The 57,463-nt window shown below is 56.5% G+C and carries 52 protein-coding genes (1 of these 52 cut by a window edge); 16 read left to right on the top strand and 36 right to left on the bottom strand.

The features are described from left to right. Together AC1Q6J_RS00260 and AC1Q6J_RS00255 are read right to left on the bottom strand one after the other, a co-directional pair. On the bottom strand, positions 1-259 hold the 5' end (the start) of the coding sequence (locus AC1Q6J_RS00260; protein WP_492277313.1) for an efflux RND transporter permease subunit. It extends 2,918 nt beyond the left edge of the window; 259 of the gene's 3,177 nt are visible here — the first part of the coding sequence; it begins with the start codon at positions 257-259; its stop codon lies off the left edge, out of view. After that, positions 256-1,380, bottom strand: a complete 1,125-nt coding sequence (locus AC1Q6J_RS00255) for an efflux RND transporter periplasmic adaptor subunit (protein WP_492277312.1) — start codon at positions 1,378-1,380, stop codon at positions 256-258. The genes AC1Q6J_RS00260 and AC1Q6J_RS00255 overlap by 4 nt, the downstream gene beginning before the upstream one ends. A gap of 100 nt (positions 1,381-1,480) precedes the next feature. Between AC1Q6J_RS00255 and AC1Q6J_RS00250 the strand changes: the two genes are divergently transcribed. The 4 genes from AC1Q6J_RS00250 to fabB all read left to right on the top strand — a co-directional run bounded on the left by AC1Q6J_RS00250 (position 1,481) and on the right by fabB (position 5,604). After that, positions 1,481-2,062 carry a TetR/AcrR family transcriptional regulator gene (locus tag AC1Q6J_RS00250; protein WP_492277311.1) on the top strand — a complete coding sequence of 194 codons (582 nt, stop codon included), beginning with the start codon at positions 1,481-1,483 and terminating at the stop codon, positions 2,060-2,062. 61 nt (positions 2,063-2,123) lie between these two features. Next, positions 2,124-2,909 carry an SDR family NAD(P)-dependent oxidoreductase gene (locus AC1Q6J_RS00245; RefSeq protein ID WP_492277310.1) on the top strand — a complete coding sequence of 262 codons (786 nt, stop codon included), beginning with the start codon at positions 2,124-2,126 and terminating at the stop codon, positions 2,907-2,909. A 112-nt stretch (positions 2,910-3,021) separates the two neighbouring features. Next, the gene (locus AC1Q6J_RS00240) at positions 3,022-4,185 is read left to right on the top strand and encodes an iron-containing alcohol dehydrogenase (RefSeq protein ID WP_492277309.1); all 1,164 of its coding nucleotides are present in this window, start codon (positions 3,022-3,024) and stop codon (positions 4,183-4,185) included. A gap of 195 nt (positions 4,186-4,380) precedes the next feature. Then, a complete protein-coding gene (gene fabB / locus AC1Q6J_RS00235; RefSeq protein WP_492277308.1) occupies positions 4,381-5,604 on the top strand; it encodes a beta-ketoacyl-ACP synthase I in 1,224 nt (407 codons plus the stop codon). A 252-nt stretch (positions 5,605-5,856) separates the two neighbouring features. On the opposite strand, the gene AC1Q6J_RS00230 is transcribed toward fabB, so the two are convergent. From AC1Q6J_RS00230 to AC1Q6J_RS00220, 3 genes are all read right to left on the bottom strand, one after another. Then, positions 5,857-6,492: a TetR/AcrR family transcriptional regulator gene (locus AC1Q6J_RS00230; protein ID WP_492277307.1), complete on the bottom strand. Its 636-nt coding sequence runs from the start codon at positions 6,490-6,492 to the stop codon at positions 5,857-5,859. Between the two features lie 85 nt (positions 6,493-6,577). After that, positions 6,578-7,399 carry an oxidoreductase gene (locus AC1Q6J_RS00225; RefSeq protein WP_492277306.1) on the bottom strand — a complete coding sequence of 274 codons (822 nt, stop codon included), beginning with the start codon at positions 7,397-7,399 and terminating at the stop codon, positions 6,578-6,580. Positions 7,400-7,692: 293 nt separating this feature from the next. Beyond that, entirely contained in the window at positions 7,693-7,857 is a 165-nt protein-coding gene (locus tag AC1Q6J_RS00220) for a hypothetical protein (RefSeq protein WP_492277305.1), read from the bottom strand. A 498-nt stretch (positions 7,858-8,355) separates the two neighbouring features. On the opposite strand from AC1Q6J_RS00220, the gene AC1Q6J_RS00215 reads away from it, so the two are divergent. The 3 genes from AC1Q6J_RS00215 (at position 8,356) to AC1Q6J_RS00205 (ending at position 12,475) form a co-directional block, all read left to right on the top strand. Further along, positions 8,356-9,582 (top strand): ABC transporter substrate-binding protein, encoded by a 1,227-nt coding sequence (locus AC1Q6J_RS00215; RefSeq protein ID WP_492277714.1) that lies wholly within the window; start codon positions 8,356-8,358, stop codon positions 9,580-9,582. A 461-nt stretch (positions 9,583-10,043) separates the two neighbouring features. Then, entirely contained in the window at positions 10,044-11,372 is a 1,329-nt protein-coding gene (locus AC1Q6J_RS00210; protein WP_492277304.1) for an SCP2 sterol-binding domain-containing protein, read from the top strand. A 242-nt stretch (positions 11,373-11,614) separates the two neighbouring features. Further along, positions 11,615-12,475 (top strand): 3-hydroxyacyl-CoA dehydrogenase family protein, encoded by an 861-nt coding sequence (locus tag AC1Q6J_RS00205; RefSeq protein ID WP_492277303.1) that lies wholly within the window; start codon positions 11,615-11,617, stop codon positions 12,473-12,475. Positions 12,476-12,763: 288 nt separating this feature from the next. Here AC1Q6J_RS00205 and AC1Q6J_RS00200 read toward each other — a convergent pair whose 3' ends face one another. The 5 genes from AC1Q6J_RS00200 to AC1Q6J_RS00180 form a co-directional block, all read right to left on the bottom strand. Beyond that, on the bottom strand, positions 12,764-14,689 hold the full coding sequence (locus AC1Q6J_RS00200; RefSeq protein ID WP_492277302.1) for a xanthine dehydrogenase family protein molybdopterin-binding subunit: 1,926 nt from the start codon (positions 14,687-14,689) through the stop codon (positions 12,764-12,766). Positions 14,690-15,009: 320 nt separating this feature from the next. Next, positions 15,010-15,468: a (2Fe-2S)-binding protein gene (locus AC1Q6J_RS00195; RefSeq protein ID WP_492277301.1), complete on the bottom strand. Its 459-nt coding sequence runs from the start codon at positions 15,466-15,468 to the stop codon at positions 15,010-15,012. Positions 15,469-16,168: 700 nt separating this feature from the next. Next, a complete protein-coding gene (locus AC1Q6J_RS00190; RefSeq protein ID WP_492277300.1) occupies positions 16,169-17,422 on the bottom strand; it encodes a fumarylacetoacetate hydrolase family protein in 1,254 nt (417 codons plus the stop codon). Between the two features lie 91 nt (positions 17,423-17,513). Next, on the bottom strand, positions 17,514-18,746 hold the full coding sequence (locus AC1Q6J_RS00185) for a CaiB/BaiF CoA transferase family protein (protein ID WP_492277299.1): 1,233 nt from the start codon (positions 18,744-18,746) through the stop codon (positions 17,514-17,516). 2 nt (positions 18,747-18,748) lie between these two features. Next, on the bottom strand, positions 18,749-19,561 hold the full coding sequence (locus AC1Q6J_RS00180) for an enoyl-CoA hydratase/isomerase family protein (RefSeq protein WP_492277298.1): 813 nt from the start codon (positions 19,559-19,561) through the stop codon (positions 18,749-18,751). A gap of 230 nt (positions 19,562-19,791) precedes the next feature. Between AC1Q6J_RS00180 and AC1Q6J_RS00175 the strand changes: the two genes are divergently transcribed. Continuing rightward, positions 19,792-20,505, top strand: a complete 714-nt coding sequence (locus tag AC1Q6J_RS00175; protein WP_492277713.1) for a TetR/AcrR family transcriptional regulator — start codon at positions 19,792-19,794, stop codon at positions 20,503-20,505. Here the strand turns inward: AC1Q6J_RS00175 and AC1Q6J_RS00170 are convergent. After that, entirely contained in the window at positions 20,411-20,866 is a 456-nt protein-coding gene (locus tag AC1Q6J_RS00170) for a winged helix-turn-helix transcriptional regulator (RefSeq protein WP_492277297.1), read from the bottom strand. The genes AC1Q6J_RS00175 and AC1Q6J_RS00170 overlap by 95 nt on opposite strands. Before the next feature lie 531 nt (positions 20,867-21,397). On the opposite strand from AC1Q6J_RS00170, the gene AC1Q6J_RS00165 reads away from it, so the two are divergent. The 4 genes from AC1Q6J_RS00165 (at position 21,398) to AC1Q6J_RS00150 (ending at position 25,734) form a co-directional block, all read left to right on the top strand. Further along, positions 21,398-21,925, top strand: a complete 528-nt coding sequence (locus tag AC1Q6J_RS00165; RefSeq protein WP_492277296.1) for an ABC transporter substrate-binding protein — start codon at positions 21,398-21,400, stop codon at positions 21,923-21,925. A gap of 81 nt (positions 21,926-22,006) precedes the next feature. After that, entirely contained in the window at positions 22,007-23,629 is a 1,623-nt protein-coding gene (locus AC1Q6J_RS00160; RefSeq protein WP_492277295.1) for a long-chain-fatty-acid--CoA ligase, read from the top strand. 75 nt (positions 23,630-23,704) lie between these two features. Beyond that, positions 23,705-24,493 (top strand): enoyl-CoA hydratase/isomerase family protein, encoded by a 789-nt coding sequence (locus AC1Q6J_RS00155; RefSeq protein WP_492277294.1) that lies wholly within the window; start codon positions 23,705-23,707, stop codon positions 24,491-24,493. A 140-nt stretch (positions 24,494-24,633) separates the two neighbouring features. Then, the gene (locus AC1Q6J_RS00150) at positions 24,634-25,734 is read left to right on the top strand and encodes an NADH:flavin oxidoreductase (RefSeq protein WP_492277293.1); all 1,101 of its coding nucleotides are present in this window, start codon (positions 24,634-24,636) and stop codon (positions 25,732-25,734) included. 151 nt (positions 25,735-25,885) lie between these two features. Here the strand turns inward: AC1Q6J_RS00150 and AC1Q6J_RS00145 are convergent, their stop codons facing one another. The 12 genes from AC1Q6J_RS00145 to AC1Q6J_RS00090 form a co-directional block, all read right to left on the bottom strand. Further along, a complete protein-coding gene (locus AC1Q6J_RS00145; protein ID WP_492277292.1) occupies positions 25,886-26,533 on the bottom strand; it encodes a glutathione S-transferase family protein in 648 nt (215 codons plus the stop codon). Then, positions 26,533-27,276 (bottom strand): SDR family NAD(P)-dependent oxidoreductase, encoded by a 744-nt coding sequence (locus AC1Q6J_RS00140; protein ID WP_492277291.1) that lies wholly within the window; start codon positions 27,274-27,276, stop codon positions 26,533-26,535. Before AC1Q6J_RS00140 ends, AC1Q6J_RS00145 begins: the two co-directional genes overlap by 1 nt. Positions 27,277-27,312: 36 nt before the next feature. After that, positions 27,313-28,512 (bottom strand): CaiB/BaiF CoA transferase family protein, encoded by a 1,200-nt coding sequence (locus AC1Q6J_RS00135; protein ID WP_492277290.1) that lies wholly within the window; start codon positions 28,510-28,512, stop codon positions 27,313-27,315. A gap of 51 nt (positions 28,513-28,563) precedes the next feature. After that, on the bottom strand, positions 28,564-29,265 hold the full coding sequence (locus tag AC1Q6J_RS00130) for an ABC transporter ATP-binding protein (protein ID WP_492277289.1): 702 nt from the start codon (positions 29,263-29,265) through the stop codon (positions 28,564-28,566). Further along, complete coding sequence (locus AC1Q6J_RS00125; protein ID WP_492277288.1) at positions 29,258-30,004, bottom strand: ABC transporter ATP-binding protein; 747 nt, start codon at positions 30,002-30,004, stop codon at positions 29,258-29,260. The genes AC1Q6J_RS00130 and AC1Q6J_RS00125 overlap by 8 nt, the downstream gene beginning before the upstream one ends. Next, positions 30,001-31,005: a branched-chain amino acid ABC transporter permease gene (locus AC1Q6J_RS00120; RefSeq protein WP_492277287.1), complete on the bottom strand. Its 1,005-nt coding sequence runs from the start codon at positions 31,003-31,005 to the stop codon at positions 30,001-30,003. The genes AC1Q6J_RS00125 and AC1Q6J_RS00120 overlap by 4 nt, the downstream gene beginning before the upstream one ends. After that, a complete protein-coding gene (locus AC1Q6J_RS00115) occupies positions 31,002-31,880 on the bottom strand; it encodes a branched-chain amino acid ABC transporter permease (RefSeq protein ID WP_492277286.1) in 879 nt (292 codons plus the stop codon). The genes AC1Q6J_RS00120 and AC1Q6J_RS00115 overlap by 4 nt, the downstream gene beginning before the upstream one ends. 56 nt (positions 31,881-31,936) lie before the next feature. Continuing rightward, positions 31,937-33,148 carry an ABC transporter substrate-binding protein gene (locus AC1Q6J_RS00110; RefSeq protein WP_492277285.1) on the bottom strand — a complete coding sequence of 404 codons (1,212 nt, stop codon included), beginning with the start codon at positions 33,146-33,148 and terminating at the stop codon, positions 31,937-31,939. A 199-nt stretch (positions 33,149-33,347) separates the two neighbouring features. After that, positions 33,348-34,217 (bottom strand): AraC family transcriptional regulator, encoded by an 870-nt coding sequence (locus AC1Q6J_RS00105; RefSeq protein WP_492277284.1) that lies wholly within the window; start codon positions 34,215-34,217, stop codon positions 33,348-33,350. Positions 34,218-34,391: 174 nt separating this feature from the next. After that, positions 34,392-35,729: an MFS transporter gene (locus AC1Q6J_RS00100; protein WP_492277283.1), complete on the bottom strand. Its 1,338-nt coding sequence runs from the start codon at positions 35,727-35,729 to the stop codon at positions 34,392-34,394. A gap of 128 nt (positions 35,730-35,857) precedes the next feature. Then, a complete protein-coding gene (locus AC1Q6J_RS00095) occupies positions 35,858-36,640 on the bottom strand; it encodes a class II aldolase/adducin family protein (protein WP_492277282.1) in 783 nt (260 codons plus the stop codon). Between the two features lie 73 nt (positions 36,641-36,713). Further along, a complete protein-coding gene (locus tag AC1Q6J_RS00090; protein WP_492277281.1) occupies positions 36,714-37,535 on the bottom strand; it encodes a class II aldolase/adducin family protein in 822 nt (273 codons plus the stop codon). Positions 37,536-37,897: 362 nt separating this feature from the next. On the opposite strand from AC1Q6J_RS00090, the gene AC1Q6J_RS00085 reads away from it, so the two are divergent. After that, on the top strand, positions 37,898-38,827 hold the full coding sequence (locus AC1Q6J_RS00085) for a LysR substrate-binding domain-containing protein (protein ID WP_492277280.1): 930 nt from the start codon (positions 37,898-37,900) through the stop codon (positions 38,825-38,827). Between the two features lie 50 nt (positions 38,828-38,877). Here the strand turns inward: AC1Q6J_RS00085 and fahA are convergent, their stop codons facing one another. The 3 genes from fahA to AC1Q6J_RS00070 are packed head-to-tail and all read right to left on the bottom strand — an operon-like array spanning position 38,878 to position 42,343. After that, the gene (gene fahA / locus AC1Q6J_RS00080; RefSeq protein ID WP_492277279.1) at positions 38,878-40,203 is read right to left on the bottom strand and encodes a fumarylacetoacetase; all 1,326 of its coding nucleotides are present in this window, start codon (positions 40,201-40,203) and stop codon (positions 38,878-38,880) included. Positions 40,204-40,238: 35 nt separating this feature from the next. Beyond that, a complete protein-coding gene (locus AC1Q6J_RS00075; RefSeq protein WP_492277278.1) occupies positions 40,239-41,471 on the bottom strand; it encodes a CaiB/BaiF CoA transferase family protein in 1,233 nt (410 codons plus the stop codon). A gap of 2 nt (positions 41,472-41,473) precedes the next feature. Continuing rightward, complete coding sequence (locus tag AC1Q6J_RS00070) at positions 41,474-42,343, bottom strand: enoyl-CoA hydratase/isomerase family protein (RefSeq protein WP_492277277.1); 870 nt, start codon at positions 42,341-42,343, stop codon at positions 41,474-41,476. A gap of 104 nt (positions 42,344-42,447) precedes the next feature. Here AC1Q6J_RS00070 and AC1Q6J_RS00065 point away from each other — a divergent pair, with 104 nt between their 5' ends. Together AC1Q6J_RS00065 and AC1Q6J_RS00060 are read left to right on the top strand one after the other, a co-directional pair. After that, positions 42,448-43,497, top strand: a complete 1,050-nt coding sequence (locus AC1Q6J_RS00065; RefSeq protein ID WP_492277276.1) for an AraC family transcriptional regulator — start codon at positions 42,448-42,450, stop codon at positions 43,495-43,497. Positions 43,498-43,649: 152 nt separating this feature from the next. Continuing rightward, positions 43,650-44,867 carry an ABC transporter substrate-binding protein gene (locus AC1Q6J_RS00060; RefSeq protein ID WP_492277275.1) on the top strand — a complete coding sequence of 406 codons (1,218 nt, stop codon included), beginning with the start codon at positions 43,650-43,652 and terminating at the stop codon, positions 44,865-44,867. 505 nt (positions 44,868-45,372) lie between these two features. Here AC1Q6J_RS00060 and AC1Q6J_RS00055 read toward each other — a convergent pair. The 8 genes from AC1Q6J_RS00055 to AC1Q6J_RS00020 form a co-directional block, all read right to left on the bottom strand. Next, the gene (locus AC1Q6J_RS00055; RefSeq protein ID WP_492277274.1) at positions 45,373-46,173 is read right to left on the bottom strand and encodes an AMP nucleosidase; all 801 of its coding nucleotides are present in this window, start codon (positions 46,171-46,173) and stop codon (positions 45,373-45,375) included. Between the two features lie 624 nt (positions 46,174-46,797). After that, positions 46,798-47,652, bottom strand: a complete 855-nt coding sequence (locus AC1Q6J_RS00050; protein ID WP_492277273.1) for an alpha/beta fold hydrolase — start codon at positions 47,650-47,652, stop codon at positions 46,798-46,800. A gap of 67 nt (positions 47,653-47,719) precedes the next feature. After that, a complete protein-coding gene (locus AC1Q6J_RS00045; protein WP_492277272.1) occupies positions 47,720-48,934 on the bottom strand; it encodes an alpha-hydroxy-acid oxidizing protein in 1,215 nt (404 codons plus the stop codon). Positions 48,935-48,949: 15 nt separating this feature from the next. Then, positions 48,950-50,119: an alpha-hydroxy acid oxidase gene (locus tag AC1Q6J_RS00040; RefSeq protein WP_492277712.1), complete on the bottom strand. Its 1,170-nt coding sequence runs from the start codon at positions 50,117-50,119 to the stop codon at positions 48,950-48,952. Further along, positions 50,119-51,048, bottom strand: coding sequence for a 2-dehydropantoate 2-reductase (panE, locus tag AC1Q6J_RS00035; RefSeq protein ID WP_492277271.1), 930 nt, complete (start codon positions 51,046-51,048; stop codon positions 50,119-50,121). The genes AC1Q6J_RS00040 and panE overlap by 1 nt, the downstream gene beginning before the upstream one ends. An 89-nt stretch (positions 51,049-51,137) precedes the next feature. Next, positions 51,138-52,346 (bottom strand): ABC transporter substrate-binding protein, encoded by a 1,209-nt coding sequence (locus tag AC1Q6J_RS00030; protein ID WP_492277270.1) that lies wholly within the window; start codon positions 52,344-52,346, stop codon positions 51,138-51,140. A 258-nt stretch (positions 52,347-52,604) separates the two neighbouring features. Next, positions 52,605-53,396 (bottom strand): class II aldolase/adducin family protein, encoded by a 792-nt coding sequence (locus AC1Q6J_RS00025; RefSeq protein WP_492277269.1) that lies wholly within the window; start codon positions 53,394-53,396, stop codon positions 52,605-52,607. Positions 53,397-53,443: 47 nt separating this feature from the next. Further along, complete coding sequence (locus AC1Q6J_RS00020) at positions 53,444-54,265, bottom strand: class II aldolase/adducin family protein (protein WP_492277268.1); 822 nt, start codon at positions 54,263-54,265, stop codon at positions 53,444-53,446. A 191-nt stretch (positions 54,266-54,456) separates the two neighbouring features. Here AC1Q6J_RS00020 and AC1Q6J_RS00015 point away from each other — a divergent pair, with 191 nt between their 5' ends. Further along, entirely contained in the window at positions 54,457-55,380 is a 924-nt protein-coding gene (locus AC1Q6J_RS00015; protein ID WP_492277267.1) for a LysR substrate-binding domain-containing protein, read from the top strand. A gap of 404 nt (positions 55,381-55,784) precedes the next feature. Here the strand turns inward: AC1Q6J_RS00015 and AC1Q6J_RS00010 are convergent, their stop codons facing one another. Together AC1Q6J_RS00010 and AC1Q6J_RS00005 are read right to left on the bottom strand one after the other, a co-directional pair. Next, positions 55,785-57,014: an ABC transporter substrate-binding protein gene (locus AC1Q6J_RS00010; RefSeq protein WP_492277266.1), complete on the bottom strand. Its 1,230-nt coding sequence runs from the start codon at positions 57,012-57,014 to the stop codon at positions 55,785-55,787. Between the two features lie 336 nt (positions 57,015-57,350). Continuing rightward, on the bottom strand, positions 57,351-57,458 hold the full coding sequence (locus tag AC1Q6J_RS00005; protein WP_492277711.1) for a hypothetical protein: 108 nt from the start codon (positions 57,456-57,458) through the stop codon (positions 57,351-57,353). Positions 57,459-57,463: the final 5 nt, after the last annotated feature.

Here is a 57,463-nt window from a genome sequence, read left to right as displayed (position 1 = left end):
GCGTCATTGTCTCGACGCGGTCGTACCAGGTCAGTTCCTGAATCCGCTTTTCAAGCGGTTCGGCGACCAGATCCTGCATCTCCCGCGCAGTCGCACCAGGCCATACGGTCGTGACTGTAAGGGTCTTGATCGTAAAGGAAGGATCTTCGGCGCGGCCGAGCATGGAAAAGGCGATAGCGCCGGCTGCCGTGAGCAGCATGATAAAGAACAACGTGACCGATCGCTCACGAACCGCCAACGCGGAAAGATTGAAGCTCATCGTTTCATCGCCTCTGGCTGGAGGCTTATCTTGACGCGCTCGCCTTCTCGAAGAAGCGACGCCCCAAGTCCTACGATTGAATCGCCGGCATTGATGCCCGATACCACGGCTGTTTCTTCGCCGAGCCGTTTGATCTTGACCGGCACGAACCGAACCGTTGAGGAAGCAAAGTCGATCGCCCACACGCCGGTTCGGTTGCCGTCATCCAGCACCGCACCAATCGGTACGGTCGCGTCCGTCTGATCGCCGCGATTTGCGATCCTGATCGTCACCGTCGCGCCGAGCGGCGTCGAAGCAGCATCGCCCTCAAGCACATAGCGCGCCTCGTAGGTCCGGGTTTGAGCATCGGCCGCGTCTGATATCTGCCGCAAGCGTGCGTTTCGGGGGTGTTCGCTATTGCCGAAAACGGTAGCTTCCGCTGTGGAGCCAAGGGCTGGCCGTACCGTCTCGGGGAGCGCGACCATCGCTTCGCGTGGGCCGGCTTGCGCAAGTTGAACGACCGCCTGCCCCGCAGAGACCACCTGTCCCGGCTCGCCCAGCGCGGCGACGATCGTTCCGTCGGCATCTGCCACCAGCGTGGAATATGCGGTTGCGTTCTCGGCTACTTTGGCTTCCGCTGCTGCCGCATCAAATTGAGCCTGCGCCGTATCAAGCGCAGCTTTTGCCTGTTCGTAACGCTGAGGAGTGGCTGCGAGTCCGCCCTGCACAAGGACTGCGTAGCGCTTCTCATCAGCGCTCGCCTGAACCAAGACCGCACGGGCGGCGGCAACCGCGTTTCGTTTCGCTGTCAAGGCAAGACTCAGGTCAGTTTCGTCGATGCGCATCAATGGCTGTCCTGAGTGAACCTGTTGTCCGACGTCGACCAGGCGTTGCGTAATTTTTCCGGGAACGCGGAAACCAAGATTGCTTTGCACTCGGGCGGCGATCGTTCCGGTGAAGGCGCGTTCGACACCTCCCGCTCTCTTGGCTTCCACGATCTTGACCAGGCGCGGTGCAGTACGCGGGTCATTCCCGGCGGTTGCGTCGGCTGTCCGCGAGAAGAGAGAAACGCCTACCAAGCCTGCGATTCCAAGAATAGCTGTGGAAATACAGAGTGTTATGACGAGATGGCTTCGTTTCATGTTCGGCTGCCCTCTGGCAAAAGTACCGTGAAATTAGATTGCATTCACCTTCTATATAGGATATAGATTTAGAACGCAATCTAATTGGCGAGGAAAAATTATGAGAGTGAGTCGCGCAAAGGCTGCGGAGAACCGCGTGAAGGTCATCGATGTCGCAAGCCGCCTCTTCAGGAAGCACGGCTTCGATGGGATTGGCCTAAACGACCTCATGCATGAGGCAGGGCTTACACAAGGTGGCTTTTACAAGCAGTTCAGGTCCAAGGAGGACCTCACGGTGCAGGCCTGCGGACGCGCGATGGAGCGAGGTCTCGAGCGGTGGTCCGAGGCGGTCGCGGGAGAGTCCAGGCAACCACTTGCAGCGCTCATCGATTTTTATTTCAGGACAGAACACCGCGATGAGCTGGAGGATGGCTGCCCGCTCGCCGCTCTTGGTGCTGATGCGGTTCGGCATGGAGTCGACGTGAAGGCATCCTTCGAGGCTGGCATCAAGACGCATCTTGACGTTTTAGATGGTTATATGCCTTCGGCTGCTGATGAAAGTCCGCAGAGAAAATCCCTGAGTGTACTCGCGACAATGGTTGGCACGCTCCTGCTCTCACGCGCCGTGAACGACCAAATTCTTTCTACGGAATTTCTTGCTGCGGGTGCTGCTGAGGTTCAGCGCATCTCGACACAGCCCTAAAAAATACCGGTCCGCTACCAGGCCGACTAGATCCCTACGAAACAGATAGCAGGCGTACAGCATGAAAACGACAAGCCACTCTTGGGTTCTTATCACCGGCGCGTCGAGCGGTTTCGGTGAAGAGTTCGCCCGGCAATACGCAGCGAAAGGACATTCGCTCGTCCTGGTAGCCCGTCGGTTGGAGAAGCTTACGGCGTTAGCCGAGGCGTTGCGCAATGACTATCGCATCGATGTCATCGTCGAACAGGTCGATCTCTCCAAGACGACGGAGGTGGTCGACTTGTACCAACGACTTAAGGAGCGTCGCGTAGATATAGAAATCCTGATCAACAACGCTGGTTATGGATTGCAAGGACCGTTCCTTGAAGGGCCTCTAACTGGCGCGCTGGAAATGCTGGACCTGGATGTGGCCAGTCTGACCGCCGTAACATATCTCTTCGCCGAAGACATGCGCGTTAAGCGGCGCGGAAAGATTCTCTTGGTTTCCAGCCTACTCGCTTATCAGGGTGTAAAGAACTTTGCAGTCTACGCAGCGGCAAAGGCTTATGTGCTTCGTTTTGGAGAGGCACTGCACCGTGAGTTTAAGCAGGATGGAGTTACAGTAACGACAATCTGTCCGGGCGTGTCCGATACTGGCTTTGCCATGGTAGCACAGCAGAAAATTACGCCCATGCTTAAGTTCTTGATGATGAAGCCCGGCCCGGTTGTTCGTGCGGGCATACAGGCGCTCGATTCGAAGCGAATCAGCACAACCCCTGGCTTCGGCAACAAGGCCTTCGTATTTTTTATGTGGTCCACCCCTCGCTGGCTGCACCAGGCAGTGCTTGCGCGCGTGATGGACGTTTGACCCGCAAAGAACTTCCAGTCACGCATCACACCTGTTTTCTCCGTTGACGCCCTTGCGTCGACGTCAATCGTTATTTTATAGTCACTATGAAAATAACTTATGGGAGAGATCAATGCGCAAGAGCGGGATTCACAATTTTCCAGCGATGGATCGGGTCGTTTTCGGCAAACCTGCCGCGGAGGCACTGAAGGACGAAGCGACGCGACTCGACGCAAAGCGCGTTTTCCTCATCGTAAGCCGGACCCTGAATACCAAGACCGACGAGATTGAAAAAATCCGCTCGGCGCTGGGTGACCGCCATATCAAAACGGTAGACGGCATTGCTCAACATACGACACGAAAGGAAGCTGCCGAAATAGGGCAGCAAGCCAAGGATGCAGGCGCCGACCTGGTTGTTGCCGTCGGCGGCGGCTCTGCGATTGATCTTGCGAAAATCGTTATCATGGCAATGGAACATGATATCCGCGACGAGGCAGGCTTCGATTCGTTTGCGGTGGGCCCCGGAATGAATTTTTCGCCCTTCCGCGCACCAGCAGTGCGGCAAATCGCTATACCTTCGACGCTGAACGGGGGTGAATACAATGCTGCCGCGCTGGTTACGGATGAGCGCAACAAACTGAAGCAGATATTTATTCATCCCCAAATGATGCCCATCGCGATTATTCTCGATCCCGCGCTGACCCTTCATACGCCTGCCAATCTCTGGATGGGCTCGGGAACACGATCCATGGACCATGGCATTGAGGCATTGTGCTCACCTGCCGGCACGCCGTTGAGCGATGAAGTGGTCCTTGCGGGCATACACAGGCTGCGCGAGGGGATGCTGATGACTTTAGATCGTCCAAACGACCTTGAGGCGCGCAGACATTCTCAGTACGGCGCGTGGCTCTCCTCTTACGGCCTTCAGGCACGTATTCCGATGGGAGCGAGCCACGGCATCGGTCACGTACTGGGAGGTACCTTAAATGTGCCCCATTACTATTGTACGCCGGTCATCATGCCGAGCCTTCTCCGCTACAACAAGCCATTCACCGAAGAAGCACAAAAGCGCTTGGCCACAGCTCTCGGTGCCGAAGGAAAAGAAGAGGCCGCAGACGCCTTTGTGCGCTTTACCAGGAAACTCGGATTACCCGGTCGGCTCACCGATGTCGGCGTTGGCGAAGACAAGTTTGCCCAGATCAGCAAGATCGCGATCAATCATCGATTCGTTCAGGCCAACCCGCGCCCCTTTAAAACCGAAGCTGATATCATCGAACTGCTGCGAATGGCCGCATAGTAAGTGCCGAAAGATAACGAAGATCAGGGCGGATGATAATGAGTTCACTTCTGGAATAGGATCGTCCTTGCATTTTGGCCGCTCCGACGGCTGGCGGAAAAGGCTCGCTGACGGCCTTGCACGGGAGTGTCCGGCGAAGTCTTCTTCATCGCCATGCGGGAACGCGCGTGCCTGGAAACTATCGGTGAGGCGATCATGAGGCGGGTTGTGGTTACGGGGATGGGTATTGTTTCTTCCATCGGAAACAACACCCAGGAAGTGCTCGCGAGTCTTCACGAGGCTAAGTCGGGTATTTCGAGCGCGGAAATCTACGCTAGGATGGGCTTTCGCTCGCACGTTCACGGCGCACCGACGCTCAATCCGATGGATGTTGTCGACCGTCGCGCGATGCGATTCCTCGGCGAAGGCACTGCCTGGAATCACGTCGCGATGGAACACGCGATCCGCGACAGCGGACTCGAGCCATACGATATTTCAAACGAGCGGACCGGCATCATCATGGGGTCGGGCGGTCCTTCGACCCGCACCATCGTGGAATCCGCCGACATCACCCGCACCAAGGGCCCCAAACGCGTCGGTCCGTTCGCCGTCCCAAAAGCCATGTCATCGTCGCCATCTGCGACGCTGGCAACGTGGTTCAAGATCAAGGGCGTGAATTATTCCATCTCGTCGGCCTGCGCGACATCGAATCATTGCATCGGCAACGCCTATGAGATGATTCAGTGGGACAAGCAGGACGTGATGTTTGCCGGAGGATGCGAGGAACTGGATTGGACACTCACCGTTTTGTTCGATGCAATGGGCGCGCTGTCGACGAAATACAACAACACGCCTGCGGTCGCTTCGCGCGCTTATGACAAGGATCGCGACGGTTTCGTCATCTCGGCGGGTGCTGGCGTCTTGGTGCTCGAAGAATTTGAGCGCGCCAAGGCGCGCGGCGCCAAAATCTACGGCGAGATCGTGGGTTATGGCGCGACGGCGGACGGCGTAGATATGGTCGCACCTTCAGGCGAAGGCGCTGCGCGCTGCATGCGTCTGGCGATGGCCAATGTCGGCCCGAAGATCGACTATATCAATCCTCATGCAACATCAACCGAAGTCGGGGATCTCAAGGAGATCGAGGCCATTCGCAACGTATTTGGCTCCGGAGACAAATGCCCGCCTATCTCGGCGACAAAATCCTTGACGGGTCATTCCCAGGGGGCGACCGGTGTTCACGAGGCGATCTATTCGTTACTGATGATGACCAACAATTTCATCTGCGAGAGCGCCAATATTACTAACCTTGATCCAGCGTTCGCCGATATGCCGATCGTGCGCAAGCGAATCGACAACGCCAAACTTGGAACCGTTCTGTCGAATTCGTTCGGTTTCGGCGGCACCAACGCGACGCTCGTGTTCAAGCGGCTGGACGCTTGAGGTTGGCTTTTTTCGGCTTCTGCTATCGAGTGTCGAGGCCGGTCCTGCCGGACATTCCCATTTTGAACGCAGATACGCTGCCACGGAAGCATGGCGCTGACGTTCAGTATCTCGATGTGGTGTAGGCCGCGGGACTATACCGGTCGGCATAGCTGCGCGAAAATCCATCCATAAGAGTAGCTTTCCTCTCGTCTACAACATTACCCTCTAGCCGCCCCATTCAGGGATGAGTTTCACAGCGATAGCGCTGGCTCAGCGTATGACAGACTCCCGCCCGGCAATACTGCCGAGAGCCTTCTGAATAAACCTTATCTGGTCGTGCAGTCTTGCTTCGGTATCTTCCCCCCATTGCACACATTGCTCGATGAGAACCGGATGGAAGAAGGAGATAAAAGCCGTCTTGATTGCACGCGCTGCCCTTGCGGGATCGTCGACCTCGAACTCTCGCGCCTCATTGCCATCACGTATTATTCTTTCGAGAATCGACTCTATCTGCTCAATGTAAGCCTTGATGACCAACCGATTGCCCTGCGTGGTGGCGACCATCAAGTCGTGTATGCGCTTTTCCTTGATCAGTATTCTCTTGTTGTGGTGATGAATGGCGGTCAGAATATCCGCCAGCCTTTCTAAGGCCGGCGCATTCGTGTGTGCAATCGTTAGGGCAATCTCGGCGATTGCGTTGGCAAGCCTGCTGCAGACGGATTCGTTGATGGCATCCTTGGACGGGAAAAAGCGATAGATATTTGCCCGGCTCATTCCGAGCTCGGATGCGATGTCCGCTACTGACGTCTTATGGTAACCCATCCGGCGGAATTGCCTTTCCGCCACCTCCAGAATGCGCGCGCGCACCTCGTCGGAGTTCATTCCCGTCCCGGCCAAACGATTCATACTTTTTCCAGAATGGAAAAAATCGGTTACCTTCCGAAGTACACTTTATAACTCACGGGAAAACCAGATGTGGTTGATGTCAACTTCAAACCGGCAAACCCGTCTGCTTTCGCAGGCTCTTGTCGAAAGCGGATTCGGGGACGAGCCGGCGCAGCATTCGGACCCGACGCGCCAGTTTTCCAGCGGGGTAGCGTCTGTTCGGCACAGCCGCGCTCGCAGCCCTCAAGACTGTCGCCGCCACTATTTCCGGGGCATCGCCTTCTTCCACGCTCTTCAGCATAAACTGTTCGGTCTGTGAGCGCACAGAATCGTAGATCGAAAGCGACTGATCGGGCTTCGTTTTGTTCTTTTCGAAAGCCGTGTTGGTATAGCCGGGCTCAACCAGCGAAACCCGAATGCCAAATCTGCGCAGCTCGTGGTCGAGCGATTCAGAATAGCCTTCGATAGCGTGTTTGCTCGATGAGTAGATGGCATTGTAGGGCGAAGGGATCAGACCCAAGATCGAGCTCATGTTGATAATCCGGCCTTTCCCCTGGCGTCGCATTCTTGGAAGCACAGCGTTCGTCACGCGCATAACGCCAAAGACGTTCACGTCGAACAACGCGTGAGCCTGGGCAATCGAGGACTCCTCCGCGCCACCTATCAGTCCAACACCGGCGTTGTTTACAAGCAGGTCGATGCGACCCGCCACCGCCAGCACGTCTTCAACCAACTTCGCCACGGAAGCGTCATCAGTCACGTCACAGGTCAGCATTGTAATGCCGTCGAGTCTTGCGTCGGTCGCGCAAAGATCAGCTCCGAATACGCGATAGCCTGCATTCTGCAGAGCCGCAGCTGTTGCATATCCGATGCCAGAGGATGCCCCTGTCACAAGGGCTACCATAGGGTTGGTCATTTTCACGGACATTACTCCCTTCATCCAGCCAGATTCCGCATTTCTACAATACTTTTTTATCAGAATTCACTAGTTTTCTAAAAGTTAATATAGAAGAATCATGTGGCGAGCCGCGAAATCGCCGGCAACCGCGACGCCTGTCAGCAATGCCGTCGGAAGAGTACAGGGTAATCCAAATGCTGGAAATTCACCGGCAGCGGCCGCGGAGAGTCGGTATGGTCAGAGATAGTCTGTCTGCATGGGATGACGCAGCGAGCGCGGCAGCCGTGACGAGACGTGGCAATGCGCCACACGCGCTCCTGTGTTCAGTCGGAACGGCGTCCCCACGGAAACATCGCGATCGAACGCAACGGCGCGCCGAAGTGATATAAGGCGATGTTGCTCGGCACTTCCAGAATGAAATAGCCGACAAAGAATATGCCGGTGCCCCAGGCATAGGCGATCGGCGAGAATGCAAGATCCGCATTCATCGTCAACGTAGCGAAGCTAACGCCGGCACATGCTGATTTTCTCCGCCAAAACTTGTCCGATCGCTACATACTTTTACGAATCGGCGAGCCAATTGGCAGGCAAGGCGACGTTGCACCTTTCGCCAATTGACCGCCTATGAAAACCGAAGAATGAAACAATTCAATGTCGTCGGAGCGCGAAGCACGTCCGGTGATGAGTACGTTGATGGTGCGTTCGCTCAATCATAGTCATTGCGCGGAAAGTCTCGCTTGGCGCATTTGCCCTGCATCGCAGCAAACTCTGGCATTCCTGTTGAGATAATTTCAAGAGCCAGGAAAATAACTCAATTGTCGGTCTGGTGATTATGCCTCAGCTTTTCCGTCAGTCAGAATTTGAATAACGCCAGTTCAATATTTTCATTGGCGGACATGGGTCTCCTTGCTTGGCTCGATCCGCGCTCCGCCAAAGGCGGACAGAAAAACGGCGCAAAGACGCGAACGCCTGGGAGGGCAATAATGATGATTTTTAGTTTAAGCGCGAGATTTGCTTTTGGATTAGCCGCTTCTGCTGCGCTGTCCCTTATGGCAACTGACACGGCCTTCGCACAAAAGGCTTATGACCCGGGCGCGACCGACACCGAAATCAAGATCGGCAACATCATGCCGTATAGCGGGCCGGCCTCCGCCTATTCGATAATCGGCAAGACGTTCACAGCCTTTTTCAAAATGATCAACGAACAGGGCGGGATCAACGGTCGCAAGGTCAACTTCATCAGCTATGACGACGGCTATAGCCCGCCGAAAACAGTCGAGCAGACCCGCAAGCTGGTCGAGAACGACGAAGTGCTGCTGCTGTTCGGCATACTGGGAACGCCGGGTAACACCGCGATCCACAAATACGTCAACGCGAAGAAGATCCCTCACCTCTTCCTCGCGACAGGTGCCTCTAAGTGGGCCGATCCGAAGAACTATCCATGGACGATGTCCTTTATCCCGAACTATCAGAACGAAGCGAAGATCTACGCTCAGTACATCATGAAAAATCATCCGAACGCGAAGATCGGAATTCTTTATCAGAACGATGACTTCGGTAAGGACTATGTAATCGGCTTGCGCGACGGTTTGGGGCCAAAGGCCTCAATGATCGTCTCGGAGGCCCCGTTCGAGGTAAGTGCGCCGACAGTCGATTCCCAGATCGTCCAGCTCAAATCTGCGAACGCGGATGTCCTGCTGACAATCGCCACGCCTAAGTTCGCGGCGCAGAGCATCAAGAAAGTCGCCGAAATGGGCTGGAAACCGGTTCACATCGTGACCAATGTTGCGACCTCGGTGAAGGGCGTGATGCAGCCAGCCGGTTTTGAGAACGCTCAGGGTTTGATGAGCGCGGTCTACCTCAAGGATCCGAACGATCCGCAGTGGAAAAACGATCCCGGCATAAGGGAGTGGTCGAACTTCATGGACAAGCATTTTCCTGAAGGCGACAAAACCGATAACTTTACAGTTTACGGCTATACCGTTGGCAAGACGATGGTCGAAGTGCTTAAAAAATGTGGAGACAATCTCACCCGCGAGAACGTGCTCAAGCAGGCGACGAATCTCGATATAGAGGTTGGACCGGTCCTTCCCGGCATCCGCCTCCAAAGCAGCCCGACCGATTACAATCTGATCGACCAGCTTCAGATGCAGCGATTCAACGGTAACAAATGGGAGCTGTTCGGGCCGCTGATCAGCTCGGAACGCAGCTAGGCCGTTCTTTCATTCCCACACCAAAGGCCTGTGCATCGCACAGGCCTTCTTTCTCTGGGTTCGTCGACCCGCTCCCTTTAACGCCGCACTCGCACGTGGTGCAATTGCATCCAATCGTTTCTGCGCTAGATGCGTCGGTAACTTTCGGAGCATCCCATGTTGAGCCTAATGCAAAAGTGGGCCTCAGCAGATCATTAATCACGCCGCGACTTGTCATTCGGATCGGAAGTGGTGACGCGATCCGTCAAGCGGCCGATCCATCGAACCAACTACGGGCAGATAGGAAAGCGCGCGTTAAAATCTACTCAGCGGTTTCGTAGCGGGCCAAGTCATCGCTACAGTTCGCGATCTCACATAACTTCTATATTAATAGTTACTTGCATTATAATAGTTATCGGAATAGAGATGCCTCGAGCGGGAACCCCAATCATTAATGACGCTCAGGCATGCGAGGTGCGTATATGGCGGGACTTCGTGATCATCCGATTGCCGAGCGTGTGCGGGCCAGGACGCCGACCTCGCCTCCGACGCTGACGCGGGAAAAGCTTAAGGCGCTGGCGCTCGAATGCGGTGCGGATGATTGCGGCGTCGTGAGTCTCGATGATCCAGCTCTCGCAGACGAACGACCGCATATCAACCGAGCGTTTCCCTCGGCGCGTATTGCCGTTTCGATCGTCCTCAGAATGCACAAGGCGCCGATACGCTCTCCAGCACGATCGGTCGCCAACAATGAATTCCACAACGTCAGCCATGACGTCGAAGATGTTTGCCGAGCCCTGGTTCGCAGCCTGGAAGACATGGGTGTCACAGCTCTCAATCCAGCCATGGCCTTTCCAATGGAGATGGATGGATTCTCGCAGCGTGGATGGATCGTTTCACATAAGCTCGTGGCCGAAGCCTCGGGCGTGGGCAAGCGCGGCGTTCACCGGAGCGTTATCCATCCGCAGTTCGGGAGCTTCATCTTGCTGGGTACTGTGCTGGTCGATATCGATATCGACGCGCCAGGAACGCCGCTCGACTACAATCCGTGCTTCGAGTGCAAGCTTTGTGTCGTCGCTTGCCCCGTCGGAGCCATCAAGCCCGACGGTTACTTCGATTTTTCGTCCTGCTTGAATCACAACTATCAGCAGTTCTTGGGTGGTTTTACTCACTGGATCGAAGACATCGCCGATTCCAAGTCGGCAAGGGATTACAGTGACCGCCATCCGCCAAGTGAAACAGTCCAACGATGGCAAAGTCTGTCTTACGGGCCGAACTATAACGCCGCCTACTGTTTGGCGGCCTGCCCCGCCGGCGAGGATGTCCTTGGCGGATTTCTCGCCGATCGGAAGCAGCATATCGAGACGATCGTCAAACCTCTGCAGGACAAAAAAGAGACGCTCTACGTCGTTGCCAATTCGGACGCGGCGGAGCATGCGGCGAAGCGATTTCCCCATAAGACGCTCCGCTATGTACGTAACGCCGCGCGGGCGGGCAGTATTGCGCAGTTTCTATTCGGCTTGAAACTGGGCTTCCAACGAGGCAAAGCGAAGGGCCTGAACGCAACTTACCATTTTATTTTCACAGGTGCAGAGCCAGCGGAAGCGACGGTGCTCATCCGGAATCAGACACTGTCAGTGGTGAAGGGGCTCGAAGGAACAGCGGATCTCCGGGTGCAAGCAGATTCGAGCGCCTGGCTGAGATTTCTTGATGGGCGTCTCTCGATCCTACGGGCCATCGCGACACGCACGATCCGCATGAAAGGTCCGCCGCGCCTGATGAAAGCGTTCGCGGCCTGCTTTCCGAAATAGCAGCAAGAGAACGAGCGGCGCGTCCCGCAAGAACATCTATGATGCGGTCTGTCAAACGGCCGATCCATCGAACTAAAGCTGCCCAGCGGTTGAGTGGCGGCGCTAAGTCATCGCCGCTACCGTACTATGGCTCGGATAGGCGTCCACACGAGTGAACTGAGATCGAGTCTCCCACTTCTTTCCTTGCGCGGAATAGATTCAAACGTGCGGGAGGAACCAGCCCGAAACCGCGAGGCATCGCCATGACCTTCAAACTCCCCGAGAACATCGCCACTCGCCCCATCGCGATCCTGGGCGCCGGCACGCTGGGCCGCCGCATCGCGCTGATGCTGGCAACGCGCGGCGCCGAAGTGCGCCTGTACGCCCGCAGCGCCGCGACGCGCGATGCAGGCGTAGCCTTTGCCAAAGATCAGTTGTCTGCCCTACTGGCTACGCTGCCCGGCAGCAAGGCCGGCAATATCGTGAGCGTTGATGACATGACAGCCGCGCTTAAGGAGGCGTGGCTTGTTGTGGAGTCGGTGCCCGAGAATCTTGAGCTGAAGAAGGACATTTTCAAGCAGATCGATGCGCTCTCTGAACCGGACGCCATCTTGGCCAGCAACTCCTCATCTTATTCTTCGAGCGCCTTTGCCGACAATGTGAAGAATCCCGCGCGCCTGCTGAACGCGCACTTCCTGATGCCGCCGGGCATAACTCCTGTGGAGTTGATGTCGAGCGGCCAGACCGACCCGGCTGTGATCCAGCTGCTGGTCGACGTGCTTCCCGGTTATGGCCTGACGCCCTATGTGGTGCAACGCGAGAGCATGGGCTTCATCTTCAACCGCATTTGGGCCGCCATCAAACGAGAGGCGCTCGATGTGGTAGCAGAGGGCGTCGCGTCGGCGGAGGTGGTGGATACCATTTACAGCCAGGCCACCGGTTCGCAGCCCGGCCCCTTCCGCCTCATGGACGCGGTGGGTCTGGACGTGGTGCTGAGCATCGAAGAGAATTATGCCCAGCAACGGCCCGGCCTGCCCGAGGGTCCGCGCATTCTGCTGAAGAGGATGATCGCTGAAGGCCGCCTTGGCAGGAAGAGCGGTCGAGGATTCTATGACTACCGGTGATGAGACGCGCCCATCAGTCGTTTGAAGATTTTGACATGGTAACGTTGCTGGTTTCTCGATCTCGGCCAGATGGCTACAAGATGCGCATCGCGTCTCGAGCGCCAGACGATAAACAGTCACAGATCCGAGATCCGAACCTGCTTAGGTCTAGCCGACCAGGTCTAAGCCGCCATCATGCAAACATGAACATTGTCTTCCCGTGAAGATCTTGCGCACCACCGCGCCAGCATTGGCGCGATATAGCTCTTAACAAAATAGTCGCAGGTGCATGTCGTGCCCCTCTTGTTGTCACGCGAATTTGACGCTCTTGTTTAGAGGCAGCTCGCGCACGCGCTTCCCGGTGAGTGCAAAGATGGCGTTCGCAAGCGCCGGTGCCGCTGGGGGAACTGGCGGTTCGCCAATTCCGCGCAACTCACTGCCAAGTTGCAATCCCTTGACGATGATTTCCGGTGCCTGCTGGAATCTCATTCCCTCGAACGCGTGATAGTTCGTTTGGCTCGGTGCGAAGTTGTCGTAAGTCAGCTCACAATTCATCGCATGGCCCAGGGCCCAGATAATGCCTCCTTGGACTTGCGCCTCGAAATTGATCGGGTCGAGAACGCGCCCCACGTTGCAAACGGCATATACTTTGTCGATGCGGATGCCTTGCAGGGTATCGCTTACTTCAACGACTTCTGCCATCGGCACGCCAAATGACAAAGTCAGGGCGACCCCGCGAGCTCGCCTGTCCTCCATGCGCGGACCCTTCCAGCCGGAAATATCCCGCAGGGCTTCCAGGACCGCCTTCGAAGCGTCATGATTGCAGAGACGAATAAGTTCCGACATCGGATCTGCGCCGGCGGCGTGGATCAATTCGTCTAAGAAGGAAGCATGATGAAATCCATTGGCTGAGGCTCCAACCGACCGCCAGGAGCTTACGGGCACCATTTCTTTTGCGCGATAACCTGTCACCCGATAGTTCGGGATGGCGAAGGGTTGATCCCAGGCACCAGCAACCATTGAAGTGTCCGAGCCGGGCAACGGAGGAGCTTCCAGACGGTTGAACCAGGAAGTCGACACCGATTGGCCAGCGATGTCGATGCTCATACTCTCGACCTTGCCTTCACGAACGGTTCCCCTTGCGCGCGAGAGCTGCATCGGACGGGGATAGTCGTGCGTCATGTTTTCTTCACGGCTCCAGGTCATTTTGACCGGAACACCCTCCATCGCCATCGCAAGTTCGATGGCCTGTAGCACGTAGGTGTCATCGAGCCGTGCTCCAAAGCTTCCACCCATCGGCTGAACGTGCAGGTAAACCTTATCTTCTGGCAGTTTGGCTAGCTTCGCAGCGTGCATCTGAACAAAGAGCGGGATTTGCGTTCCCGTACAGATGTCGATCCGTTCCTTTGTATAAAGCACAACCGCATTCATGGGCTCGAGCGGCGCATGAGCCAAATACGGCGTCCGATACTCCGCCACAACTGGATTAGATGCTGTGGCCAGCGCCATTTCGACGTCTCCGTCGTTGCGAAGCCGGCTGTCCTGCAGCTCCTTGGCGAATGATCCCTCCAGAGCCTTCCACATTTCAGGGGAGTTGGCCGGGTAAGCGGGATCGCTCCACTCCATTTTGATCGCTGCCGCGGCCTGAAAGGCTCTCCACGTGTTATCGGCGATGACCCCTACACCACCTTTGACCGGAACGATCTTTTTCACGCCCCTCATTTTTTCGGCTTCAGAGGCATCATATCGTTTGACAGTGCCTCCCATACCGGGATTTGCGCGCACGGTAGCGTGCAGCATCCCATCAAGACGAATATCAAGCCCGTATTGCTGCGTACCGGTAGACTTCGCAACGATGTCGATCCGACGCATGCTCTTGCCGATGTAGCGCCACTCCTGTTCCGGTCGGAGCGCGACGTCAGCAATGGGTGCAAGCTGCGCTGCTTCCACAGCTAGTTCCGAGTAAGTAACCGCTTTGCCATCGGGCAGAATGACCCGCCCGTCCTTCGTTATCAATCGCGACCGGCTTGTTCCGGATTTTCTGGCGGCTGCCTCCTTCAACGTCTCGCGAGCAACTGCCCCCGCCATCCGAAGTTTATGGAAACCATCCGCCACGGTGGAGGAGCCGCCCGTGATCTGCATGCCGAGCACACGGCTCAATACCTCACCACCTCCACGCGCACTCCGCGCCAGGAAACCATCATCGATCGCAGCAAAGGGCAGACCGTCGTCCATGATTCGAGTATTAAAGTAGGTGGAGCTCGGTGGACCGGGATCGATACGAACCTTATGCGGATCCACATCGAGTTCTTCGGCAAGAAGATAGGCCTGGATGGAATAGGCGCCCTGGCCCTTGTCGGCTCGAGGAGTAATAAGAGTGACGCCTTGTGCATCAATCCGGACATAGGGCGTGATCGAGGCTTCGCCGGGCCCCTTTCAGCAACGGATTGGGGGGATCCTTTTTAAGGCGATAGTAGCCGAACGCAACGCCACCAGCGATCGCCGCGGATCCAATCAGAAACGTACGTCGTGCAATCTTCGCAAGCCGCGCCATGCTATTTCCCCTTCATCATTTGGGCCGCAGTTTTGACGGCGCGCCGGATGCGAGGGTAGGTGCCACATCGACAAAGATTTCCGCTCATCGCATTGTCAATATCGGAATCTGACGGAGTGGGATTCTTTGAAAGAAGGGCGGCCGCGGTCATCATCTGGCCGGACTGGCAATAGCCGCACTGTGCGACTTGGTGCTCGATCCAGGCCTGCTGGATTGCGTGCGGCATTTTTGGTGTTCCGAGCCCCTCGATTGTCGTCACGCTGCCACGAACCTCGCCCGCGCCGATCGAGCAGGAGCGGACCGCGGCGCCGTCGATATGCACGGTGCATGCGCCGCACAGGCCGGCACCACAGCCATACTTCGGTCCTGTAATGCCGAGTTCATCCCGAAGCACCCAAAGAAGCGGGATTTCCGATTCGACGTCCAAATCATATCGCTTGCCATCGACGGTCAATTGCATTGCGAATGCTCCAGCAGGTGAATATCTTGTGAAAGCAACGAAGGGGCGACAGTTTGCTCTTTCAGGTGCGCAATGGATGGCGGCATGCATCTGCCTGAGGTTGGCAAGCATTGCAGCTCCAATCGCCGCAAATGAGGCAACTGTTCAGATTCAACTGAACCATTGAGTGCGGGAATGAAAATGCAAGTACCCCCCGAGCGGTGACCGACGTTTGAAACCGCCGTATTGACTGGTTGACCGAACACTAACTTCGGCACAGAACGGTGCAGTCATTCCCTACGAGTCGTTGATTGCCTCTTCCATCTATTACCGGAATTGACTATTTTTAAGCAAGTGACTTTTCAAGATGGCTTGGATGTTGGACGGTCTGAACGCTCGTGAGGCACATATCGTCGCGGAGAAAATGCACCAGAAGCTTTCGCGATGAAACAGAGTTTCGGTGCGGAGTGCCATTAACGTCGAGAGCGATTGTGTGTTCGGACATTCGACATTGTCTCTTGGTTGAATGGACGATGATGCGAGCAAATCAGTTGTCTAGCGGCGGTGGATATGCCCCGCGTTCGATATGCACATTGATGGTGCAGCACGGTTCCGTTGCCATGTGGACCACACCTCCAGAAGCCAGCAAGCGCTTACCCGCTTGACCCTGCATCGTCATTCAGACCTATCGTTCGCTCCACGACCGCCAGTTCTCTAGGAACTACTGTCCGAGCTTTCGGCTAGGAGCAACAACACCGACAAGATCTCCGAAAGAAATCTTTGATGAACCATTCGCTGTACCCGTGAAGCGAATTTGATCGCCATCCAAAAGGTATCGACGTTCGGTTCCGTCCGGCAGTGCTATCGGATTTTTGCCGTCGCTGGTTAACTCCAAAAGACAACCCGAGCCATCGATAGACTCGCTCGACACTGTGCCTGATCCCAACAAGTCGCCAGGTCTTACTATCGCTCCGTTCGAAGTCACGTGAGCGAGTTGTTGCGCACCGTTCCAATGCATATCGGACAGATTGGACCTACAGATCACCAGCGGCGGAATGCCTTTCTCCCGCATAGTTGCTGATGTCAGTTCAACTTCGAGCGAGACGTCGAACCAGAGCGGTTGGGTACACTTAAGATAATCCAATGGTGGTGGTGTTTGCTCACGCACCAGGCCACTACTTGCGAGAGCTTCCAACGGAACAACCCAAGCCCCTACCTGAGTTGCGAAGGACTTTGACAGGAGAGGCCCCAGCGGAGTTGCCTCCCATCGTTGAAAATCCCGCGCGCTCCAGTCATTTAGCAAAACGAGGCCGAATATATAGTCGCCAAAATTTTGAACCCCGACAGGAGTTCCATTTCGGGACACGCGACCAACAACAAAGCCGACTTCCAACTCGAAATCGAGCGCGCGTGTGGGAGCATAGATTGGCTTTTCACCCTCCAGATACTGTCCATGCGGACGGATGATGGACTCGCCAGGCCCCATGATCGTGCCGGTTCGGCTGTGATAGCCCACGGGAAGAGACAACCAGTTGGGATGCAATCCCAAGTCTGGCCGCACAATTTGCATCGCGCGATAGGCATGGTGATAACTTGAGAAGAAGTCGACGAAATCACCGGGCGCAATAGGTGAAGACATTCGAAGTGATGAACGTTTCAGAAGGCAATCCTCGACGTCGCCACGGTGAGGACTGCTTGTCGACAGATGCAACTGCAATCTCGAACGCAGGCCGTCTCGCAACGGACGATCCAGCTCGAGCAGCGCATTTAACGAGCTGTGCCTCCAGACAGCACCTGGAATTCCGAGGTCTTGAAAATGGCCCTTGTCAGCATACGCCGCAAGATCGAGTGCATAGTCGCCGATGGCTACACACAAACGGTACTCGCCCGAGTTTTCATTGCGGCAAACACCGTAGGGCAGGTTTGCAAGCGAAAATCCGCCGTCTTCAGAACCCTCGATCCATGATTTGGTCATCAGGAACGCCGCTTTCCTTTCATTGATGTCACCAGACGAATGCCAAGGGAATGCATTCGCCGCTGCCCTTGCGCATTACCATCGTCGACTTCTACGACGACGCTTCGGGTAAGGGGGTCTGCGGCGCTACAAATGCGCCGGTCGAATGGTATCGGTCGATTTCTTGGGTGCTCAGCCCGAGCTTTGAGAACACGTCGCGATTATGCTCCCCCTGGAATGCCGGCTCGGTTGGAGTCGGGAGCTCCGATTCAGAGAACTGCCACGGGCGGCCCGGCAGACGGAAGACACCGCCATTGCGGTTCGACACTTCCTGCACCGCGCCCCAGTACTCAGACCAATCCGTTCGGGCGAGCGCACCCAACGTGCGGACTTCACCCATCGCAATTTTCGCTTCGTCAAGCTGTGCGTCCAAACTGGCCATATCGGCAAACGTCAATACCCATGTTTGTATAATTTCCAGCAACGCATCATAGTTGGCGGCGCGATCAGCAGCAGTTTTAAAACGCGGATCATCTGCGAGGTCGGCGCGGCGCATAGCGCCGAGATAGCTTGGAAACGTCATAGTTCCCACGATGCTCTGTGCCAATATGAACGTCTCGCCCTTTGGCCCATGAAGAAACGGACCATCGGTTGCGCCAAGAATCGCCGGCTCCGCTCCAAGATCCAGCTCAGAGAGGTCAATGTGAGCCCGCTCGTTAACAGCCACCATCGTCGCTGCCATGGCAACGTCGATGTATTGTCCTTTTCCAGTTCGCGCGCGATCGGAGAGCGCAGCAAGAATACCAATCGTTGCCTGCAGTCCCGTATAGACATCAGCATGCGAAAGACTGTCCGAACGCAACACCGAAAGCGAGGCACCCATGTGCCGAAGCGTGTTTGCGGTAAATCCCGTCTCGGCTTGAACCGTTGGAGCATAGGCCATACGCGCGCGCCATGGGCCACCCTGTCCGTATCCCGTGATCGAAGCGTATATCAATTTCGGATTACGTGACGCGAGATCGTCATAGCCAAGACCGAAAGATTCCAATGTCCCCGCGCGAAAGTTCTCAACGACGACGTCAGCCGTATCGCAAAGCCGAAGAACGAGCTCGCGCGCGCCCGGTACATTCAAATCGATGCTTACGTTACGCTTGCCTACATTTTGCTGTGCGTAATAACCCGACATCCCGCCTTCGAACGGGAATGCAAAGCGTGATACATCCGGCCTTGGAGGTTCGATCTTGATGACCTCCGCGCCCAAATCAGCCAGGGTTCGAGCGCACAACGGACCGGCGAGAACTCTGGAAAAATCGACAACGCGAATACCGCTCAGTGGTCCGGTCATCTTCAGTTCCCCTGGAATTTAGCGAGGCCCGGCCCATTGGCCATGAACGACGCAAGACCTAGCTTGAGATCTTCCGATGACCAAACCGGCTTCTGTAATTCGACCATCGCGAGATCTGCAGCTTCCACGCCGTCGTTGGCAGCAATCGCAGCTAATCGCTTGGTAGCAGCGTGCGCGATTGTTGGCCCGCGCGCCAATTCCTGAGCGATCGCCAGCGATGTTTTCTCAAGCCCTTCATCAGGAACGACAAGGTTGATCAGACCCCAACGCTCGAGAGTCGCTGGATCGTAGCGGCGGCCAAGCATTGACATTTCCTTTGCGCGGGCAATGCCGGCACGCTGCACTTGACGCTGGATACCTCCCATCAAGGGATGTAGCCCGAGCGCGGATTCAACCGAGCCAATTTTAGCGGACTCAGCAGCGATAATGTAATCGCTGGCAAGCGCGAGCTCGAGCCCGCCCCCAAGACAAACGCCATGGATACTCGTCACGATCGGCATCGGAAGTTCTTCAAAGGCACGGAGAAGATCGAGGCCACTGAACGTGCTGTCATTGCCTTTCTGTATCCGGTCAGCGAAGAGTGTAAGGTCCGCCCCCGCAGAAAAATGGCGCAAACCGCTTCGTAAAAGCACCGCCCTGCTGCCGCGTGACTTTGCCGCATTGAACTCGCCGATCAGCGCCGAACTCAACGCAGGTCCGACCAGATTGTAAGGCCGATACACCATCGTCAGAATTGTCACAGGCCCGTCGACTTCAGTTCTGATTATCGCCTCGTCCTTGCTACTCTCTCCGTTTGCAGCTTCCGCCAACGCCATTGCGCACTCCTTTGGATTGCGGCCTGAATCGGCCGTATTTAGCTCCGGTCGCGTCCGATCTATTTCTAACACCGTTAAGCTAACACTGTTAGAAAGATCGACGTCCTGTCAAACGATTTTTTTTGATGAAGAACTTTGCTGCAGCCGCTTTGTATCCGCGGCTTAGCCATTGTATAAAGATGAGAGATGGAAGCGCGCCGATTTCGAACGTGCAGAATCGAGAAATGAGCATGACAGCTGCACACCCCGAAACGGTCGGCCTGCGTCGATTGTTAATCAAGGAAGCGCGAAAGATCCTCAAGGAGATCGAAGCTAAGGAATTGAGCCTTCGACTAATTTCTCGGCGAGTTGGCGTTTCAGAAGCTGCCCCAGCTTATCACTTTGGGAATAAGGAAGGACTGCTCGCCGCGATAGCTGCCGATGGCTTCGGCGAATTGGCCGCGGTGCGCCAAAAGATAGCTGCTTCTCCCGTCGAAAAAGCTGAAAAGGTTCGAATGATGCTTCGGACCTATGTAGAATTTTCGAGGCGCAACACGGGTTTATTCCAACTCATGTATGGGCCACGCATACTGAACAAATCCAAATTTAAGGAGCTGCGCGATCGCTCTGCAATGTGCTTTGCCCTTTTCAAATCGGCGGTCGCAGATTTATCACGCGACCATGGTTGGCCAGAGGAAATGGTTGGGCTTCTTGCCCACTCTGCGTGGACAGTCGAGCATGGCATAGCATCCCTGCTTCTGGCGAAGCAGATCCCACGTAAGGAACAACCGGTCGATCCCCGGCAACTGATTGATTTCTCAATAGGCCTGTTCTTGACTGCCGTCGCGGCGGGCCCGTCGCACAGTCTTTTTATATCTTCTCACACTGACTGCGTGAGGGCCGACTGCGACGCTTTGAATTCGCAGCAGATTGCCTCGCGCTCAAAACATCGGAATCGACAATGATCTTTTCTTCCCTATTCCGTGTCATTCCCTTGCGCCCCGCTCGCCCGGTAAGCCAATTTCTTCCCCATCTTTCCAAGGCTAGATAGGTCGGAAACAGATCACGCCCCATGTTGGTCAACACATATTCGTAACGCCGCGAGTGTTCAGGTAAAGGCACCCGTTTTATGACGCCGGCATCAATCAATTTCTTCAACCGCGTGCTCAGAATATTTGTCGCAACGCCCATACATAACTGAAATTCATCAAATCTAGCGACTCCGCGGTAAGCTTCTCCTACCAGCAAAATGGACCATCGGTCTCCAATTACTTCGACGGCACGGACCAACGAGTACGACTTGCTTGCGATGTGATTGCGCGCCACGCCTGATCTCACTACCGGTTTTGTGTCGTTTTCAACTCACCCCCGCCGAGTGATGTAAACAAAACCCAGGCGATCTTTTTCAACGGCATGTTTTTATCACAGCACACGTGTAGGGAGCATCGGAGTCCTCTCTAGCTTTAAGCAGAATGGAGACCGCATCGATGACGAAGCTGGGGCATAACCACCAGACTTACAATTGAGTTATATTCTCGGATCCCGAAATTATTTCAACGGGAATGCCGAAGCTTGCTGCGCTGTCGGGCGCTTTATGACACCGACGCCATTGCGGTTAAACTGGAGCTGCGGGTCGGACTCGCGAATGCGCCATCCAAGCCTCATACAAAAGGCCGGGCCGTCTGATCGGCATACTTGGCTAGACCGCCATTCATCATTGAACAGGCAAACAGCCAAAGGACCCGCGCCTCACAATTGAATAAGCCCGTTTCAAATTTATCATTGGGCAAGAAGGAGCCACCTGCTTAGCTTACCTACCCTGCCTTGGGCAGACAAAAACATGACGCAAAGTCGTAAATGCCTGGGCTGGCGACGATGAATTTCAGTTTAGTAGCGGGAGTAACTGTTGGACTGGCTGCTGTAGTTCTGCACTTTGCGCTGCCGGACGCGGCCTTTGCTCAGAAGAAATATGCCCCGGAAGCGACTGACACCGAAATCAAGATCAGCAATATATCGCCGCATAGCGGACCGGCATCGGCATACTCTGCGATTGCAAAGGCACAAACTGCATATCTCAGGATGATCAACGATCACGGCGGCATCAATACTCGCAAGAGCAATTACATCTCTTACGACGATGGCTACAGCCCGCCCAAAACCATCGAGCAGACGCGCAGACGCGTTGAGAACGACGAGATCCTGTTCCTGCTGAGCAATTTCGGCATCCCAGGCAATACGGCCATCCACAAATGCATGAATCAGAAGAAAGTCCCGCAGTTGTTCGTTACGAGCGGCGTGGACAAGTGGGCGGATCCGATGCGCTTCACCAAGAATCCGTGGGACCTGTTCGGCCCTGTCCTCAGCGACAAAAATGGAGCCACGTAGTTCCACCCAAGACTGGCCCGGCACTCGATCCGCGAGTGTCGGGCTTCTTTTTGGGTCGTGCAAGCATTCGAGGAGTTTATCATGTTAGGTCTGATGCAGGACTGGCCGCTGCTCTGCAACCGTATCATCGATCATGCCGCTGCCTGTCACGGAGAGCGCGAGGTCGTAACGCGATCGGTCGGAGGACCCATCCATCGCACGAATTATGCAAATATCCGGACGAACGCGCTGAAGGTCGCTCAGCGACTGGACCGTGACGGTATCAAGCTGGGAGACCGCGTCGCGACCCTGGCCTGGAATACGTGGCGTCATCTCGAGGTCTGGTACGGCATCATGGGCATCGGCGCCATCTGCCATACCATCAACCCGCGCCTCTTCCCGGAACAGATCGCATGGATTGCCAATCACGCGCAGGACCGCGTTCTGCTGACGGACATCACATTCATTCCGCTTCTTGAAAAACTTGCACCGCAACTCACGTCAATCGAACGATTTGTGGTTCTCACTGACAGCACTCATATGCCGAAGACCAGCCTGCGGGGCGCAATCGCTTATGAGGACTGGATCGACAGCGTGGACGGCGATTTCGAATGGAAATCATTCGACGAAAACACCGCAGCCGGGCTTTGCTACACGTCCGGAACGACCGGAGATCCGAAGGGCGTGCTGTATTCGCACCGATCCAACGTACTTCACTCTTTGTTGGTCGCGCAGCCGGATGTCCTCGGTCTGAAATCCACCGATACCGTGTTGCCAGTTGTGCCGCTGTTTCATGCCAATAGCTGGGGGCTTGCATTCCACGCTCCGATGACCGGGACCAAGCTGGTATTTCCCGGCGCAAAGCTGGACGGACCATCCGTTTACGAACTTCTTCGCGACGAAAAGGTCACAGTCACAGCGGGTGTACCCACCGTGTGGCTGGCACTTCAGCAGCATATGGAAAGCAACAATCTTCGGCTGCCCGATCTCAAGCGCTTGACCATCGGCGGGGCAGCACCGCCATCCTCGCTCATAGAAGCTTTCGAACGCATGGGAATTCCGGCAACTCAGGGCTGGGGAATGACCGAGATGAGTCCGATTGGCTCAATCGGAACGCTAAAGCACCCATTCCAGGACCTGACCGGCAAGGAAAAGCTGGATCAGCTGGCAAGCCAGGGCTTTGCACCGTTTCTGGTCGAGATGAAAATCACGGATGATGCGGGAAAGAAACTGCCGCGCGACGGCAAGACGTTCGGACGCCTGAAGGTTCGCGGCGCGGCTATTGCGAAGGGGTATTATCGAGTCGATGAGCAGGCCCTCGATGATGAAGGGTTCTTCGATACCGGCGACATCGCAACGCTCGACGCGCACGGCTATATGAGAATCACCGATCGGTCCAAGGACCTGATCAAGTCCGGCGGCGAGTGGATTTCCTCCATCGACCTTGAAAATCTGGCGGTCGGCCATCCCGACGTGCTCGAGGCCGCGGTTATCGGCATCCGGCATCCCAAATGGGATGAGCGCCCTCTCCTTATCGTTCAGCTCAAGCCGGATACGGCGACGAAAGGCGCCGACGTTCTCCGCTTCATGGAGGGCAAGATCGCGAAATGGTGGATGCCCGACGATGTCGCCATCGTGGACGAAATCCCGCACACCGCGACCGGAAAAATCAAGAAAACCGAACTGCGAGAACAATTTCAGAGCTACCGGTTTCCCAGCGTCTAAATCAGAGGTGCATGCCGGGTCCGGCTTGCGCCACAAAATTGAGTGCGGCGCAGAAACGCCGGCAAGGAGACGAGAATGAGTTCAGTGCGTTTTGAAAAGCAGGCGAATGTCGGCGTCATCACAATCGACAACCCGCCGATTAATCTTGCCGATAACGCTCTCTTTTCGGCCTTCGAGACCGTTCTCGATGAGTTGGAGGCTTCCGATGTCCGCGCGCTGCTGGTCCAGGCCGCGGGCGACCACTTCGGCTGCGGCGTGAATGTGAAAACCACCTTCGTCGGTGTCGACAGCAAAGGCGCCCGTCAGATGCTAGGCCAGGGGATTCCGATCTGCACACGGCTGGAAGGCCTGAACATTCCGGTCGTCTGCGCCGTTCAGGGACTTTGCCTCGCAGCAGCGCTTGAAATCGCGCTCCGATGCGATGTCATCATCGCCGCGGATGATGCGAAGTTTGCACAGGTCGAACAGCACATCGGCGCTTCGACCTATCTTGGCGGGGCATACCTTCTGGCCGAACGCTGCGGCCCAGCCCGTGCGCGCGAAATCTGCTTTACCGGCGATTTTTATGACGCGGCATCGTTCGAGCGATGGAATATTATCAATCGGGTAGTATCCCGGGCATCGCTCCATACGGAGGCGATGGCGTGGGCCCAAAAACTCGCCAACGGCCCCACCAAGGCTCATGCAGTCACAAAGCGCCTGATGCGTGCATTTCTGGATCACGGGGTACGCGCCGCGGACGAACTGCTGCTCGACCTTGGTCCGCCGCTCTTCGACAGCGCGGACTTCAGGGCCGGTGTGCAAGCGGTGGTGGAACACGGCTCAAAGGACTTCCGAGGCAAGGTCGCCTTCCGCGGTGCCTAGAAGGCAATCCGGCTCAGGCGGCTATGCCTCGCGGAAGACATTGCATAGCTGCCTCGCCACCGTTTTGAATTGACGTTGCCCGATCTAGAACCGCACAATTTTCATCAGAAAATCGCCAGCCAACCCGCCGCGAGGACTTCATGTCGGCCACCACCCCGCTGTTCCAGCCATTTCGGCACAAGACGCTTTCATTGCCCAATCGCGTGGTGATGGCGCCGATGACGCGCTCGAAGAGCCCTGACGGGACACCCGGCGAGGATGTCGCGACATACTATCGCCGCCGTGCGGAAGGCGGCGTCGGGTTGATCATCACCGAAGGCACCACGGTCGACCGCGCAGGCGCATCGAATGATCCGAACATCCCGAACTTCTATGCCCCGAAGAGCCTCGATGGCTGGCGTCGTGTAGTGAAAGAAGTGCATGCGGCGGGAGCAAAGATCGCGCCGCAAATCTGGCATCAGGGCATGGTCCGCAGGGCTGGGACCGGTCCGCGTCCGGAAGGTAAGTCCGACGGCCCATCGGGATTATCCGGTTCAGGCAAGCTGGTCGGCGAACCGATGACCGACGAGGATATCGCCGATACCGTCGAGGCATTTGCGAAGGCCGCGGCCGCCGCCAAGGAAATCGGCTTCGATGCCGTCGAACTTCATGGCGCGCACGGCTATCTGGTGGACCAGTTTTTCTGGGAGCAGTCGAACCGGCGCGATGATGCTTACGGCGGAGATCTTGTTAAACGCACGCGCTTCGCCGCCGACATCATCAAGGCTATCCGCCAACGCGTGGGGCCGGATTTCGTAATTATTCACCGGTTTTCGCAGTGGAAGCAGCAGGACTACGGCGCAAAGCTGGCTCACTCGCCCGACGAACTCGCCGCGTTCCTCCAGCCGCTGGTCGACGCAGGCGCCGATATCTTCCATTGCTCAACGCGGCGGTTCTGGGAGCCTGAATTCCAGGGCTCCGACCTCAATCTCGCCGGCTGGAGCAAGAAGCTCACCGGCAAGCCGACAATCACCGTGGGATCTGTGGGTCTGAAGGGCGGCGACTTCATTCAGTCCTACAAGGGCGAAAGCGCGGAAGTCGGCGATCTCGGCGAACTCGAAGCGCGGCTCGCTAGCAACGAGTTCGATCTGGTCGCAGTTGGCCGCGCGCTGATTACCGATCCGGAGTGGCCAGCCAAGGTGCGCGACAAGCGCTTCACCGAACTCGCGCCCTTCTCGCCAAAGGCAATGGCAACGCTTTGAGCGGTGATTGCTTCCGTTATAGCGCTTTCGAGCGAGGTCCCGTTCGGGCGGACCACAGCAGGATTTAACTGATGAGTTTTTCCAGTGATGAGGACCTGTTTCCTCCGCTTCCCTGATAGGGCTATCGATCGCCGAGTATATCGGTCTTTCCTCAAATCTGTGCGAAATTTGCTGTTTCCCCGGCCCGGTATCCCACCCGCGACGTGACACGCTCAAGATACGGAACAGCGCTATCGCAGATGCCAACGCCATAGTCGATTGCCCATGTCAGGCAGGTTGTCAGCAGTATGTCGGCCGTGGTGAACTGAGTTCCCATAAGATAATCGCGGCCGTCCAACAGAGCGACGTCGACGTGCCGAAGCTGTTCGCGGAAGTATTCGCCAGCCTTCGTCACGACATGCGGTGCATCGCCATAGATATGCGCCAATCCGTTGTTGGTTCCGTGCCGCCTCATGACATAAAGACTGGTTGAGTCCAGCTCGGTCACGATGAAGAAACACCATTCCAGCCACTTCGCGTAAAGCTTTGGGCAGTCTGGAACGAGACCGCCATCGGCTCCTTTGTGTTTGTTGGCGAGATACGCGACAATGGCTGCGCTTTCCCCAATGGTCAGGTCGCCGTCCTGCAAAAGCGGGATTTTCTGGCGCGGATTTAGCGCGGTATACTCCATCGTCTTTGTCTCGCCTGACCGCGGAAGAATTGGTCGTGATGTATACGGAAGACCGAGTTCATGAAGCGCCCAGTGCGCGCGGATCGTGCGCGTTGTGCCGACGCCCCAGAGAATAAGTTCGTCTGCCATTACCAGGTCTCCACTGATGGGCGCAGATCGAGTTCATGAGTCCAGCCGTCTTTGGATTGCAGGTGAGCAAACCAGTATGCTTCAGCGATGGACGCGGTTTTGGTCAGGCTGTCGGGTGGAATTTCGCTGGCGCTGATTCCGGTTGCCGCCTTCATGCGCTGATGGATCGCTTCGCTGTCGACGCCTGCATCGATCAGCAAATGAACGACATGAATGTTCTTCGGGCCAAGCTCACGGGCCATCGCCTGGGCTACGGCGCGCAGACCAAACTTCGCCGCCGAAAATGCAGCAAAGCCCTTTCCACCCCGAACGCTGGCGGTCGCGCCGGTGAAAAGCATTGTCCCGCGTCCGCGCGTCGACATGTGTTTCACAGCCTCGCGGCCCACGAGAAAGCCTGCGTAACATGCGAGCTCCCAGGCCTTGAAGAACAGCTTCTCGGTCGTCTCCAGCAGCGGCTTGTTGACGTTCGATCCGGCATTGAAGAGACAGACCTCGATTGGGCCGACATCTTTCTCGACATCCGCGAACAGTTTCTGGACTTCCTCTTCCTTGCGCGCATCGACACTGTAGGCGCGGATGCCGTATCCATCCGCTTTCATCGAATCGACAAGTCCCTGCGACTTGGCAGCCTCGCGCCGCGCGACGCAGACCGTGTAACCACCCTTTGCAAATTTCTGAGCAACTGCGGCGCCGATAGCATCGCCTGCGCCAACCAGAAGTGCGACCTTCACTTTATCCGTCACTGTTCGTTCTCCAGAAGCTGAAACCGTTCGTCTCGTTCACCCTGCGACCCTGACCGCCTTCTCCGCGATCATGCCGTCGATGGCGCTGTCGCTGTAGCCGAGTTCGCGCAGTACGGCGCGGGAGTGCTCGCCGACGCGCGGCGCCGGGCCGCCGATCTTCGCCTTGTTGACCTCGAAGATCGCCGCGGGCTTCGGCTGCCGCACCCGGCCCACCGTCGGCTGATCGAACTCCTCGATCAGGCCGCGTGCCACCACCTGATCGTTGCCGATGATCTCGCCCCGGCGCAGGATCGGAGAACACGGCACATCGGCGGCGTCGAGACGCTCCAGCCACTCGGCGGTGGTGCGCTGGCTGATGTATTCCTGCATCTTGTTGATGCGCGCGGTGGCATTGATGAAGCGCGCGCTCGGCGTCGCGAAGCGTTCGTCTTTCGCAAGCTCCGGATCGCCCGAGGCCTTGCAGAAGCCCTGCCATTCGGAATCCGAGATGGTGCCGGCGGTGATGTAGCCGTCGAGTGTCTGGAACACGAGATCCGGCCGGTCGTTCGGGTCCGCCGCGGCCGCCTCGGTGCCGACTACGGTGTACTGCATCATGCCTTCCGGCCACAGATACGAGATCATGGTGTCCAGCATCGCGACCTGGATGTAATCGCCCTGGCCTGTCTTCTCGCGGGCATACAGCGCCGACGACACCGCCTGCGCGGTGAACACCGAGGTGGTCTTGTCGCAGACGATGGTGCGGATCATCTGCGGCCGGTTGGTCACCGGCTGCGACTGGATGTCGGCAAAGCCCGACAGCGCCTGGACGATGGGGTCGTAGACGCGTTTCTTGACGTAAGGCCCGCTGTCGCCCACCCCGCTGATCGAGACATAGATCAGCCGCGGGTACTTCTTGCGCAGCTCTTCGTGGCCCAGCCCGAGGCGCTCCATTATGCCGGGACGGAAGTTCTGCACCAGCACGTCAGCCTGCGCCGCCAGCTTGGCCAGCACCTCGCGGCCGGCCTCGCTCTTGATGTCGATCGACAGCGAACGCTTGCCGCGATTGCACGACACGAACAGCGCGGAGAACTCACCGGCCGCATCAATCAGCGTCCGGCTCCGGCGGGTGCCATCACCGCTGGTCGGCTCGATCTTCAGCACATCCGCGCCCTGATCCGCCAGGAACATCGTCGCATACGGACCCGACACCACCGCCGTCAAATCCAGCACGCGCACACCATGAAGGGGACCGGACATATCTCTACTCTCTCTGTTTTCATGTCATCCGGGCTGCCGCATTCTCGCGCATCACACGCTTAGATACGTTCGCCTGACATCGTCATTTGCGATCAGCGATTGCGTATCGCCGGAGAATTGAACCCGGCCCTGACTAAGCACATAGACATGGTCTGCCAGTTGGGTTGCGAGGTGATAGTTCTGCTCAACCAGCAGAATGGGCGTCCCGGATGCTTTGACATCCTGGAGCACGGCCGCGAGTTTCTCGATAATCACCGGCGCCAAACCTTCGCTGGGCTCATCAAGGATCATCAGATCCGGCCCGGCCACCAGCGCCCGTCCGATCGCCAGCATCTGCTGCTCACCACCGGAGAGTTGGCCGCCAAGACTCCTGCGCCGTTCGGCTAGGCGTGGAAATATTTCGAACACGTATTCCACCGGCTTACGCCGCGGCCGGTGTTTCGACGCGCCATGGGCGATAGCAAGATGCTCTTCGACGGTCACTGTCGGGAAGATGCCGCGATCCTCCGGCACGAAAGCAATGCCGGATCTCACAATCTTATGGGTCGGCAGCCTTGTGATATCGGCGCCATTGAACTCCACGTGGCCGTGCCGCGCGGGCGTCAACCCGAGTATCGAGCGCAGCGTCGTCGTCTTGCCCGCACCGTTCCGGCCGAGTACCGCCACGCACTGCGCCGTCGTCACGGAAAGATCGACACCTTGGAGAACGTGGCTTTCGCCGTAATAAGTGTGAAGATGCTCGACCTTAAGCATGATGCTGCCCCAGATACGCTTCAATCACCTGAGGATTGGACTGGATCTCATCCTTCGTTCCCGTTGCAAGCACCTTGCCGTAACTCAGCACCGTAATGACATCGCAGATCGCAAACACGACATCCATGTCGTGCTCGACAAGAAGGATGGTCAGTTCGGATGAGAGGCCATTGATCAGCTTGATCAGTCTGGCGCGCTCATCCGGCGACGTTCCGGCTGCCGGTTCGTCCATCAGCAGTATCTTCGGCTCTGCGCATAGAGCGATAGCCACTTCGAGCTGACGCTTCTGGCCGTAGGAAAGTTCGTTGACATCCCGGTGCAGCACCCTGTCCAGATGCATCTGTTCCGCTGCAATGTGAGCTCTACGAACGACGTCTGAAAACGACCGGCATGAGCGGAAAATGGAATGGCGCGACCTATGAAACGCCTGACACGCTACACGCAGGTTCTCAAGAACGGTGACGCTCTCGAGCAACATGTTTTTCTGAAAGGATCGTGACAGGCCGCCCTTGGTAACAAGGTCCGGCCGTCCCTGCTGCACCGGGACGCCCTGAATGAGTATCTCGCCACTCGTTGGCGGTTGCCATCCTGTGATGATGTTAAACAATGTTGTCTTGCCGGCGCCATTCGGCCCGATCACCGCATGGCGCTGGCCCGACGGCACCTTCAGGTCGAGGTCGCTGATGACCTGAAGCCCGCCGAAGGCCTTACGCAAATTCCTGATTTCGAGCGCGCTCATTGCCGCTTTCCGATCAGCGTGGTGATGGCGCCGAGAACGCCACCCCGGAAAAACGCAACCACAAGCATGAAGAAGATACCGAAGAACAAATTGTATTCTTCGGTGATCATGCTCAGCGCCTGCTTGACGACGACAAAGATCGCGGCACCCACAAAAGGCCCGAGAATAACGTTGGCACCGCCGATGATGACCATCAACACGCCCTCGCCGCTCATCTGCCAGCTCATCGCATCGGGATTGATGAAATAGGTGTATTGCGCCTGCAAAATGCCCGCAACCGCACAGATCATGGCGGCCAGCGCGAACGATCCAATCTTGTAGTTTGCAACCGCATATCCCATCGACATCATTCGGCGCTCATTTTCACGAATGCCGACCAGGATGCTGCCGAAAGGCGACGTCACGATCCGCCACAGCATCAACAGCGCGAACAACGCGACGGCAAGAACGTAATAGTAGAAGATGGTCGGGTTGTCCGCGCTCACGCTGAGCCATGACAAATCCGGGCGCGGAATTCCTGTCATTCCGTCAGACCCGTTGGTCCAGCGCAATTTGATCATCGCCCCATAAAACATCTGGGAGAATGCCAGTGTAATCAGAAGAAATTCGACCCCGCGCGTCCGGGTGCAGATCGCGCCAATGGCAGCGGCAATTGCGGCCACCACCACCAGCGTGACAGGCGCAGAGACCCACAGCGGCCATCCCAGCAGCGCCGTTCCGATCGCGATGCCGTATCCACCGAACCCGAGAAACATCGCCTGCCCGAGCGATACGAGGCCCGTATACCCGGTCAGAAGATTGATGCCCGACGCGAATACGCCGGCGATCATGACTTCGACCGCCAGCGTCATGACATAGCCGGAGGAGAACGACGGCAGCGCACACAGGACGACGGCAGAAGCGGCGAACAATGCCGCGTAAGCGCGGCGCGACTTTGGGAGCGGCAGACGCTTCAAACCACCGACGCCCTTCTCCCGTGTGAGAATGACATCTACGCTCATGCAACCCTCCCAACCGCGCCAAAAAGGCCCTGAGGGCGAAAGATCATCACAGCGATCAGCAGCGCATAAATCGCAAAGAGTTCGGCCTCCGGAAGGTAAGCCTGGGCAAATGTATCGGTCATACCGACGATAAGTGACGCATAGAACGACCCCTTGAGATTGCCAAGGCCGCCCACCACCACGACCACGAACGTGGTGACGACAATTCCGATACCCATGTTGGAATAGATGCTCATAACCGGTGCGGCGACGACACCCGCGAAGCCAGCGAGAGCGGAACCGAATCCGAACACCAGCGCAAACAGAACGTTGATGTTGATGCCGAGCGCCGTGACCATCTCACGGTTGTCGACACCGGCCCGCAGCGTGGCGCCGATCAGCGTGCGGTCGATCACCAGGACAAGAGCAATGGCGATGGCAATACCAACCGCGATGATGAAAAGCCGATAGAGCGGATATTCGATGCCCAACAAGGCAACTCGGCCCTTGAGGAAATCGGGCGTGACGATGCTGTGAAATGCCGATCCATAGATGTACTCGACTGCACCCGCTGTTGCGAACAGCAGGCCGAACGTCAGCAAGGCGAGATCGAGATGCGTCGAACGCCCGCGCTGAGCCAGCGGTTGCAAAACGAAGAGTTGCAGCACGAAGCCGGCCACGAACGGCAGCAGCGGACCTATCAGCAGCGCCAACCAGAATGAGCCTGTCTTGTTGGCGACAACCAGTCCGAAATATGCGCCCATCGTGAAGAAGGCGCCATGGGCCAGATTGAGAATGTTCATCAGCCCGAAGATCAGCGTGAGGCCGACCGCGAGCAGAAACACCAGCATGCTCAGTTGCACACCGTTAAGAAGCTGAATCAGAAAGAGCTGCATGTTTCACACACATTCGAGAGAGCGCGAGCTTCGCTAGAAGCGAAGCTCGCCTCGGATCAGAACGATTTCGTGCAACCCGGCAGATCGCCCGCACCCGGAAACTGATCCAGGGATTTACGCTGCATCTTGCCGTCGGGTCCCTTGACGATCTCGATCACGTAGACCTTCTCAAGCAAGGCGCTGTTCTGCGCATTGAACCTGATCTTCCCACGGGGGGAATCGAACGTCAGGTCACGCATCGTGGAGATGAACTTGGTGCGATCTTCCGGCATCTGGCCGCCGAGCTTCTCAAGCGTCAGCATGATCGCCTTGCCGTTGTCATAGCCAAGCTCGGCGCTGACGTCGGGTTCCTGCTTGTACTTCGCAGTATATGCCTTCACGAACTTCTGGTTCGCTTCGGTGGGGATACCCGGATAATGCGTGGCAACGTGCTGGGCATTCAGAGCCAGATCGCCGAGGGCCGGCCATAGCGCTTCATCGTAGACCCAGTGATCGCCGATCAGGGGGATCTTGCTGCGCAGTCCGAAATCGGCGTGCTGCTTGACAACCTGGATCGCTTCCGCGCCTGCATAGAAAGTGTAGATAATTTGAGCGCCGGAGTTCGCAGCCTGCGTTAGCGCGGCGCTGTAATCCTTGGTCTTCTGGAAGGGCGTCCAGATTTCCTCGATCACCTTTCCACCGTTGTCTTCAAAGCCGCGCCTGAATCCGCCGATGAATGCACGGCCCGCGGAGTAATCGGGGCCCATCGTGACGGCGGTCTTCACCCCTTTGCTGGCCCAATACTTTCCGGAGGCGTATTCGAAGCCGTTGGCGCTGAAGGATGTGCGGGCGATGTATGGGCTGCAAAACTTACCCGTGATCTCGTCAGCGAAGGCGTTCGCGAACACCATCGGCATCTTGTTCTTGTCTGCCAGTTCCGAGATCGCAATACCGACATTCGAGCCGACAACCCCGGCAACGAGATCGACCTTGTCGGACTGCACGAACTTGTTGAACTTCTGAACGCCCACACTTGGCGTCAGTTCATCGTCAGCGCGGATAATCTCGATAGGACGGCCGCCAGCCTTGTTACCGAACTCCTCCAGCGCGATTTGAAAGCCGCGGTCGATGCTTTCCGCCGGGACCGCATAGACCCCCTTGTAGGGCAGCATCAGTCCGATCTTGATCGGCGTCTTCTCTTGCGCGTACGTCGTCGCGCTGGCCGATGCCGCAAGACCTACCGCCGCGGCCAGACCAATGCGCGTGTATCCGTTGAAAGAAATTGCCATCCCGCTCTCCCTATGCCGGGCGTTCCGCCCCGAAACTCCCGCTTGGCCGCAACCAGGCGGCCGCAGTCTGCGTGGATTTTTATGGGATAGTATTAGATCGGGAGGCTGATCCTGACTTGCAGGATAGCGCCAAGGTTTCCGAAAAAACGCCATTTAGTCCGGATAAAAGCCGGCGGCGCATTTCTGAGAGGGCTGTTGCCTATGACAGGCAGCGCCGACGGAACGCGGATGGCGTCACACCCGTCGCTTTCTTGAAACTTGTCGAGAAATGCTGGGCATGACTGAAACCGGTCGCAAGGGCCACTTCGACGATGCTGTCTTCCGTGTCCGACAGCCGCCGCTTCGCCTCATCGATCCGGCGCGAAAGAACGTAGTTGTACGGCGTCGCGCCGACGCTTTCCTGAAACGCGCGCAGAAAATGCCGTTTGCTCAGCCCGGCGATCTCCGAAAGCTCGGCAAGACAGATCGGCTGGGTAAGGTTCTCGCGCACATATTCCTCAAGGTGCCGGAGACTCCGGCCCGGCAAACCGCCGCGCAACTCGTTGGGTGACCGCTGACTTCTTTCGCTGACGCGGGAAATGTGGGCCAGCGCCTGAATCGACCATCCCTCCGCCATGAGGTTGAAAACATTGTCTGGCGAGGCCGCCTCCCGGCAAAGTTCAGCGAGGCCGCGGGTCAATCCATCGTGCTCAAAAGCGACTGTCGGGTTGGTGATCGCGTGCTGGAGGCGTTCACCCACGAAAGACGGGTTCAGGAACACCACCGTGTAGTCGAGGGTGGGCCCTACATTCCACTCGCCTTCGATCTCGATCGCAGCGGGGAAGATCGCAAGCTTCGACTTTCCCGGAAAGCGCCGCTCAACCGAGCGCCCGTCAATCGTCGCCCTTAGACGTTCGGCTCCCTTGCCGAACCAGAACAACGACAATTCCGGCTGGCGAAAATGCCAATGCATCCGCCCAACCGTTTCTCTGCGAAGAACTTCAATCCGCATGCTCGGCGTATCGGTAATAATGGATGACACAAGATCGCCTCCGACCAACCGAACGTAGTTCTCGCCGACGAGTCCCATCCCAAAACCCCATTCTAACGCGAGTTCCAAGATAGAATGCACTAAACACAGCAGAGAAGCGAGCCGGTTTGTTGCTGCATCGCAGCATCGTCTTGACTTAGGGACCTTTATTCAAAGGCTTTCACGAAGTCTGCGGTGTCGCAGCGACACCGCAGACCCGCAACGACCATGTATTCAGATTTCTTCTGCCTTGCCCGTAAATTCCGTTTCTGCGTCATGTCCAAGCACCAGCACCAACAACGCAGCGACAGCTGGAAGCACTGCGAGAACAAGCAGTCCGGTTATTGTGCTTCCAGTGAGTTCCTTGACCCATCCAATCAGATAAGGACCACCAAAGCCCGCCAGACTGCCGATCGAATTAATCAACGCAATGCCGCCAGCAGCCGCGACCCCGGTCAACAAAGCTGTCGGGAGAGTCCAGAACAACCCGAATGCCGCGAACCCGCCGACAGCCGCCACGATGAGTGCCGCCATAGTCAAAGGCAGGCTCCCCGCATAGGCTGAAGCAACGAGTGCAGCGGCCGTGACGAACAGCGGAACTGCAATATGCCACACGCGCTCTTGCGCCTTGTCGGAGCGGCGTCCCCACAAAAACATCGCGATCGTCCCGAACGCGAAAGGCAACGCGCTGACAAATCCCGTTTGAATATTCGTCAATCCGAAGGCCTTGACGATCTGAGGCAGCCAAAACTGTATCCCATAGAGCCCGGCCAAAAGTCCGAAGTAGACAAAACTCAACGCCAGTACCTTGGGTGACTTTAACGCCTGTGACAGCGTCTTATGGTGGGCCGCCTCTTTGGCGCTGCGCTCGCTGTCGAGTCTCGTTTCGAGCCATCGCTTTTGCTCTGGGGCAAGCCATTTCGCATCCGACGGACGATCCGTCAGGTAGAAGAAGGCAGCAACGCCGAGTATCGAGGCCGGGATTCCCTCTACGATAAAAAGCCACTGCCAGCCTTTCAGGCCCAGCATGTTATTCATCTCAAGCAAGAGGCCGGAAACCGGCCCGCCGAACACCGCCGAAAGCGGCGCTCCCAAAATGAAGGCCGACATCACCCGGGCCCGATATTTGGCCGGATACCAGTAGGTGAGATACAGAACGATCCCTGGAAAAAATCCGGCCTCCGCAACGCCGAGTAGAAAGCGAAGGGCGTAAAAACTGTTCGGCCCACTGACGAATGCCGTTGAAGCTGAAATCAATCCCCACGTCACCATGATGCGCGCAATCCAGCGACGCGCCCCGAAATGATGCAAAGCTATGTTGCTCGGCACTTCCAGAATGAAATAGCCGATAAAGAATATACCCGCACCCCAGGCATAAACGAGCGGTGTGAATGCAAGATCCGCGTTCATGGTCAGCGCAGCGAAACTGACATTGACGCGATCGAGCACGCATATGAAGTATGCTAATATGAGAAACGGTAGAATTCGGAATGAAACGGCGCGCATCGCCGATTTTTCGACATCGCTTTTCGCCATATCCTTCGTTAAGGCATCAACCGCTATCTGACTCATTGTGTTTTCCCCCATTTTATAATGATCCCGCGGATTTTTGCCGCGTCTTATTGCAACCGGCGCGGCACTTATGCCCGCCGGCTGTCCGCCGATTGCAACCGGTTTGCTTTTCCGGGCTTTGTCCTGTCCTACAGACGGAACGTAGATCCTTCGGCATCGAGCTGCCGGATCAATGCGTCGTAGGTGTCCTGACCGAATGCGTGCCTTTCATCGAAGCCCTTGGCGACGGCCGTTTGCGACTGCTGAACAGTTCGTTTCAGAATCGCTTCCGGCAGATGCCTTAGCTCGCTGCCCATTTGCAGGGTATGCACCTGCACCTCGCAGGCACGCTGCAACATGTACATTCTGAAGAAAGCCGCCGCGGCAGTCTCCCCGCAGGTCAGCAAGCCGTGATGACGCAGGATCATGACATTCTTGTTGCCGAGCGATTTTACAAGCCGTTCGCGTTCGCTGAGATCGACCGAAATGCCTTCGAAGTCATGATAAGCAACTTCGCCGTAGAGTTGCGCGCCGTAGAAACTATGCGGCGATAGGCCATTGTCCGCGCATGCAACCGTCACGCCCTCGGTCGTATGGGTATGCACAATGTAGTGCGCATCCTCGCGCGCCATGTGGATAGCAGAGTGGATGGTAAATCCCGGCGCGTTGACTTTAGCATCGCTGCCGTCAACGACGTTGCCATCGACGTCGATCTTCACCAGATTGGACGCCGTGATTTCGTTGTACATCAGCCCGAACTGGTTGATGAGAAAGTGGCGCTCCGGACCTGGAACGCGCGCGGTAATGTGATTGTAGATCAGTTCGGTCCAGCCAAACCGATCGCAGATACGATAAAAGGCGGCAAGTTGCTCGCGGGCGTGACGTTCTTCGGATGATATCTGCGACAGCTTTGGTTTGACGTGCCGATTCATGAATTCCTCCCTAGGGTCGTTCGACAAAAAGATTCAGGACGCCGGCGGCCCTCGGAGAGCAGCCGCGCTGTTCCTAATCCAGGAAGTCTGGCTGCTCCTTGAGAATGCGGGCATACAGCGACTGAAACTGAAACCATCCGCTGAACGGCGAGCCGACAATCTGATAGGCCTGCTGCGCGGACTTCTCTGAAATCATCTTGAGCTTCTGCCCGGAGTGAGCGGCGGCAGCTTCGGCTATCAGCTGGACCTGGCACGACCGATCCATCGTGATGAACCACCATGCTGCTTCGTCCACGGTCTGGCCCACCGTGAGAAGGCCGTGGTTTTGCAGAATGGCCGCCTTGTGCGGGCCAAGCGCCTTCGCAATCTGCTGGCCCTCATCAAGATCAACAGCAACCCCGCCGTAGTCGTCGTAAAGTGCGTGATCGTTGTAAAAGGCGCATACGTCCTGCGAGATCGGATCGAGCTTGCGGCCGAGCGCAGCGAAGGCGCGGCCATAAGTTGAGTGCGAATGCGCGGCGCCGACTGAATCCGGACGGGCCGCATGGACACGCGAGTGAATCGCAAACGCCGCGGCGTTGACGGGCCGGTCGCCCTCGACGACCTTTCCGTCATGACCCACGCGGATCAGGTCGGATGCCTTGATCAGACTGAAATGCATACCGAACGGATTGACCCAGAACGTATCGGTAAATTCCGGATCGCGCGCCGTGATGTGACCAACGACACCCTCGTCGAAACCGCATTTCGAGAACAGCCGAAAGCTCGCGGCAAGCCGCTGCTTGCGATGCAATCGCTCCTCACCAACGGTTGCAAACACCGGCGGGCGCGGCAGGTCGGTGTACATCTTCTCGGCGGCGGGCGTTGCATCATGGAACTTTTGCAGGGCGTTCATCAGAGTCTCCTTCATTGTGAATGCGCAACTGGAACGACCGCTGGCCAGCGGGCACTTGCATGCGCTGCTCATACGGCCGGGATTGATGCCGACGGGGGTCAACCGCAGTCATCGGCAACTGAACTGGAGTCGTTTGCATCGGGCCTTATGCTCGCGCAGACACGCTGCAACGCCTGGGCCCTCGGCTGCTTTGGCCATCCATCGTCCTCCCGTCGTGCTCTTTGCGAGCTTGTTGCCGGTTGGTGAACATGGCTGACATGTCGCAGCAGCCGCGTTGCCCATCCTGATATTTGATGCCAGCATGATCAGGCCTGTTCCGGGGCGCAAATGAATTCCCTTGCGACCATATGAATGAGATTCACATGCAGCGATCGCGATCATCCCTTCCGCCACTGTCGACGCTTCGATCGTTCGAAGCTGCGGTGAGGTTGGGAAGTTTCAAGGCCGCCGCGGAAGACCTGAGCCTGACGCAATCGGCGATCAGCCATCAGATCACGTCTCTGGAAACGCATTTCCGCGTCAAACTTTTCGTCCGCGACGGAAACAAAGTCGTGCTGACGAAGGATGGTGCGATGTACGGCACCACCATCCTGAAAGCCTTCGGGGAATTGTCTCGCGCAGGCGAAGTCCTGCTGAGCAAAGAACGCAGAGAGATCGTGAGGGTGAGCGCGTCACCCAGCTTTGCGACGTTTGCCGCGTTGCCCAATCTCCAGAAGTTCAAATCCGCAAACAGCTCTCTCGATCTGCGTCTCGAGGCTCGCAACACCAACGTGGACTTCGACACCGAAAGTATCGACGCTGCCATTCAGGTCAGTGGGCCGCCGTTTCGCGGCTTGCATGCCCACAGGCTGTTTCGGTCAAAACTGGCGCCCTTGGCTCATCCCGATCTTTGCGAAAGATTTGCGCCATTGAAGAGTGCAAGGGATCTCGCGCGAATGCCCCTTATCGAACTCAACAATATTCCCGGAATGTGGGAGCGATGGTTTGATAAGGCAGACTCCCGGATCAAACTGAATGAGCTCAGTCTGTCGAGCGATAGCTTGCTGGCCGCAATACAAATGGCCGAGTCAGGCTTGGGCGTCGTTCTGGCGCCCTTTCCTTTGACAGCATCGGTTGTTGCGACCGGCCGCCTCAAGACCGTTTTCCGTCCGTCACTTCCGATGGACAAACGCGATTTCCATCTCGTCTATCGAAAAGAGGACGCCAACAGCGCGAAGATCAAGGCGATCCGGAGGTGGCTAAAGGACGTAGTCGCTGAACTGGAACAACGGACCAACACGAACGATCTGTGACCCCTGCTTGGTTTCAACTTCGTATCAGTTCAGTAAGCCACGCTTGTGGGTCAAAGTGACAGCGCTTCCGTAATCATGCCGCTACACAAGCCAAATCCGATGGAAGCGAAATTCTTCCGCCGACATCGTCCCTTGAATGTGATTTCATCACCATCTGCCAGAAAGCTGCGACTCTCTCCGTTCGGGAGCGTCACCGGACGCGAACCTCCCACGGTCAGCTCAAGCATACTGCTCAGCTCTTCGTCTCGCGGACCTGAAATAGTTCCTGTGCCGATGAGATCGCCAGGCTGAAGATTGCAGCCGTTCACCGTATGATGCGCGACCATCTGCGCCGGCGTCCAGTAAAGATGGCGCGCGTTGGACGTGAGTATCTCGACGGCATGCTCGCCCGTGCTTCGCATTTTCGCACTCGAGAGGAAAACTTTCAGATCTATATCGATCCCCCCGGCCGCCTGATCGCCCGCATCACACAGATAGTCGAGCGGCTGCGGATCACCGTTCGATCGACTCATCGCAGGCACCCGGAACGGCGCCAGCGCATCTACAGTCACGACCCACGGCGAGACCGATGTCGCAAAACTCTTGCTGAGAAACGGTCCCAATGGGAACATCTCCCAACGCTGAACGTCGCGCGCCGACCAGTCGTTAAGCAGCGAGAAGCCGACGATGTGGTCTTCGGCATCCTGAATGGCGATCCGGTTTCCGATCGTGTTGCCGCCCACCACGTAAAAGCCGAGCTCCAGTTCGAAATCCAGCCGCTCACACGGACCGAAATCCGGCGGCCTGCCCGGATCGGAGGGAGGTTTCTGCCCTAGTGGACGCCGCACAGGACCCTGCCCGATCTGCACCGACGAGGCTCGGCCGTGATAGGCGATCGGCACCCATTTGTAATTCGCCGGCAGCGGATTTTCCGGGGTCAGTAAGGCACCTGCTGCACGCGCATGATAAATGCCGGCATAGAAGTCCGTGTAATTTGCGACGCGGGCCGGCCGATGCAGACGGCTTTTTGCCATCGGCACAATCAGATCGGACGTCAGTTGCCGCGCAGCCTTTCCACTATCGCCTTCACTCAGAAGCGCTGAGATCGCGCGACGCAGATTCCGAAGAGGGATACGCCCGAGCGCGAACAATGCATTAAGCGAATTCTGCGCCAGCGCCTCTTGCGGGATATCCTTTGGGAGCAGCTCATGCCGATAGGCTACCCGCAAATCGAGAATCTGGTCTCCTATGGCAACGCCGGGTCTGGCTTCCCCCGACGATGTACTGAAAACACCGAATGGAAGATTCTGGATCGGAAAATCGCTACTTGGATCGTTGGCTGAATCGATAAAACTGCGGCGTGCAATGTCATGCGTTTCATCGATCATTGGCTTCATTGCAAACTCCAGTCATGTGAGACGGCGCGCGCTGCTCAGTCGTAAGCTCCGGCCGGACTTCGTCTGCTCAGAAGCACCTTGCGCTGTTGCAGATCCGTAATGCGCGAATCCGGAACATTGTTCTCCCGAAGGATCTCCTCGTTGTGCTCGCCCTGAAACGCCGGGACTCCAGGAAGAGGCAGTTCGGATTTGCTGAAGCGCCATGGATTACCCGGCATCCGCGTGGTGCTTCCAGCCCGGTCGTCAACCTCCACAACCGCCCCCCATTCCTTCACCCAGTCAGACTCGGCAAACTCGCGGACGGTCCGGACTCTCCCGACGGCAAGACCGGCCTCGCTGACCTGCGCCTGAAGCAATTCAAGATCGGAGAACGTCGTCAGCCATGACCGGATTTCCGCTAGCAGCGATGGCAGATTCTGACGCCGCAGATTCGCGGTTGCATAACGCGGATCGGTCAGGAGGTCATTCCGCCTCATCATGGCGCAGTATCGGCTGAACATCGGGCTGTAGATTGGACTTGCCGCAATCGTTAGCTTGCGACCATCAGACATCTCGAAAATATGAGATTCATTCGCGGATAGCGCAATCGGCTCCCCGTCGGTATCGATGCCCGACAACTGCGCCCCTGCGCGCTCGTTAACGGACAGCATGGTTGCGGCCATCGCCACGTCCACGTGCTGCCCTTCGCCGGTAAGATTGCGATGATTCAATGCGGCCAGGATTGCGATCACTCCTTGAAGACCGGTGTAGATATCCGCATGGCTGCAGGCATCACCGCGCGATTCCAACAATGCCTCGCCGAAATGATCTTGAACGATGGACGTCAGTCCAGTCTCAGCTTGTACAGTGGGAGCGAATGCTGGCCGGTTGCTCCACGATGTGTCTTGGCCGTAGCCACTGAGTGACGCGTAAACGACCTTTGGATTAAAGGCGCGGACGTCCTCATAGGCCAGACCAAATCGCTTCAGCGTCCCCGGCCGGAAATTCTCAACGATAACATCGGCGTTGCGGCACAGATCGATCACGATCTCACGCGCCTCCGCCCAGTTCAGGTCGATGCTCAGATTTCGCTTTCCCGCATTTTGCTGAACATAGTAGAGGCCCATATCGCCGATATGCGGCAGGCCGACGCGGCCGATATCGCCCGCTGGCGGTTCAATTTTGGTCACCAGCGCACCAAGATCGCGAAGCGCCTTGGTGCAGTGAGGTCCAGCGAGTACGCGGGTGAAATCAATCACACGCAATCCGTTTAGAGGGGCTGCAGACACTGTCAGTCTCCCTTAAACACTGCCGAGGCGGGGCCGGTTGCAAAGAACGCGTCGAAGCCTCGTTGCCGATCAGCCGCCTTCCAGATCATATTGTTGATTTCGATCTGCCTATTGTCGGCGGCGGCAATGCCGCCGCGCGCCGCAAGGTTAGCCTGCATTTTGATGCCTTCGATTACCTTCGTCGGACCGGCAGCCAGTTGGCGCGCCCATGTCAGCGAAGCATCGGGAAGCTCTTTCTCCGGAACGACGAGATTGATGATGCCCCACCGCTCAAAGGCTTCCGGAGTGTGACGGCGTCCGAGCATTGCAATTTCCTTCGCTCTTGCGGAACCCGCGCGTTGCGCGAGGCGTTGCGTACCGCCGAGCAGCGGAAGCAGACCGACGGTGACCTCGACTTGTCCAAGGAATGCCGTATCGGCTGCAATAATCATGTCGCAGGTCAGCGCCAACTCCAGACCGCCGCCGAGCACGCCGCCATGAACAGCCGCGACGGTAGGGACTGGTATATTTTCCACCCCATCTAAAAGTTCGAAGAAGCCCTTTTCATCGTTGTGGATTTGCGTGGTTCCGCCGAAAGAATTGAGTTCTGCGCCGGCGCAGAAGTGGCGCATCGAGCTGCGCAGCAAAATCGCGCGGCATCCCCCTGCGAGCACCGTCCGGTAAGCTGCGATCAAATCCGCGATCATCTGGTCGTCGATCAGATTATGCGGTGGCTTGGCGAGCGTCACGACGCCCACTGCGCCGTCCATCTCGTGCGTGACTGTCGTCAATTCTCTCTCCCATTTGACCGGCACGGCAGGTCCGGCGGCCCGCCTCTTCGTTGCGGTAACTTGTCCGTCGCCTTCCGCGTCAGCAACGTCAAAGAACGCCAATATTCGGGTCCTAAAATGCCAACTGCACGCACAATGCGGTGACAGACGGGGTCCAAACGTGCCAATCTGAAAGAAAAAAGAACACGACACGGCCGGAGGAAACGATGCTGATATCGAAGATCATGAGTCCACTTTCGGACGATATCGACGCGCCGACTCAAAGCATGCTTGGACTTGCCGCGCTCGCCGCCGAGCTCGCCGCCGAAGGCGTTTCCGTGAAGGATTTGTTCGCCCGCACCGGCGCCCTTCCGTCTCAGCTTGAAGACCCGCATGCGCGCATCTCGCGGCGGCAGCGTCTGGCGATCTATCGAAATGCTGTTGCGCTCGCAAAGCGAACGGATATCGGATTGCTGGCGGGCGCGCGGCAGCGCATCAGCGATTACGGCATCTACGGCTATGCGATGGTCAGCAGCCCCACATTCGGAGAAGCGCTGAAGTTCTCAATCGAACACATTACGCAGGCGGGATCCACCGTGTTGCAGATCAGTTTCCGCGTGGAGAACGGCACAGCGATTCTCCGGAGCCACGGCACCCAATCGCTTGGTCACTTGCTTCCTTTCGTCGCGGAATTCTGGCGGAGTTCGATGACAGCACTTTTCAGTCGGGTTCTGGAGGTGCCGTTCCCCACGACTCGCATGCTGTTCCCCTATCCCGCCCCCATTCATTGGCGGAACTATGAGCGGATGTTCAATTGCCCAATCGAGTTCGACGCCGGGTCGATGGAATGGCACTTCCCGGTCGAGGCGATGGATCGGCGCTGTCCCAACGCTAACCCGATCACCGCGCAGGTTTGTCAGCAGTTCTGCAACGCAGTTATGGCCCCGACTCCCGGCGAAACAGACCTGGTGCGCCGGATAAGAGCCGCATGCCTCAACAGTCCGCGGCGTTTCCCGACTGCCGAAGAGATCGCAGATCAACTCGGCCTTTCGCTGCGAACACTGCATCGGCGGTTGGCGCAGGAAGGACTCTCGTATCAATCCATTCTGGACAACATGCGCCGCTCGGTGGCGACTGAGTTTCTGGAAAATACCCATCTCATGATCGATGAGGTCGCCGAGCGAGTCGGATTTTCGGATGCCACCAGCTTCCGCAAGGCCTTCCGAAAATGGACCGGCCATTCCCCGACGCATTATCGTCCGCGTCAATCCGGCTAGTATTCCAGCTTGCATTAACGCTGCAAAACATCGCGTTTTTTCGTGATGCAGCCGTCGCGCGTTGGCATTTTAAGACGCGGCATTTGGCACTGTTCGACGTTGTCATACCAAGTAGAGCGCACAAGATTGGCGCAATCGCTTGGGAGGGCATCATGAGATTCGATCAGTCACTGCTTTTTGCCGGCTTGATGCTCGGCGTTATCGCTGGCACACCGGCGCACGCCCAGAAGAAATATGACCCCGGCGCGTCGGACACGACCATCAAGCTCGGAAATATCATGCCTTACAGCGGGCCGGCCTCCGCCTACAGCGTCATCGGAAAGACACAGGCCGCCTACTTCAAGAAAGTAAATGACGACGGCGGCATCAATGGCCGGAAGATCGAATTCATCAGCTATGACGACGGCTATAGCCCGCCGAAGGCGATCGAACAGGCACGCAAGCTGATAGAGAGCGATGAGGTGTTGCTTATCTTCAGCCCAATGGGCACGCCATCGAACTCCGCGATTCAGAAGTATATGAACGCAAAGAAGGTGCCGCAGCTTTTCCCGGCGTCTTACTCGTCCAAATGGAGCGACCCCAAGACATATCCGTGGACGATGCTGCTCGGCACCAGCTATCAAACTGAAGGCAGCATCTATGCCGCCTACCTCCTTCGCGAGAAGCCGGATGCGAAGATTGCCATTCTTTATCAGAATGACGATTTCGGGAAGGAACTGTTGAACGGACTAAAGGCCGGCCTTGGCGCCAAAGCATCGATGATTGTCGAAGAAACGCCTTATGAGGTCACGGACCCAACCATCGACTCGCAGATCGTCAAACTGAGACATTCCGGCGCGGACGTGATGTTTACCTTCGGCACGCCGAAATTTGTGGCGCAAAGCATCAAGAAGATCGCCGAGCTGGGCTGGAAGCCCATGCATTTCATCCCCAACGTCGCCTCGTCTGTCGGAACGGTCATCGTGCCCGCAGGTGTCGAGAACGCGCAAGGCGTGCTGTCAGGAACCTTCATCAAGGATGCGTCGGATCCGCAGTGGGATAACGACAAGGGTATGAAGGCCTACACCTCGTTTCTCGCGAAATATATGCCCGATGCCAACAAGGCCGACAGCCTTATGATCCATGGCTACATGGGCGCCCAGTTGATGGTCCAGGTACTCAAGCAGAGCGTCGATAATCTGACGCGGGAGAACGTCATGAAACAGGCAGCAAGCATCAAGAACTTCGAATCCGATGTTCTCATCCCCGGCATTCTGGCAACCACTGGCGAGAAGGACTTTTCCCCGCTCGAAGACATGCAGATGATGCGGTTCAAAGGCAGCCGGTGGGAGCCGTTTGGCGATGTCATCAGAGGTCGTAGTGATGGCTGAAATAATGGCAGCAGATCTTCTATCTGGAGCCGTCTCAGCCGCCAGATCGTGCAATCGACAACAAGTTCCACCACCTTGGATCGGCAGCATTCCATAATTGCCCATTTGGATATCTCGATCAACAAATGGCGCCTTGGCAAAGCGCGCATTGTACGCCTCCATGAAGGCGGGCAGAAATGCGTTGCCGGCTGCGATGGTATCGGTGCCGCATAGGTGGCCTATCGAAGCATTCCAATTCCTAGTATCCACGTCATTCATTGCAAAGATTTTTTCAAGCGTGAGCGTTATAGGCAGCGGAATGACAACAATCAGACCTTCGTCTGCTGCTTTGTTTGCCTTGGTGGGATCCATGTTAGCTTGTGGTGCGGTTCGAGCAGAGACGCTTAGCACGACTGAAGATTGACCCGCTGAGCACACAGGTCGGACATTCAGCAGCGACCGTCGCGACCCCAAATGGGAAGATCGCGCTTCTGCTTAACTGTTCATGCGGCGACGTAACGCCTCTTCACGTCTCATGTCCTGCGTCGAAATCGTCTTCGAAACGCAAATGCTTTACGCTGCGACCGCGGCGCCGCACAAGTTTCAGCGCCTCTACTCCGATCTTGATATGCCTTTCGACAAAGTTCGCGGTCACCATCTGATCCGACGCTTCGGTCTTCACACCCTCGGGGATCATTGGCTGATCGGACACAAGAAGCAGCGCGCCAGTCGAAATGTGGTTGGCAAATCCTGCAGCAAAGATTGTTGCGGTCTCCATGTCGATCGCCATGCTTCGGGTACGACGCAACACATCCCTGAAGCGACCATCATGTTCCCAGACACGACGATTGGTCGTATACACAGTGCCCGTCCAGTAGTCGTGACCGAGATCGCGGATCATGGTTGACACCGCGCGTTGCAACTGGAACGCGGGCAGCGCGGGAACCTCCGGAGGCAGATAATCATTTGAGGTGCCGTCGCCCCGAATCGCCGCAATCGGCAGAATCAAGTCGCCAATTTGATTTTTGCGTTTCAACCCGCCGCATTTCCCGAGAAGCAATACGGCTTTCGGCGAGATGGCGCTTAACAGATCCATCACGGTCGCGGCATTCGGGCTTCCCATGCCGAAGTTAATCAGAGTGATCCCATCGGCAGTCACATTGGGCATCGGTCGATCTACGCCCACTACCAGACCACCATACGCCGCAGCGAACCATTCGACGTAGTTGTCGAAGTTAGTCAGGAGGATATATTCTCCGAATTCAGAAAGTGGCGTGCCGGTGTAACGCGGCAGCCAGTTTTCTACGATGTCCTTTTTCTCTTTCATTCCCTTTGATCTCTTCCCGAGGCGCACAACCACGCTGCCTGTCAAGGCTAGTGGATAGGACCGTTCTCTGTCCAATGTGGCACATGTGGATTTACCTAATTCCGCTACTCCGCCTGCAATCCTATTCCCGGAAGTCATCGCGCTGGCCTTACACAAGCCGTGGTGAAACCCGACATAGGCAGCTTGGCTTCACGTGGAGTGCGCACGGTCCACAGCCTCCGCGAAGTTGAGCAGAGACTCCGACCGCGAGGTCGGCGGGCCTTTCTCACACTGAAGAAAGATATTCTCCAAAGCCCACACTGGCTGGCTGGCGACACAGTGCTCATCGCGCCCGTCTCTGGGTGAACTCCCTGCTAACAGGGAATTTTACAGGGAAATCTGCGATTTTCCGGCTCGAGCGGGCGACTTTTAAAGCAGAAACCCGCTGTACCGTAGTGATTTTTGGGAAATTCCCTAGACAAACGAACAGGGAATAAATCTTAGAGATCAGGGAATTCTTGCAGGGGTAACAGGGATTTTCGAAGTGCCGTTGGTTGCCACCGATTCTTTAGTTCAAAGAGTTACTCTGGGGCCCAACTCCGCGGTACAGCGGCCGCGCGCGGTGAGGCCGCTCCTTAAGGCCACCTACTGCGAACCGCCAAGGAACGGCACAAGCACTTCGCTCAACTCATCGGGTGCTTCTTCCGGCACGAGATGACCGCAATCGGGGATGATGTGAGATTTCACGTTTTCGGCAACAAGACTCACGCTTTCGGCTACCTCTAGCCCCCTCCCTCGACCGGCGCCGCCACTAACGGTTAGCGTTGGTATCCGCAGCTTGCCGTGTTTGGCAATCATCTGCGATGCGAACGCGTTGGACTGCTCGACCGATCGATAATATTCGAAGCCCGCTCGCATGGCGCCTGGCTGCGAGTAAGTCCGCACATACTCGGCGAGATCGTCTGCGCTAACAGCGCCTGCACGTTCGCTATACTCCTGATAAAACCAATTCAAATACGCGGACTCTCTGCCCGCGGTCAGCGCTTCAGGCAAATCGGGGGTCCGATGAAAAGCATGATGCCATCGCAAACCGCCCTGATTGCCCCCGGCGGCGCGGCCGTCTCCAGGGAGAACAACGTCGATAACGGCGAACCGCTTTACACGAAGGGGCGCGAGCAAGCATACAGCAAAGGCGACCGGCCCTCCCCAGTCATGCCCAACAATTGAAAAACGTTCGATCCCAAGCGTGTCGAGCAGTTCTATAATATCGCCAGCAACACTCTTGATATCGTATCCCGTTGCAGGCCGGGAACTATCCCCAAGCCCCCGCATATCCGGCGTCAACACGCGATGGCGGCCTTCAATCTTAGGAATGACATGCCGCCACTCATGCGACGTGTGTGGCCAGCCGTGAAGCAAAAGCACCACATCGCTTCCACGCCCCGCCTCAAGATAGTGCATGCGGATCTGGCTCAGCTCAGCATAATGGTGAGAAATCATGTGGATTTATTTTCCGAATTGACGATCTTTTCTACGCATCACCATCAATTATTTCGACCCGAGAGTGTCAGCGCCCCGGCGCAGACACCATCAGTGACGCAGGTTGCAGATCGGCCAGTGTCGGATAGCCATCCACTGCCATCAAAAGGTCCGCCTCGGCAAGGATGCATTTCAGCACATGAACGATGCCGTCAACGCCATCCAGAGCCAGCCCATAGGCATATGGCCGGCCAATGCCGACTGCTGCTGCGCCCAACGCAAGCGCTTTGATGACGTCTGTGCCGGAACGCACGCCTGAGTCAAACAAGACCGGTGTGTTTCCCGAGGCCTTTACAACCCCAGGCAGTAGATCAATCGCGGCAAGACCGCCATTTGCCTGCCGCCCGCCGTGATTTGAACAGTAAATGCCATCGACGCCACCGTCGATTGCGCGCCTCGCGTCGTCAGGATGACAAATCCCCTTCACGATCAAAGGAAGCTTTGTCAAAGATCTGAGCCAGGGCAGATCGTCCCATGTCAACGGATTACCGAAAATTTTCGCCCATTGCATGACAGCGGCGCTCGGGTCCTGCTCCGGAGACTTCGCTAACAGGCTTCGGAATGCCGCGTCCGAAAAGTAATTGGCGAGGCAATAGCCCCTCAGCTGCGGAAAGTTCGCCTGATTGAGATCGCGCGGACGCCATCCGGTCACCCACGTATCAAGAGTTACTACGATTCCCTTGAATCCTGCGGCCTCGGCGCGACGTACAAGGCTCTCGGCAACCGCGCGGTTTGTCGGCGTATAGAGCTGGAAAAAACCGGGTGTATCTCCAAATTCAGAGGCAACTTGCTCCAATGGAGTCTCACTCAGTGTCGATGCAACCATAGGCACACCGATCACGCGGGCGGCTTGGGCGGTCGCGATATCTCCCCGGCCGTCTTGCGCGCAGATACCGATGACGCCGATAGGACTCATGAACAAAGGTGTCGGAAGCGACATCCCAAACAGATTGATGGACATGTCACGTTTGGCAGCGCCGACGAACATCCGGGGCATCAGCCCCCATCGCTCGAAAGCGGTGACGTTGAGATTTTGCGTATGCTCGTTGCCGCAGCCGCCCGCGACGTAAGACACGACGCCTGGCGGCATGGCCGCTTGGGCGCGTGCTTCAAGCTCGCTGAAATTAACCGGAAGCTTCGGCAATCGCCCGCTAAGGCCAGCGCCGTATATTTCGGTTTGGTAATCGCCGTAGTGAGCCAAAGTACTCTCCAGCATTCTGATGATTAAGCGCGAGCGCGCCACGCCTGTCTCGGACAATCAGTGATAATGACCCACGAGCGAACCGTCACTCCGGCGAAGAAGGGTTTCGGGAGAAACTGTCTTTACGTCATGCACGCCGGTCAAAGCCATTGAGGTGTCCAGCTCCTTGCCGAGAAGACAGAGCATCTCCTCCACCCGACTCTGCCCTCCTGATGCGAGAGCATAGAGATAGGCCCTTCCGATCATGCATGCCTTGGCGCCCAAGGCCAGAGCTTTCAAAATATCTTGTCCGGAGCGAATGCCTCCATCGAACAAGACTTCGGTCGCGCCCCCTACCGCCCCAACGATCCCCGGCAATGCCGCAATGGATGAACTCGCGCCATCCAATTGCCGGCCCCCGTGATTCGAAACCACGATGGCATCGGCTCCGCGCTCCACCGCCTCTCGCGCATCGCGTTCATCGAGTAGTCCTTTGATGACGAGTTTTCCCGGCCAGATACTGCGAACCCAATCGACGTCATCCCAAGTGAGAGACGGATCGAACTGGCCGCCGACCCAATGCGCGAGCGAGGCCAGCCCTTCCTCGGCCGCTGGGGCGCCCTCCAGATTGCCAAATGACCGCCGCCGTCCGGCCAGGACGCCGAGCGCCCATCTCGGCTTCGAAGCGATATCGAATGCGTTAGCGAAGGTCAGTCTTGGCGGAATGCTGAGGCCATTTTTAATGTCGCGATGCCGCCGGCCGCCGACTTGCAAGTCAACCGTCAGTACGAGCGCCGAGCATTTTGCCGCGACCGCACGCTCAATAAGCGACCGCGTGAAACCGCGATCGCGCATGACATAGAGCTGAAACCAGAACGGTGTTTTTACTGCCGCCTGCACATCCTCGATCGAGCATATCGACATTGTACTCAGGCAGAACGGAATTCCTGCGTTTTCTGCGGCACGCGCACCATGTATTTCGCCATCCGCGTGAAACAGACCGCCAAGCCCCGTCGGCCCGATGACAAGAGGTAAATTCACATCGCCGCCAACGATCCGGGTTTTCATCGAGCGATGGGACATGTCGACCATGACGCGCTGACTAAGGCGCAGGCTTTCCAGATCGTTTCTGTTGGCCCGCAATGTCACTTCGTCATAGGAGCCGCCATCGCCGTACTCGAAAATCGAACGCGGTATCTTACGTCGCGCGGCTTCGCGAAAATCCTCTACATTGGTGAAGATCATGATTATGCGGCCGTTTCCCTAGCGCGCCGCGCCTCATAGGCTTTCACATGTGCATGCGCCGCACCTAGCAGCGAACGCGGAGTCGTTACCCCGCCTCGGCTCAGCATATCGCCAAGAATATGATCTCCCTCGGTGGGTGCTCCCTTCTCAATGTCGCGCAGCATGGACGCCATCAACGGCGAGCCCGGCGTCGTAAACATGGACCGTGCCCGCTCGAGAAACGCCGTTCGCGGCTCAAATCCTTGCTTGGTCGCAATATCAACACACTCGTCGAAGAGCGCCATCACGAGCTCGGACGCTCCGGCATTAATCATGTCGCCGACAGACGCACGCATCAAGCAAGTGGAACCTGCCGCGGTGGCAATGAAAACCCATTTTTCCCACATCTCTTGCATGATGATATCGCTAGGCTGCGCCGCAAAATTTGCATCGGACAGCGCGCTCACAATTTCGGAGTAGTTCTTCGGCTTCTTCGCCCCTTGCGGACCGAAAGTAAGCGTATGCATATCAGCAAGATGAAGTATTTCTCTGTCGGGAGAAAGGGTCGCCGAGATCGCACACTGGCCGCCAAACACCTTTTCCGCGCCGAAGCATGCACTCAACGCATCAACATGCCGTAGACCATTCAACAGTGGAATGATTACAGTGTCTTTGCCAATTGTGGGAGCAAACGACTGCATCGCCTCATCGAGATCGTAAGCCTTGCAGCTCAGGATGATAATATCGAAGGGCTGGCTCAGCTTGTCGGCGGTAACGGTCGGCGGTACGGTCAAGTGAAGATCGCCGAGCTTGCTCTTAACGGTGAGGCCGCTTTTTGCCAGTTCCGCAGCGCGCTTCGGTCTGACAAGAAACGTAACGTCACGGCCCGCAGCCAACAGCCTCGCACCGAAGTACCCACCGAGCGCTCCCGCTCCGATTACCAATATCCGCACACTCTTCTCCTTGTTGAAACCCGGTGCAATGCGCCGGTGCTATTGTGCAAACCGCCGGGGCGCCGCGAGCCCCGGTATTGATTCACATGTCAATCAGCGGCGCTGATGAGGCTACCGATCGGCTCCCAGTTCTTGCCGGTAAATCGCTGCAACTGGAGCGAAGTCCACGCCTGATGGTTGGTCGGACTGGTGTTGATGGTGATGCCCGGCGCGGCCATCCCCGGCGCGAAATCCTTTAAGCTCAGAGCCTGCTTGATGATACCCTCGCGGGAAAGGTCGTCACCACACTGCTTCAGAATCTGTTCCAAGATTTGTCCCTGAATGAAGCCAAGAACATAGGAAGCTTCACCGATATCGCCCGTCGGAAGATACTTTGAAAGAAACGCGCGATAATCTCTTGTGGCGTTGTCGTCGGCCCATCGTGGATCCGTCGCATCTTTCTGGAACGTGCCGGATATGACGCCCGTTGAGTTTTCGACGCCCGCCGGAGCAAGCGTGCCTGCGATCGAGCTCGACGGATAATTGACCAGCGTAAGCGGCTTCCAACCGATTTCTCCGGCTTTTCGCAGAGCCTGTGCAGTGAACTTGGGAGTTCCACCAATGAACAAGGCCTGAGCCCCCGAGCTTTTTAGGCTTACGATCTGAGAATCCACGGTGGGATCGGTGGTCTCGTAAGCCTTTGCTGTCACCAGTTTATCGAAATCGTCTTTCAGATAAGACTTGAACGCTCCGACCAGATCTTTTCCCATGTCGTCGTTCTGATACAGAATAGCGATGCGCGCGCCCGGCAGCTTCTGGCTGATGTACTTCGCGTAGACCTTACCCTCGGTGTCGAAGCTAGGCAGACCGGTTGTGGTGTAAGGATACTCAGCGTAATTTGTGAACTTGTTTCCGCCCGTCACAATGAAAAGCTGCGGCACCTTCTTCATGTTGACGTACTTGACTGTCGCGGAAAGACTTGCCGTACCTAGGGGACTGAACAACAGTGCGACTTCATCGCTCTCGACTAGCTTGCGAGTTTGTTCAACCGACTTGCTCGGCGTGTAGGCATCGTCCAGCGCCACGAGCTTGATCTTCCGGCCGTTCACGCCTCCCCGATCATTGATGAAATCAACATAGCCCATAAAGGCCTTGCCAACATTTCCAAGTAACGACGCTGGACCACTGAACGGAAAGGTAGAGCCTACGATAATCTCTTTTGCCGAAACGCCGGGCATGTCGCCTGCGCTCACGGTACTTGCCGGCAAGAGCGTGCTGAACAGCCCTGCTGCGAAAATCGTTACCGCGGATCGAAACATAAAAGCCTCCTGTGAAACGGCGCGGGGCGCCAGGTGATGACGTTTCCAAAGTTCTTTTTTTGAATCCCGCATCTGTCGGCGGGATTTCGTCTCCCGCGTTTATTCTTCGCTGCTGCAATCAGCGCTCATCCATTCTCCGGGCAAATACTCCCCGCTCGCGCTGACGCATGTATGCGCAGCTCGTTCGCCTGCATTTTTGGCTATGGTAGACGTCAGACCAGCGGACTCACCGGCAGGCTGACGACGGACTCGCGCCCGTCAGTCCCTGTAGCGGCTTCCCTTGGCATCGAGTTCGCGGCGATAAGCGTCGAATGAATCCTGGCCAAACGACGTCTTCTCATCAAAGCCCTTGGCGACTTCGCCCTGCATCTGCCGCGTGGTCTTCCGCAAGATGTCCTCAGAAAGCGGCCGCTGATTCTTTCCAAAGGCGGCTGTGGTAACTTGCACTTCACAGGCGCGCTGCAGAAGCCGCATCCGGAACATCGCTGCCGCGGCGGTTTCGCCGCAAGCCAGCAATCCATGGTGCCGCAAGATCATGTAGTTCTTGTCGCCGAGCGAGTTCACCAATCTCGTTCGCTCGTCCAGATCGGTCGAGATGCCCTCGAAGTCGTGATAGGCAACCTGCTCATAAAGCATCGCGCCGTAAAAATTGTGAGGAGAAAGCCCCTCTTTCGTACACGCGACCGCTACGCCCTCCGTAGTGTGAGTGTGCGCGATGAAATGAGCATCTTCCCGCGCGGCATGAATGGCAGAATGGATTGTGAAGCCCGGAGCATTCACCCGCCCCGGCACATCCACAACCTTGTTGCCGTCAAGATCGATCTTGATGAGGTTGGAAACGGTAACCTCGTTGTATTGGAGACCGAACGAGTTGATCAGGAAATGACGATTTGGGCCGGGCACGCGAGCCGTGATGTGGTTGTAGATATGCTCCGTCCAGCCATGATCGTAGAAAATGTGGTAAAGTGCGGCCAGATCCTCGCGAACCAATCTTTCTTCCGCTGTCATCGCATTGCGAGTCGCACTTCTTGGCGACGTCTGGATGTTCATCATTAGCTCCCTGAAGATTTTATTTTCGGATGAGGTTTATTCCGCGATCAACTGAGCAGATCTGGCTGCTCTTTCACGATCTTGGAATACAAGGTCTGGAATTGAAACCATCCGGCGAACGGCGAGCCGAGAACATTGAACGCCTGCTGCGCCGAACTCTTGGAGATAACCTTGAGATCCTGCCCGGTTCGAGCAGCGGCCGCTTCCGCAACGAGCTGGACCTGACATGAACGCTCCATTGTGATGAACCACCAAACGGCCTCGTCCACGGTTTGGCCGACGGTCAGCAGCCCGTGATTTTGCAGGATTGCCGCCTTATGGAGCCCGAGCGCTTTTGCGATTTGCTGCCCTTCGTCCAACTCGACCGCAACCCCGCCGTAATCTTCGTAGAGAGCATGATCGTTATAAAACGCGCACGCATCTTGCGTAACCGCATCGAGTTTTTTGCCAAGCGTGGCGAAGGCGCGTCCGTATGTTGAATGCGAGTGAGCTGCACCAACCGAATCCGGACGCGCCGCATGCACGCTGGCATGTATCGCAAAAGCGGCAGCGTTTACCGGGTGATCGCCCTCGACAACCTCGCCTCTATGATCGACCCGAATCAGGTCCGAGGCCTTGATCTGGCCAAAGCTCATGCCAAAGCCATTCACCCAGAAGGTATCTGTGAATTCAGGGTCCCGCGCTGTGATATGACCAGCAACACCCTCATCGAAGCCAAATTTGGCGAACAGCCGAAATCCGGCAGCCAATCTCTCCTTACGATGCTGACGCTCCTCGCCCAACGTTGAAAACACGGGTGGCTGCGGCAATCCTCTGTTTATTTTCTCCGCTGCACTCGTCCCGTGATCATGTTTGTATGGCGCATTCATCGGTATTCTCCTCGTCGGCGCGTTTGGCCGGCCGGTGTACGCGCGGCTCCAAGATGCCGACCGCACCGCACCAACAAACCAGTTTATGTTCTTTGTTGAACTCGCCTTCAAAGCTGAGGCATAACAGCCAATATGACAATTGAATTCGATTGCTGATTGTTGAAGCAGGTTCAATCCGAGGAATGGTGAAGATGTCCCATATACTTCCTCCGCTTGCGAGCCTACGTGCATTTGACGCGGTCGCCAGATTTGGCAGCGTAAAAATTGCATCCGAAAGCTTGAACTTGACACCCTCAGCAATCAGCCATCAAGTTCGTGCATTAGAGGCACATTTCGGGGTTCAATTGGTGAAGCCCAATGGACGAAGTATTGTGCTTACCGAAATGGGATCTGTTTATGCGACAGCGGTGATGAATGCCTTCAATGAACTGTTTCGCGCCAGCGATCAGCTTGAGACACGAAGGCATGACAAGATCGTACGCGTCAGCGTTACTCCGACATTCGCAACACTCGCAGCACTGCCGAACCTGGCGAAGTTTCGCACCACTTATCCCAACATCGATTTGAGAATTGAAGCAAGAAATACACCAGTCAACTTCGAAAATGATCCGATAGACGCAGCCGTACAACTTGGGACACCGCCATTTCCCGACTTGATATTTCATCGTCTGCTTCATTCTCGCAATATGCCATGCGTAGAGCGAAGCCTCATCGAAAAGTACGGCCCTATTCGTGACGCAAAAGATCTCGCGAGAATGCCGCTGATCGAGTTCGCTACGGCTCCAGGAAGTTGGCGCGGCTGGTTCAATGAAAGGGCGCCAGAACTGTCGTCGATCGAACCCGAATTGCTGGGCGACAGCTTGCTAACAGGTATCCAAATGGCAAGATCCGGCATGGGAGCAATCCTCGCTCCATTTCCTCTCGTATCTTCAATGATCACGAGCGGCGCCCTCACCGCCATTTCCCTCTGGCCTCCTATGCCGCTGGGCGAGAGGGATTTTTATTTTACTTATAGAAAGCTCGATGCTGCTTCGGAAAAAATAAAGGTCGTCCACAACTGGTTGAAGCTCACGGCGCGCAGTCTCGAAACTGAGGCGGCCAAACTAGGCTTCTGACCAAGATAGCGTCTGTTAGATCGATAAGCCACGACAACAAAATGTTGACGACCTCACGTAGGCGTCCTGCTGTCAGCCTCCAGGAGGCGTGAACCCGCCAACGCCTCTTCATCAAATCAGTTCTGTCCCAACATCGCGGTCCACTCTGTTGGGAATGACGTGGCCCCATATATGCGATGTGTGGCCAGCCGTGAAGCAGAAGTAATACGTCATTTTCGTTTCCCGCCTTATGATAGCGGACTTGACTAAGCTCAGCGCAACGGTGAGCTATCCTTCAGACTCAGTTCCGAGTTGACTGGTGACAAAAGTCGACGAGAGATCCGGCGAGAACCACTCGCCACTAAAGCGATGCAAATAAATGGGGAAGATCGCGAGCACGCCATGGCACGCGATCTTCTGCTATTTTAGTTCGACGGCGTGCCTTCGGCGCGCAAAAGATCGCCGAAATTCTCCCATCTTTCGCCTTTAAATCGCATCAACTGCGATTGCTGTATCGGCGCGAAGTTAGTTGCGCTTGTGTTTACAAGGATTCCCGGAATGAAAACATCCGAAGAAACGTCGCGCAGGCTGGCTGCCTGCTTCATTACATTTTCCCGTGTGAGATTATCGCCGCACTGCTTAAGTACTTGAACAATTACCTGCGCGGTCGAATAGCCATATTCCAGCAACGCATCGGCCTTGTTTGCCTCGGGCATATATTTAGCAAGAAATTCAACATAAGCTTTCATGCCAACGTCATCCTTCCAGCGTGGATCAGCAGGGTCCTTGATGATCGTTCCCGAAACAACACCCTGAGCGTTCTCAAAACCAGCGGGTGCGATCACTGTACCGATAGACGAGGCAACCGATGGAACGAAGTGCAGCGGCGTCCATCCGATTTGAGCTACGCGCTTGATGCTCTGGGAAACAAACTTCGGCGTTGCGAAGCTCATCAGAACGGTTGCACCTGAGTGCTTGAGGCCCACGATCTGTGAATCGATTGTAGGGTCTGAGACCTCATAGCCTGCCTCTGCGACAATAAGGGACGACTTGTCTCCGAGACCTGCCTTAAGACCTTTCAGGAGCTCTTTTCCAAAATCGTCATTTTGATAGAGAACCGCGATCTTCTCGCCAGGCTTCTCCTTCAACAGGTACGTTGCAAACACACGCCCTTCGCTCAGATACCCCATGCCGACGGGGCCCATCGTCCACGGAAAGTTTACCGGATCGGCCCATTTGCTTGCGTTTGTCGCCGGGAAAAGATGCGGGACTTTTTTGAGGTTGAGGTACTTCTGAATGGCTGAATTGGAGGGCGTCCCCATCGGGCTCACGAGCGCCAGCACTTCGTCACTTTCAACAAGCTTGCGGGCCTGCTCGACCGCTTTCGGTGGGCTGTATCCATCATCGTAGCTTATGAACTTAATCTTGCGGCCGTTGATGCCGCCCTCATCATTGATCTTGCGAAAGTATGCTTCCTCGGCCTTGCCGACAGCGCCGTATGCGGAAGCCGGACCGCTATAAGGCATAATGTTTCCGAGTTTGATCTCGGTATCGGTCGCACCGACATCGTACTTTTTCTGCGCGAATGCGCTCGACGTAACCGCAGCCAGAACGAAGACTGTACCCGTCACCTGAATAAGTCTCTTGGATAACATTACCTTGAACCCCCTTACCTGTGAATACACGCGGTACTTCAGAACGGCTCGAATCCGCGTTGTCTGGAAGACTAGTAGTGAACGTCGACTTCCTCGACGCCCTGGGCGCGCGAACACTGAATTTCCTTCTGGCGCGCGCTTTGAAATCCGTCGCGCGCCTTCAGTCGCTGCCAATAGTCCTTTATCCGTTCTGGAAAATGACCGGCGAGATTGAGATGCGTCGCGAATCCTAACGCGTATCCAAAGGATATGTCGGCCGCCGTGAATCGGTCGCCACAGACATAAGGCTGCCCTTCAAACAAGGTCGCCGTGACCTGCTCCCCGAGTTGCCCTCGTTTATAAGGAGAGTCTGTTCTGGTTCTGCCCCCTGTTGGGGCGGGTTGCAAACTCGGTTGGTGTGAGCCCGTTGAGGCTCGTGTGTGGTCGGTTGGTGTTGTAGTCGATCCTCC

The organism is Afipia sp. MLSD5-FHT05B12 (genome assembly GCF_058793355.1).
Note: the sequence above shows the minus strand (reverse complement) of the source record. Positions and strands in the feature narration are given on the sequence as shown.

What these genes read in the sequence shown, in the direction of transcription:
- AC1Q6J_RS00255 (WP_492277312.1), bottom strand. Translation starts at nt 1,380, where the DNA reads ATGAAACGAAGCCATCTCGTCATAACACTCTGTATTTCCACAGCTATT.
- AC1Q6J_RS00250 (WP_492277311.1), top strand. Translation starts at nt 1,481, where the DNA reads ATGAGAGTGAGTCGCGCAAAGGCTGCGGAGAACCGCGTGAAGGTCATC.
- AC1Q6J_RS00245 (WP_492277310.1), top strand. Translation starts at nt 2,124, where the DNA reads ATGAAAACGACAAGCCACTCTTGGGTTCTTATCACCGGCGCGTCGAGC.
- AC1Q6J_RS00240 (WP_492277309.1), top strand. Translation starts at nt 3,022, where the DNA reads ATGCGCAAGAGCGGGATTCACAATTTTCCAGCGATGGATCGGGTCGTT.
- fabB (WP_492277308.1), top strand. Translation starts at nt 4,381, where the DNA reads ATGAGGCGGGTTGTGGTTACGGGGATGGGTATTGTTTCTTCCATCGGA.
- AC1Q6J_RS00230 (WP_492277307.1), bottom strand. Translation starts at nt 6,492, where the DNA reads ATGAATCGTTTGGCCGGGACGGGAATGAACTCCGACGAGGTGCGCGCG.
- AC1Q6J_RS00225 (WP_492277306.1), bottom strand. Translation starts at nt 7,399, where the DNA reads ATGTCCGTGAAAATGACCAACCCTATGGTAGCCCTTGTGACAGGGGCA.
- AC1Q6J_RS00220 (WP_492277305.1), bottom strand. Translation starts at nt 7,857, where the DNA reads ATGAATGCGGATCTTGCATTCTCGCCGATCGCCTATGCCTGGGGCACC.
- AC1Q6J_RS00215 (WP_492277714.1), top strand. Translation starts at nt 8,356, where the DNA reads ATGATTTTTAGTTTAAGCGCGAGATTTGCTTTTGGATTAGCCGCTTCT.
- AC1Q6J_RS00210 (WP_492277304.1), top strand. Translation starts at nt 10,044, where the DNA reads ATGGCGGGACTTCGTGATCATCCGATTGCCGAGCGTGTGCGGGCCAGG.
- AC1Q6J_RS00205 (WP_492277303.1), top strand. Translation starts at nt 11,615, where the DNA reads ATGACCTTCAAACTCCCCGAGAACATCGCCACTCGCCCCATCGCGATC.
- AC1Q6J_RS00200 (WP_492277302.1), bottom strand. Translation starts at nt 14,689, where the DNA reads ATGGACGACGGTCTGCCCTTTGCTGCGATCGATGATGGTTTCCTGGCG.
- AC1Q6J_RS00195 (WP_492277301.1), bottom strand. Translation starts at nt 15,468, where the DNA reads ATGCAATTGACCGTCGATGGCAAGCGATATGATTTGGACGTCGAATCG.
- AC1Q6J_RS00190 (WP_492277300.1), bottom strand. Translation starts at nt 17,422, where the DNA reads ATGACCAAATCATGGATCGAGGGTTCTGAAGACGGCGGATTTTCGCTT.
- AC1Q6J_RS00185 (WP_492277299.1), bottom strand. Translation starts at nt 18,746, where the DNA reads ATGACCGGACCACTGAGCGGTATTCGCGTTGTCGATTTTTCCAGAGTT.
- AC1Q6J_RS00180 (WP_492277298.1), bottom strand. Translation starts at nt 19,561, where the DNA reads ATGGCGTTGGCGGAAGCTGCAAACGGAGAGAGTAGCAAGGACGAGGCG.
- AC1Q6J_RS00175 (WP_492277713.1), top strand. Translation starts at nt 19,792, where the DNA reads ATGACAGCTGCACACCCCGAAACGGTCGGCCTGCGTCGATTGTTAATC.
- AC1Q6J_RS00165 (WP_492277296.1), top strand. Translation starts at nt 21,398, where the DNA reads ATGCCTGGGCTGGCGACGATGAATTTCAGTTTAGTAGCGGGAGTAACT.
- AC1Q6J_RS00160 (WP_492277295.1), top strand. Translation starts at nt 22,007, where the DNA reads ATGTTAGGTCTGATGCAGGACTGGCCGCTGCTCTGCAACCGTATCATC.
- AC1Q6J_RS00155 (WP_492277294.1), top strand. Translation starts at nt 23,705, where the DNA reads ATGAGTTCAGTGCGTTTTGAAAAGCAGGCGAATGTCGGCGTCATCACA.
- AC1Q6J_RS00150 (WP_492277293.1), top strand. Translation starts at nt 24,634, where the DNA reads ATGTCGGCCACCACCCCGCTGTTCCAGCCATTTCGGCACAAGACGCTT.
- AC1Q6J_RS00145 (WP_492277292.1), bottom strand. Translation starts at nt 26,533, where the DNA reads ATGGCAGACGAACTTATTCTCTGGGGCGTCGGCACAACGCGCACGATC.
- AC1Q6J_RS00135 (WP_492277290.1), bottom strand. Translation starts at nt 28,512, where the DNA reads ATGTCCGGTCCCCTTCATGGTGTGCGCGTGCTGGATTTGACGGCGGTG.
- AC1Q6J_RS00130 (WP_492277289.1), bottom strand. Translation starts at nt 29,265, where the DNA reads ATGCTTAAGGTCGAGCATCTTCACACTTATTACGGCGAAAGCCACGTT.
- AC1Q6J_RS00125 (WP_492277288.1), bottom strand. Translation starts at nt 30,004, where the DNA reads ATGAGCGCGCTCGAAATCAGGAATTTGCGTAAGGCCTTCGGCGGGCTT.
- AC1Q6J_RS00120 (WP_492277287.1), bottom strand. Translation starts at nt 31,005, where the DNA reads ATGAGCGTAGATGTCATTCTCACACGGGAGAAGGGCGTCGGTGGTTTG.
- AC1Q6J_RS00115 (WP_492277286.1), bottom strand. Translation starts at nt 31,880, where the DNA reads ATGCAGCTCTTTCTGATTCAGCTTCTTAACGGTGTGCAACTGAGCATG.
- AC1Q6J_RS00110 (WP_492277285.1), bottom strand. Translation starts at nt 33,148, where the DNA reads ATGGCAATTTCTTTCAACGGATACACGCGCATTGGTCTGGCCGCGGCG.
- AC1Q6J_RS00105 (WP_492277284.1), bottom strand. Translation starts at nt 34,217, where the DNA reads ATGGGACTCGTCGGCGAGAACTACGTTCGGTTGGTCGGAGGCGATCTT.
- AC1Q6J_RS00100 (WP_492277283.1), bottom strand. Translation starts at nt 35,729, where the DNA reads ATGAGTCAGATAGCGGTTGATGCCTTAACGAAGGATATGGCGAAAAGC.
- AC1Q6J_RS00095 (WP_492277282.1), bottom strand. Translation starts at nt 36,640, where the DNA reads ATGAATCGGCACGTCAAACCAAAGCTGTCGCAGATATCATCCGAAGAA.
- AC1Q6J_RS00090 (WP_492277281.1), bottom strand. Translation starts at nt 37,535, where the DNA reads ATGAACGCCCTGCAAAAGTTCCATGATGCAACGCCCGCCGCCGAGAAG.
- AC1Q6J_RS00085 (WP_492277280.1), top strand. Translation starts at nt 37,898, where the DNA reads ATGCAGCGATCGCGATCATCCCTTCCGCCACTGTCGACGCTTCGATCG.
- fahA (WP_492277279.1), bottom strand. Translation starts at nt 40,203, where the DNA reads ATGAAGCCAATGATCGATGAAACGCATGACATTGCACGCCGCAGTTTT.
- AC1Q6J_RS00065 (WP_492277276.1), top strand. Translation starts at nt 42,448, where the DNA reads ATGCTGATATCGAAGATCATGAGTCCACTTTCGGACGATATCGACGCG.
- AC1Q6J_RS00060 (WP_492277275.1), top strand. Translation starts at nt 43,650, where the DNA reads ATGAGATTCGATCAGTCACTGCTTTTTGCCGGCTTGATGCTCGGCGTT.
- AC1Q6J_RS00055 (WP_492277274.1), bottom strand. Translation starts at nt 46,173, where the DNA reads ATGAAAGAGAAAAAGGACATCGTAGAAAACTGGCTGCCGCGTTACACC.
- AC1Q6J_RS00050 (WP_492277273.1), bottom strand. Translation starts at nt 47,652, where the DNA reads ATGATTTCTCACCATTATGCTGAGCTGAGCCAGATCCGCATGCACTAT.
- AC1Q6J_RS00030 (WP_492277270.1), bottom strand. Translation starts at nt 52,346, where the DNA reads ATGTTTCGATCCGCGGTAACGATTTTCGCAGCAGGGCTGTTCAGCACG.
- AC1Q6J_RS00025 (WP_492277269.1), bottom strand. Translation starts at nt 53,396, where the DNA reads ATGAACATCCAGACGTCGCCAAGAAGTGCGACTCGCAATGCGATGACA.
- AC1Q6J_RS00020 (WP_492277268.1), bottom strand. Translation starts at nt 54,265, where the DNA reads ATGAATGCGCCATACAAACATGATCACGGGACGAGTGCAGCGGAGAAA.
- AC1Q6J_RS00015 (WP_492277267.1), top strand. Translation starts at nt 54,457, where the DNA reads ATGTCCCATATACTTCCTCCGCTTGCGAGCCTACGTGCATTTGACGCG.
- AC1Q6J_RS00010 (WP_492277266.1), bottom strand. Translation starts at nt 57,014, where the DNA reads ATGTTATCCAAGAGACTTATTCAGGTGACGGGTACAGTCTTCGTTCTG.